Genomic DNA, 56,852 nt, shown 5'->3' with positions numbered 1-56,852 from the left:
TCGAAAAGCACCAGGCCGAAAAGCTGGCCGCGGCCCAGGCCGTGGGCGAGAAGCTGTCCGGCTACGTGCTGACCATCAGCCAGAAGGCCGGCGTCGACGGCCGCCTGTTCGGCTCGGTCACCAACATGGACGTGGCCGCCGCGCTGCAGGCCGCCGGCTTCACCGACGTGCACAAGGCCCAGGTCCGCATGCCCGACGGCGCCATCAAGGCCGTGGGCGAGTTCCCGCTGCAGGTTGCGCTGCACGCCGACGTGGTGGCCGACATCACGATCAACGTGCAGGGCGAAATGGCCTGAGGCACCGCCGCGCCGCCGTGCTACATTTCTCACGATGGGAATGGCGCGGCGCCGCTGAAAGGGCCGGCATTGCGCCGGCCCTTTTTCATTCGCCCGGCGCGCTTCGGCGGATCCGGGCGGCCCGCCGCCGGCCCGCGCCGCGCGGGGGCCTTTCATCGGGCGCCGTGCCGCGCCCCCGTATCGAGGACAGGGTTTGGAAATCGAAGCCGACGCGCAACTGGATTACCTGCGTGTGCCGCCGCACTCCATCGAGGCCGAGCAGTCGGTGCTGGGCGGGCTGCTGCTGGACAACGCCGCCTTCGACCGGGTCGCCGACGTCCTCACCGAGGACGACTTCTACCGCTACGACCACCGCCTGATCTGGCAGCACATCGCCCGGCTGGTGGCGCTGGCGCGGCCGGCCGACGTCGTCACGGTCCACGAATCCCTGGCCACGGCCGGCAAGTCCGACGAATGCGGCGGCCTGCAGTACCTGAACGCGCTGGCGCACAACACGCCCTCGGCGGCGAACATCCGCCGCTACGCCGAGATCGTGCGCGAGCGGTCCATGCTGCGCAAGCTGGTCTCGATCGCCGACGAGATCTCCTCGGCCGCCTTCAATCCCCAGGGCAAGGAAGCCCGGCAGATCCTCGACGAGGCCGAGTCCCGCGTGTTCCAGATCGCCCAGGAAGGTGCGCGCGGCATGGCCGGATTCCAGGAGATCCGTCCGCTGCTGGCCCAGGTGGTCGAGCGCATCGACGAGCTCTATCACCGCGAAGGCGATTCCGACGTGACCGGGGTGCCCACCGGCTTCAACGACCTGGACCGCATGACCTCGGGCCTGCAGGCCGGCGACCTGGTGATCGTGGCCGGGCGGCCGTCCATGGGCAAGACCTCGTTTTCCATGAACATCGGCGAGCACGTCGCCATCGAGCAGGGCCTGCCGGTGGCCGTGTTCTCCATGGAAATGGGCGCCGTGCAGCTGGCCATGCGCATGATCGGCTCGGTCGGCATGCTGGACCAGCACCGCATGCGCACCGGCAAGCTGAACCAGGACGACTGGCCGCGCCTGACCCACGCCGTGCAGAAGGTCGAGGAAGCGCAGATCTACATCGACGAGACCCCGGCGCTCAGTTCCATGGAACTGCGCGCGCGGGCGCGGCGGCTGGCGCGCCAGTGCGGGCAGCTGGGCCTGATCATCATCGACTACATCCAGCTGATGTCCGGCTCGGGCGGGGAAAACCGCGCCACCGAAATCTCCGAGATCAGCCGGTCCCTGAAGGGCCTGGCCAAGGAGCTGAACTGCCCGGTGATCGCCCTGTCGCAGCTCAATCGCAGCCTGGAGCAGCGCCCCAACAAGCGGCCCGTCATGAGCGACCTGCGCGAATCCGGCGCCATCGAGCAGGACGCCGACGTGATCATCTTCATCTACCGCGACGAGGTCTACAACCCCGATTCGCCGGACAAGGGCACGGCCGAGATCATCATCGGCAAGCAGCGTAACGGCCCGATCGGCACGGTGCGCCTGACCTTCCAGGGCTCCAGCACGCGCTTCCTGAATTTCTCGGCGGCGCCCGCGTTCTGATCGGCGGCGGCGGGATTCTGATCCCCGAGACCGGCGGCCCGCCCGCGGCGGTCCCGCCACCGGCACGATGGGCGGCACAGCGGCATTCGGGGCGGATCAGCCCGGATTCGCCGCGGTCATTTTCAGCGCCATGCGCACCGCCGCGCGCAGCGAAGCCGGGTCGGCCAGGCCGCGCCCGGCGATGTCGAAGGCCGTGCCGTGGTCCACGCTGGTGCGCACGAAAGGCAGGCCCACGGTCACGTTCACCCCTTCGTCCAGCCCCAGGTACTTCACCGGGATCAGGCCCTGGTCGTGGTACTGGGCGACCACGATGTCGAATTCCCCCCGGCGGGCGCGCATGAACACGGTATCGCCCGGCCAGGGGCCGGTGGCGTCCAGGCCCTCGGCGCGGGCGGCGGCGAGGGCCGGCGCGATGTGGCGGGCTTCCTCGTCGCCGAAGGCGCCGCCTTCGCCCGCGTGCGGATTCAGGCCCGCCACGGCGATGCGCGGCCGGGCGATGCCGGCCTGGCGGCAGGCCCGCTGCGCCAGGCGGATGGCGCGCAGTTCGGCCGCGGCGCTGAGCGCCGCCGGTACCGCGGCCAGGGCGATGTGGATGGTCACCAGCAGCACGCGCAGTTCGTCGTTGGCCAGCATCATGGCGTAGTCCGCCGTGCCGCTGCGCTGCGCCAGGATTTCCGTGTGGCCGGGGAAATCGATGCCGGCCGCGTGCAGCGCGCCCTTGTGCAGCGGCGCCGTCACCAGCGCCCGCACGCGGCCCGCCAGGGCGTCGTCGATGGCGTGGCACAGGTATTCGTAGGCGCCGCGCCCGGCGCGGGCGTCCTCGCGGCCCCAGGGCAGGTCGGCCGGCAGCGCGTCCCAGCGGTTCAGTACGCCGATCACGCCCTGCGTCGTGCCCGCGCCGGGGGCGTCCAGCGGACGGATCTCCAGGCGGCCGTCCAGCCCCAGTGCACGGCAGGCGCGCCGCAGGGCGCCCACGTCGCCGTAGACCACGGTGGGGTGGGGCAGGCCTTCCGCGAACAGGTGTGCGATCAGCTCCGGGCCGACGCCCGCGGCGTCCCCCAGCGTGATGGCCAGGGGCGCGCCGGCGGGCGCGGCCGGGATGCCGGGATCAGAGGGCGTCGCTGGCATAGTCCGCCAGGCGGGAGCGCTCGCCGCGCTGCAGGGTGATGTGGCCGGCGTGCGGCCAGCCCTTGAAGCGGTCCACCACGTAGGTCAGCCCCGAACTGCCCTCGGTGAGGTAGGGCGTGTCGATCTGGGCGATGTTGCCCAGGCAGACGATCTTGGTGCCGGGGCCCGCGCGGGTGACCAGGGTCTTCATCTGCTTGGGCGTCAGGTTCTGGGCCTCGTCGATGATCAGGAACTTGTTGAGGAAGGTGCGCCCGCGCATGAAGTTCATGGACTTGACCTTGATGCGCGAGCGGATCAGGTCCATGGCGGGCGTCTTGGTCCAGTCCTGGCCGTTGCCGCTGCCGGGAGCGCCGAGCGCGCCCGTCGCCCCCTGGTGCAGGACCTCCAGGTTGTCCTCCAGCGCGCCCATCCAGGGCAGCATCTTTTCTTCCTCGGTGCCGGGCAGGAAGCCGATGTCGTCGCCCACCGGCACGGTGGCGCGGGTGATGATGATTTCGGTGTAGCGCTTGGTCTCGAAGGTCTGGGCCAGGCCGCTGGCCAGGGCCAGCAGGGTCTTGCCGGTGCCCGCCTGGCCCAGCAGCGACACGAAGTCGATGTCCGGGTTCATCAGCAGGTTGAGGGCGAAATTCTGCTCGCGGTTGCGCGTGGTGATGCCCCAGACGCTGTTCTTGGCGTGGCTGAAATCGCGCAGGGTGGAGAGCACGGCGCTTTTCCCCGTGACTTCGCGCACCTGGGCGTACAGCGGCATCTCGCCTTCGTAGTAGACGAATTCGTTGACGATGAACTGGCCGCACAGCGGTCCGCGCACGCGATACCAGGTCAGGCCGTTCTGCTGCCAGGATTCGATGTCCTTGCCGTGCTTGTTCCAGAAGTTTTCCGGCAGCGGCATGACGCCGTCGTAGAGCAGGTCGGAGTCGTCCAGGACGTGGTCGTTCAGGTAGTCCTCGGCCGGCAGGCCCAGCGCCCGCGCCTTCAGGCGCATGTTGATGTCCTTGGACACCAGCACGATCTCGCGCTTGGGGTTTTCCTCGCGCAGGCCGTGGACGATGCCCAGGATCACGTTGTCGGCCTTGCCCATGGGCAGTTCCAGGGGCAGGCGCGTGTCGGTGGGGCGGGTCTGGAAATACAGCGAGCCCAGGGCGTCGGCATTGCCCAGCGCATCCAGCGGAACCCCCTTGGACAGATCGGCGGTGCCGATCAGCTGGTCCAGGTGGCGGCTGACCTGGCGGGCGTTGCGCGCGACTTCCGACATGCCCTTTTTCTGGTGGTCGAGTTCTTCGAGCACGATCATGGGCAGGAAGACGTCGTGCTCGGCGAAGCGGAACAGGGACGAGGGATCGTGCAGCAGCACGTTGGTGTCCAGCACGAACAGCTTGCGCTGCGCCGTGGGCAGGCGTTTCGGCCGTGCGCGGGCGGCGGCGGGGCGGGCCGGAGCGGGCGCCGCGCCGGCCGGCGCCGGACTCGCGGGGGCGGGCTTGTCCGTGGCCGGCGCCCGGGCGGTCCGGGCGGGGGCGGCCGGCACCGCGGCCGTGGCGGGGGCCGGCACCGCGGCGGGCGCCGGTGCCGCGGCGGGGGCTGGTGCGCGGGCGGGTGCCTGGGCGGGGGTGGAGGCCTGGGCGGGCTTGGGAGCGGGCGCAGGCGCGGCCGGCGCCGCGCGCCCGGCGGGCCTGGACAGGATGGCGGCGAGCGGGCGGGCTTTCGACCCCCGTCCGCGGGACGCGGAGCGGGAGGTGTCCAGGGCGGGGCCGGGCACGGCCGGGGCCGGGGCCGTCTCGCGCGGGGCGGCGCGGACGGCGGTTTCGATGATGTCGCCCGGGCGGGCCGGCGGTTTCGGAAGGGGCATGTAGGCTCCTGTGACAGGCCCTAGGCGGCCAGGTTTTGCGCGGCCTGCAGGACTTCGTCCGCATGGCCGGGAACGCGCACGCCGCGCCATTCCTGGACCAGGACGCCCTGGCGGTCGACCAGGAAGGTGCTGCGCTCGATGCCGCGCACCTGCTTGCCGTACATGTTCTTCTGCTTCATCACGCCGAACAGGGCGCACAGGGCCTCGTCGGAATCGGCGATCAGGGGGAAGGGCAGGCACTGCTTGTCGGCGAAGCCCTGATGGGATTTCAGGGTGTCGCGGGAAATGCCGAAGATCTGGCAGTCCAGCGCCAGGAACTGCGCGTGGCGGTCGCGGAAATCCTGCGCCTCGGTGGTGCAGCCGGGGGTGTTGTCCTTGGGATAGAAGTACAGCACGAAGGGCTTGCCGTGCAGGGCGGCGGAGTCGAAGGATCCCTGGGTGGTTTCGGCGGTGAGCGGCGGCAGCGGGCGGCCGATGGCGATGGGGGTCATGAGGGGTCTCCGGGTAGCAGCAGGGCCAGCACGCGCCGTTCCTCGGACATGAGGATGTTGTAGGTCCGGGCGGCGGCCTGGGTGGTCATGGTTTCGATGCCGATTCCCAGCGCCAGCAGCGGCCGCAGCACTTCGGGACGCAGGAAGATCTGGCGCGGGCCGGTGCCGATCAGCAGGACCTCGGGCGCGCCCGGGGGCAGCTCGGCGGCGGGCGCCGCGTCGTCGAGGAAGGCGAGCGGATCGCGCGCGGCCGGCTTCAGGCCGACCAGGTCCTGCAGGAAGGCGGCATCGATGTCGGCGACGCCGCGCAGGGCGAGGCCGCGCACCGGCCCTTCGGGGGCGAAGCAGATGGCGCCGTCGTAGCGGACCCGATTGATTTCCAGGAAGCCGTCGCCGTAGGCGGTGACGGTGTTGAGCGCGGGATTCAGGTCTTTTTGCAATAGCACGGGCAAGCTCCGGTGTTCCTCGTGATGATAGCGCAATCGATCGGGCGATCGTGCCGGGGGCCGGAGCGCTTTCCCCGCGGGACCGGAGCCCGCGGGCGGGGAGCGCCGGCGTGCAGCGGCCGGCTTCCTCCCAGGCGTTGAAAAATCGGCTGCATGGGTGTTGCGCCGTGCGCATCCTGCGCCGCTCAGCGGGCCCCTGCCACGGCGGCCATCCACTCGGCAATCCGGTCGATCGACGCCGAGGGCGCGCCGGTGTGGCTGGCCTCCGGCTGGTACAGCTCGGTTCGCGGATTCGGCGGCAGGGCGGCGAATCGCTGTTGCCTGACCTTGAGCAGACCCGGATAGTCCCGGGTCGGCACGATGAACAGGACCGGCACGGCGGGGTTCAGCGCGTGCTCCGGCTTCACCCGGTTCAACGGGCTGTCGGGGGCGAACCAGTCGAGATAGACCGCCGGTGCCACGGCGACGGGATAGGCGCCGCGCGCACCCTCGTAGTCCACGAGCCGCGTCCTGCTCTCGCCCCGGCCTTCGCCGACCCGCTTGCGAGCCAGGGCCACGGCCTCGCCCACCTGTTCGCGGGCTTGCGGACTGTTGGAATTGCCTCCCGGCGCGATGGCGATCACGCCATCGACCGGCAGCCGGCCGCCGAGGTAGAGGGCAAAATGCCCGCCCTGGCTGTGTCCGCCGACGAACAGCTTCTGCGCGCCGCGCGCACGCAAGGCGTCCAGTGCGGCGGCGACTTCCCGCTCGGCGGCGGCGACGCCGACGTCATAGTTGCGCCGTCCCGACCACGGCATTTCGAGATTGGCGACGAGGCAACCCTTGGCCTCCAGCGCGGCCGCCAGTTCCGCCACGTGCCGGCCCGGCGAGCCGGCCTTGCCGTGCATCACCACCACGCCGATCTTCGGCGCCGGCGCCTGCGCCCGCGCGCCGCCGGACACGGCGAGGGCGATGCCGGCCGCAAGCAGGGCAAGAACCAGGCGGAGCGATTGCGTCATGGGCGGTTCCTCGTTCAACGGCCGCCCGGAGGGCGGATGGCCGCGCCGGTGCAGGCCGACCATTGTATTCCGGGGAACCGCCGGATTTCCTGCCGGCTCGTCGAGATCGTCGTCCCCGTCCGCCCATTGCAGCCCGCCCATTTGCGAGTCGCGGACGCATGCGATAGATTATCGAGTTTGCTGCACCGCATCCATCCGCACGACTCCAGCCCACCTGCCGAGGACCATCATGACGAGCTTTCCGCGCATCGAGCGCCTGCCCCCCTACGTGTTCAACATCACCGGGGAACTCAAGATGGCCGCACGCCGGCGCGGCGAGGACATCATCGACATGTCCATGGGCAATCCGGACGGCCCCACGCCGCAGCACATCGTCGACAAGCTGGTGGAAGTCGCCCGCCGCCCCGACACCCACGGCTATTCGGTGTCCAAGGGCATCCCGCGCCTGCGCCGCGCGATCTCGACCTGGTACGAGCGCCGCTACGGGGTGGACATCGATCCGGATTCCGAGGCCATCGTCTCCATCGGCTCCAAGGAAGGCCTGGCCCACCTGATGCTGGCCACGCTGGACCGGGGCGACACGGTGCTGGTGCCTAATCCCAGCTACCCGATCCACATCTACGGCGCGGTGATCGCCGGCGCCAACATCCGCTCGGTGCCGATGACGCCCGGACTGGATTTCTTCGAGGAGATCGAGCGCGCGGTGCGCGAGACCATCCCCAAGCCCAAGATGATGATCCTGGGTTTCCCCAGCAACCCCACGGCCCAGTGCGTGGAGCTGTCCTTCTTCGAGCGCATCGTGGCGCTGGCGCGCGAACACGGCATCCTGGTGGTGCACGACCTGGCCTACGCCGACATCACCTTCGACGGCTACGTGGCGCCGTCCATCATGCAGGTGCCCGGCGCGCGCGACGTGGCGGTGGAATTCTTCACCATGAGCAAGAGCTACAACATGGCCGGCTGGCGCATCGGCTTCATGGTGGGCAACCGCGAGCTGGTCAACGCGTTGGCGCGCATCAAGAGCTACCACGACTACGGCACCTTCACGCCCATCCAGGTGGCGGCCATCGCCGCCCTGGAAGGGCCCCAGGACTGTGTGGCGGAAGTCGTCGAGCAGTACCGCAGCCGCCGCGACGTGCTGGCGCGCGGCCTGCACGAGGCCGGCTGGCCGGTGGACGTGCCCAAGGCGTCCATGTACATCTGGGCGCGCATCCCCGAGCCCTACCGCGCCCAGGGCTCGCTGGAATTCTCCAAGCGCCTGCTGGCCGACGCCAAGGTCGCCGTGTCCCCCGGCATCGGCTTCGGCGAATACGGCGACGAATACGTGCGCTTCGCCCTGATCGAAAACGAACAGCGCACCCGTCAGGCGGTGCGCGGCATCAAGGACATGTTCCGCAAGGACGGGCTGCTCAAATGAAACCGATCCGCGTAGGTTTGCTCGGCCTGGGCGTCGTCGGCGGCGGCGTCTGGACGGTCCTGGCCCAGAACGGCGGCGAGATCGCCCGGCGCGCCGGACGGCGCATCGAGGTCGCCGCGGTGGCGGTGCGCGACGTGGCCAAGGCGCGCGCGCTGGTGGGGCCGGACGTCGCCGTCACCACCGACGGCATGGCCCTGGCGCGCGACCCGGACATCGACATCATCGTCGAGCTGATGGGCGGCGACACGGTGGCCCGCGACTGCATCCTGGAAGCCATCGCCCAGGGCAAGCACGTGGTCACGGCCAACAAGGCCCTGCTGGCCGTGCACGGCAACGAGATCTTCGCCGCCGCCCAGGCGCGCGGCGTGATGGTCGCCTTCGAGGCGGCCGTGGCCGGCGGCATCCCCATCATCAAGGCGATCCGCGAGGGCCTGACGGCCAACCGCATCCAGTGGCTGGCCGGCATCATCAACGGCACCACCAATTTCATCCTGTCGGAGATGCGCCAGCGCGGCCTGCCCTTCGACGCCGTGCTCGCCGAGGCCCAGCGCCTGGGCTACGCCGAGGCCGACCCCACCTTCGACATCGAGGGCGTGGACGCGGCCCACAAGCTCACGTTGCTGGCCTCGCTGGCCTTCGGCATTCCGGTACAGTTCGACAAGGCCTACATCGAAGGCATTTCCCGCCTGGCCTCCGAGGACATCGTCCACGCCGAGCGCCTGGGCTACCGCATCAAGCTGCTGGGCATCACCCGCCGCCGCCCGGAAGGCATCGAGCTGCGGGTCCATCCCGCCCTGGTGCCCGACCACTGCCTGCTGGCCAACGTCGAAGGCGCCATGAACGCCGTGCTGGTGCGCGGCGACGCGGTCGGCCCTTCGCTGTACTACGGCCAGGGCGCGGGCGCGCTGCCCACGGCCTCGGCCGTGGTGGCCGACCTGGTCGACGTGACCCGGCTGCAGATGGCCGACCCCGAGCACCGGGTGCCGCACCTGGCCTTCCAGCCCGACGCCATGGCCGACATTCCCGTGCTGCCCATGGCGGACGTGCGCACCTGCTTCTACCTGCGCCTGCGGGTGGACGACCGCCCCGGCGTGCTGGCCGACCTGGCGCGCGTGCTGTCGGACGCCGGCATTTCCGTGGGCTCGATGTTCCAGCAGCCCCACGGCGAGCACCAGGCCGACATCATCTTCCTCACCCACGAAGCGCGCGAGGGCGACGTGGACCAGGCCCTGCGCGCGATCCATGGCCTGCCTTTCGTGCGTTCGGACGTGACCCGCCTGCGCGTGGAGAACATCACGTGAAATACCTGTCCACCCGGGGCGGCATGGCCCCGCAGCCTTTCTGCGACATCCTGCTCGAAGGCCTGGCGCCCGACGGCGGCCTGACGCTGCCCGAAACCCTGCCGAAGCTGGACGCGGCCACCCTGGAATCCTGGCGCGGGCTGGACTACGCCGACCTGGCGGCCCGCGTGCTGGGCCTGTTCATCGACGACATCGCGCCCGGCGACCTGTCGCGCATGACGCACGCGGCCTACGCGCCCGACGTGTTCCCGCGCATCGCGCCGGTCAAGCCGCTGCGCCCGGGCCTGTCGCTGCTGGGCCTGTCCGAAGGGCCGACGCTGGCCTTCAAGGACATGGCCATGCAGTTCCTCGGCCAGGTCTTTGAATACGTGCTGGCGCGGCGCGGCCAGACGCTCAACATCCTGGGCGCCACCTCCGGCGACACCGGCTCGGCGGCGGAATACGCGCTGCGCGGCAAGCGCGGCGTGGCCGTGTTCATGCTGTCGCCCCACGGCCGCATGAGCGCCTTCCAGCGCGCCCAGATGTACTCGCTGCAGGACGCCAACATCCACAACATCGCCGTGCGCGGCGTGTTCGACGAATGCCAGGACATCGTCAAGGCGCTGGCCGGCGACCTGGATTTCAAGAGCGCCCACCGTCTGGGCGCCGTCAATTCCATCAACTGGGCGCGCATCGCCGCCCAGGTGGTGTACTACGTCTGGGGCTGGCTGCGGGCCACGCAGGGGCCCGGCGAGCCGGTGTCCTTCGCCGTGCCCTCGGGCAATTTCGGCAACATCCTGGCCGGCCACATCGCGCGCGAGATGGGCGTGCCGATCCGCCGCCTGGTGCTGGCCACCAACGAAAACAACGTGCTGGAAGAATTCTTCCGCACCGGCGTCTACCGGCCGCGCGCGGCCAGCCAGACGCACGCCACCTCCAGCCCGTCGATGGACATCTCGCGCGCCTCGAACTTCGAGCGCTTCGTCTTCGACCTGGTGGGCCGCGATCCGGCCCGCGTGCAGGCGCTGATGGAGGAACTGCGCACCACCGGGCAGTTCGATCTGTCCGGCCTGCGGCCGGCGTTCACGGAGCGCTACGGCTTCGTGGCGGGCGCCAGCACCCACGCCGACCGCCTGCGCACCATCCGCGACATCCGCCGCGAGACCGGCGTGCTGATCGATCCGCACACGGCCGACGGCGTGAAGGTCGCCCTGGAGCACCTGGAGGACGGCGTGCCCATGCTGGTGCTGGAAACGGCCCTGCCGGCCAAGTTCGCCGAGACCATCGTCGAGGCCACCGGCGAATCGCCGGAAGTCCCGGCCGCGCTGCGCGACCTGGACCGGCTGCCCCAGCGCGTCGAGGTCATGGACTGCGACGCCCGCCTGGTGGCCGACTACGTGCATCGCCACGCGCTGTAGCGCGGCCGCCCGTCCCGGAGCCGGAGCGGTCCGGCGGCGCGTGCGCGCCGCCGGATGCGGCGCATCGGCACGGGCGGAAGAACGGGCGGAAAAATGAACGGCGGAACGGGCGGAAGCGGACCGCACTGATCACTCTGTCCAATTCCTTGTGCCGTTCTGCCAGTTTCATGGCGGAATAGCGGCAGGATTGGCGATATACATTGTCTTACCCTTGGGCCACACTGCATGCAGAACATCACATCCCAAGGAGACACGCCATGCACGCCCCCGCTCCGGTGCTGCCCCGCACCCTGTTCCTGGACACCCACGACGTCGCCCGGCTGATCGGCGTGCTGGGCCTGCCCGCCTGCCTGCGGGGCCTGGCCGGCACGCTGCGGGCCGATTACCTGCGCTGGCCCGAGTTCGACAAGGAAGCCCGCATCGCCGCCTATTCCGAGCAGGGCACCATCGAATTGATGCCCATCACCGACGGCACGCATTACAGCTTCAAATGCGTCAACGGCCACCCGGGCAACGGGCGCCACGGCCTGCCCACCGTCATGGCGATGGGCGCGCTGCTGGATTGCGACACCGGCATGATCCGCCTGCTGAGCGAGCTGACCCTGACCACGGCGCTGCGCACGGCCGCGATGTCGGCCCTGGCCGCGCAGGTCCTGGCGCGGCGCGACAGCCATTCGATGGCGCTGATCGGCAACGGGGCGCAGAGCGACTTCCAGGCGCTGGCCTTCGCCACCCTGCTGGGCGTGCGCGAACTGCGTCTCCACGACCTGGACCGCCGCGCCTCGGAACGCCTGGCGCGCAATCTGGCGGCGGCCGAACTGCCCGGGCGGCCGCTGTCCGTGCGGCTCTGCGATTCGGTGGCCGAAGCCGTGCGGGGCGCGGACATCGTCACCACCGTGACGGCCTTCCAGGGCCGGGCGCAGGTGCTGGACGACGCCCTGATCGAGCCGGGCATGCACCTGAATGCCGTGGGCGGCGACTGCCCCGGCAAGACCGAGCTGGATCCGGCGATCCTGCGCCGGGCCGAGGTCTTCGTCGAATTCCCGCCCCAGACGCGCAAGGAAGGCGAGATCCAGCAGATGCCGGCCGATTTCCCCGTGACCGAACTGTGGCGCGTCCTGGCGGGCGACGCGCCGGGGCGGACGCGGGCGGACCAGGTGACGCTGTTCGACTCGGTCGGGTTCGCGCTGGAGGACTATTCCGCGCTGCGCTTCCTGCAGGCCCAGGCGGAGGCCCACCAGGTGGGTACCTGGGTGGAGGTCACGCCGGGGCAGGCGGATCCGCGCGACCTGTACGGCTGGCTGCAGGGCGAACTTCGGGGCGAGCAAAGGGGCGAGCAGAGGGGCGAACCGCAGAGCCGGCCCGCGCTGGTCTCGTGACGGCGCGTCGGTGAGGCCGCGGGCGCCGCGCGCCGGCCGGTCTCAGGCGGCGAGGATGCCGTCGGCCGCCGCCAGCCCGCTGCGCACCGCGCCTTCCAGCACGGCCGGATAGCCGGTGTCGGTCCAGTCGCCGGCCAGCAGCAGGCCGGGCCAGGGGGTGGCCATGCCGGGGCGCCGCAGGCCCGGGACGGCGTCGAAGGTCGCGCGCCGCTCGGTGACCAGGGCGTGGGCCTCGATCTGCGGCAGCGGCGGGAGCGATCCCGCGGCCGCCTGGGCGCGGATCTGGGCGATGACGCCGGCCGCGAGGCGCGCCGGATCCCGGCCCGCGTAGCGGTCCGCCGTGCCGATGACCACGTGGACCAGCCGGCGTTCGGCGTGCGCGCGGGCGCTGGCGCTGCGGTCGAACAGCCACTGGCCCCAGGCGTCGCACGCCGGCTCGTCGCGCAGCAGCAGCATGGGCCGGCCCGAATCCCAGGGCCGGGCAAGCCGCAGGGTGAGGGTGCCGATGGCGGAGTGCGCCGGCTCCGTCCAGCCGTCCAGGAAGTCCGCCGCCCCGGGCAGCGGCGCCAGCAGGCGCCGGGCTTCGGCGGCCGGCACGGCCAGGATGACGCCTGCGTGCGGTTCGCCGTCCACCCGCCAGCCGCCCGCCGGGCCGGGTGCGATCGCGCGCACCCGCTGGCGCCGCAGGCCCTCGCCCAGCAGGGCGCAGGCGCGGGCGGGCCAGAGCGCATGCAGGCCGTCGCGCGGGATCAGGATGCGGCTGGCGGCCGGCCCCGCGCCCAGGCTGTCGGCCAGCACGCGGACGAACAGGCGCGCCTGCGCCGCCCGCGCCGGCGTGTTCAGGGCGGCCACGCACAGGGGCTCCCACAGGCGCGTCATCAGGTCCGGCGGGCAGCCGAGGCCGGCCAGCCAGTCCGCGACGGTCGCGCACGGATCGACGCGCTGCGGCTCCAGCGCGCCGAACACGCGGGCCAGGTGGCGCCGGCCCCGCCCGCCGTCCAGCCCGCGGCTGCCCAGCAGCACGCCCAGGCGGTGCAGGGGCGCGGGCAGCGGCCAGAACCGCAGCCTCAGGCCGCCGTCGGCCGATCGCAGGTCCAGGTCCCCGGCCAGCAGGGCCCGCGCCGGGTCCACGTCCAGGGACCGCATCAGCGCCAGGGTGGCGCTGTAGGCGCCCAGCAGGATGTGCTGGCCGTTGTCGATCCGCAGGCCCAGTCCGGGATGGTCGATCCACCGCGCCCGGCCGCCCGGCGCGGTGGCGGCCTCGTAGACCCGGACCGCCCGGCCCGCCCGGCGCAGGCGCACGGCGGCGGCCAGGCCCGCCCAGCCGGCGCCGACGACGGCGATGCTCATCGCGGCGCGCTCATGCCGGCCCCCTGGCGCTGCGCGCCTTCTTCCGGAGAGGGAATTCGCGCGGGGGCGCCGCCCGGCGCGCTCATTGCGCCAGACGGCGCACCAGCCCCCGGCCGCCGCCGACCCAGGTCTTCCAGGCGAGCCAGAACTTGCGGATCGGCGTCAGCGCGATGCGCTGGTTCAGCACGTGCCAGCCGTCGCGCTCGATCTCGTCGAGCAGGGCGACGTAGATGGCGGCCATCATCAGGCCGGGCCGCTGCGCGCGGCGGTCGGCCTCGGGCAGGGCGCGCATGGCGTCGCGGTACAGCGCGCGCGCGCGTTCGGTCTGCTGGCGCATCAGGGCCTGGAAGCCTTCGGTGTAGTGGCCGTCGAGGATGTCGTCCACCGTCACGCCGTGGCGCGCCATGTCGTCGGCCGGCAGGTAGATGCGCCCGCGCCGGGCGTCGTCGCCCACGTCGCGGATGATGTTCGTCATCTGGAAGGCCAGGCCCAGGGTCTCGGCGTATTCCAGGGTGCGCGGGTCGGTGTGGCCGAAGATGGCGGCCGACAGGTCGCCGACCACGCCGGCGGCCCGCCAGCAGTATTCCCGCAGGGCGTTCCAGTCGGCGTAGCGGAACTGGTCCAGGTCCATTTCCATGCCTTCGATCACGGCGTAGAAGGGCTCGGGGCGCAGCCCGAAGGCGGGAACGTGCCGCGCCAGGGCGATGGCCACCGGATGGTCGGGCTTGCCGTCGAACATCAGGCCGACCTGGTCGCGCCACCAGGCGAGCTTCATCCGCGCGACCGAGGGCTCGCCGACCTCGTCCACGATGTCGTCCACCTCGCGGCAGAAGGCGTACAGCGCCGTGATGGCGCGGCGCCGCTCCGGCGGCAGGAACAGGAAGGCGTAGTAGAAGCTCGAGCCGCTGCGCGCGGCCTTCTGCTGGCAGTATTCGTCAGGCGTCATGGTATGGATTCTCTCCGATCCGCAGCGCCTGCTTAACGCTCGACTGATTCAGAGGAGCCATGGGGCGATGCGGCGCGGGGGCGCGGCGTACAGAATGCGCGCCAGCATAGCAGGAAGGCGTCGGCGCGGCCCAGGATGGGCCGGTTGCGCCAAGGGTCGTAGCCGCCCGCGGCGAGCTTTTCCAGGACCCGCAGGCCGCCGTGCACCACCAGGCGCAGTTCCAGGCCGATGCGGCCGGGCAGGCGCCAGGCGAGCGGGCTGCCGGCCAGCAGGGCGCGGCGGGCCTGCGCGGCCTGCTCGCGCACCGCGTCCCGCCAGGCGTCGGACGGCGGCGCGGCCGGATCGGCGCACGGCGCGTCCAGGGCGGCGGGGTCGAGGCCGTGGCGTTCCAGGCAGTCCAGGGGGATGTAGCAGCGGCCCTTGGCCTGGTCCAGGGCCACGTCCTGGCAGAAATTGACCCGCTGCAGTCCGGTGCAGAGGGCGTCGGACTGGGCCAGGTCCGCAGGATCGGTGCGGCCGAACAGGTGCAGCATCAGGCGCCCGACCGGGTTGGCGGAGCGGCGGCAGTAGTCGAGCAGGGCCGGCTCGTCGGCGTAGCGCGTGACGCTCAGGTCCTGGATGAAGGCCGACAGCAGGTCCAGCAGCGGCTGGACGGGCAGCCGGTGGCGCACGGCGGTGTCGCCCAGCCGGGCGAAGATCGCGCGGTCGCCGTCGGACAGTGGCGCCCGGATCGGCCGCCCGGCACCCAGGTCCCGGACCGCGGCGCGCCAGGCTTCCAGCCGTTCCAGGCGCGCCGGCGCGGGGGCGTCGCCCTCGTCGGCGATGTCGTCCGCGCCGCGCGCGAAGGCGTACAGATCGCGCACCGCCGGGCGCAGCCGGGCGGGCAGCAGCAGGGACGCGACGGGGAAGTTTTCGTAGTGATCGACGGCCATGATGAGGCAGTATACTTAGCCGGACAGCCTGTCCGGCCGTGGTTTTTCATCTCGATGCAACCGCGGCCCGACGGGCTGATTCTCAAAGTGCCCGCGCGGCCCGGTTCCGGGGCCGTCGCCTCCTTTTCCGCTTTCCGGGGGATTACATGCCGCGCCCGATCCTGGCGACGATCGACACCGAAGCCTTGTCCCACAATCTGAGCACGGTGGCCGGCCGCCTGCGGCGGGACGCCTCCGGCGCCGCGCCCTTCATCTGGGCGGTGATCAAGGCGCGCGGCTACGGCCACGGCATCGAGGCCGCCCTGGCCGGTTTCGCCGAGGCCGACGGCCTGGCCATGCTGGACCTGGAAGAAGCCGTGCGCTGCCGCGAGCTGGGCTGGACCGGTCCGCTGCTGCTGCTCGAAGGCTTCTTCGAGCCCGCCGACCTCGACACGCTGGTCCATTACCGCATCGGCGCCGCGCTGCATTGCGCCGAGCAGTTCGACATGCTGGAATCCAGCCCCGTCGCCCGGCAGATCGACGCCTTCGTCAAGCTCAACACCGGCATGCACCGGCTGGGCTTCCAGCCGGACGAATTCCGCGCGGCCCACGCGCGCGCCCTGGCCCTGCAGGCCGACGGCGTGCTGGGCCAGGTCGGCGCGATGACCCACTTCGCCCGCGCGGACGACGATCCCGCCGTCACGCGGGCCCAGATCGACTGTTTCCTGCGGGCCACCGCAGGCCTGTCCGGCCCGGTCAGCCTGTGCAATTCCGCCGCCACCCTGACGCCGGGCCTGGCGGCGGGCATCGCCGGCGACCCGCAATGGGTGCGTCCCGGCATCTGCCTGTACGGCTCCTCGCCCTTCGCCGACCAGCCGGCCGATGCCTTCGGCCTGCGTCCGGCCATGACCCTGTCCGCCCGCCTGATCGGCGCGCACCGGGTGCCGGCGGGCGAATCGGTGGGCTATGGCCACACCTTCCGCGCGCCCCGCGACATGCGGGTCGGCATCGTCGCCTGCGGCTATGCCGACGGCTATCCGCGCCACGCGCCCACCGGCACGCCGATCGCGGTGGACGGGGTGCGCACCCGCCTGGTCGGCCGGGTGTCCATGGACATGCTGGCCGTGGACCTGGACCCCGTGCCCGAGGCGGCGGTGGGCGCTCCGGTCGTGCTGTGGGGGCAGGGCGGCCCGTCGGTGGACGAGGTCGCCGCCGCCTGCGGCACCATCGGCTACGAACTGCTCACCGCCGTGACGCCCCGGGTGCCGCGCCGCGTCCTGTGAATCCCCGCCTGCGGAGGAATGCTTCATGAAAAACAGTTGTGTGCTCGTCACCGGCGCCACCAAGGGCATCGGCTGGGCCGTCAGCCAGCGCCTGGCCGACCAGGGCTGTCACGTCGTCGGCCTGGCGCGGCACGTGGCCGACATCGATTTTCCCGGCTACCTGTACGCTTGCGACCTGGCCAACGCCGGCGAGACCGAGGAACTGCTGCGCGTCATCCGCGAAAAGTACCCGGTCGACGCGGTGGTGAACTGCGTCGGGCCCGCGATGCCCGAACCTCTGGGCGAGGTCGATCTGGCCTCGCTCTACCAGGCCTTCGACCTGAACGTGCGCGTGGCCGTCCAGGCGGTGCAGACCTTCGTGCCGGGCATGAAGGCGCGCAAGTCCGGCCGCATCGTCAATCTGTGCGGGCGCGTGGTGCATGGCCAGGCCGGGCACACCAGCTATGCGGCGGCCAAGAGCGCGCTGCTGGGCTGTACCCGCACCTGGGCGCTGGAATTGGCGCCCTACGGCGTCACGGTCAACGCGGTCTCGCCCGGGCCGGTGGAAACCGGCCTGTTCCGCGCCGAATGCCCGGTCGGCAGCGATGCCGAAAAAGCCGTGCTGGCCACCATCCCCATGGGGCGCCTGGCCCAGGCCGACGAGGTCGCGGCCGCCGTGGTGTTCCTGCTGGGCGACGGGGCGGCCTTCATCACCGGCCAGGAAATCGGCGTGGACGGCGGCGGCAGCCTGGCGGGCCGCTGATGGCCAAGGCGCGCACCCTGTTCCTCTGCTCGGACTGCGGCGGCACCTCCGCCAAGTGGGAAGGCCGCTGCCCGCATTGCGGCGCCTGGAACACGCTGCAGGAAACCCGCGAATCGCCGGCGGGATCCTCCGGCCACCGCTACGCGCCGCTGGCCGCCTCCACTCCGGTGCGCCGCCTGTCCGACATCGAGGCGCGCGAGCAGGCCCGCAACCCCACCGGCATCGAGGAATTCGACCGCGTGCTGGGCGGCGGCCTGGTGGCCGGCGCGGTGGTGCTGATCGGCGGCGACCCGGGGATCGGCAAATCGACCCTGCTGCTGCAGGCGCTGGCCAGCCTGTCCGAACGCGGCCCGGTGCTCTACGTCACGGGCGAGGAATCCGCCGAGCAGGTCGCCCTGCGCGCCCAGCGCCTGGGCGTGTCGGGCGACGGCGTGGACCTGCTGGCCGAGATCCGCCTGGAGCAGATCACCCAGGCCCTGGTCGAGCGCCGGCCCGGCGTGGCAGTCATCGATTCCATCCAGACCCTCTATTCCGGCGAGCTGACCGCCGCGCCCGGCTCGGTGTCGCAGGTGCGCGAATGCGCCGCCCAGCTCACCCGCATCGCCAAGCAGACCGGCGTCACCCTGATCCTGATCGGCCACGTCACCAAGGACGGCGCGCTGGCCGGCCCGCGCGTGCTGGAGCACATCGTCGACACCGTCCTGTACTTCGAGGGCGACACCCATTCCTCGTTCCGCCTGGTGCGGGCCATCAAGAACCGCTTCGGCGCTGTCAACGAACTGGGCGTGTTCGCCATGACCGACCGCGGCCTGCGCGGGGTGAGCAATCCGTCCGCGCTGTTCCTGGCGGGACACTCGCGCGAGGTCGCCGGCTCCTGCGTCATGGCCACCCAGGAAGGCACCCGTCCGCTGCTGGTCGAAGTCCAGGCCCTGGTGGACACGGCCCACGTGCCCAATCCGCGCCGCCTGTCCGTGGGCCTGGAAAGCAGCCGCCTGGCCATGCTGCTGGCCGTGCTGCACCGCCACGCGGGGATCGCCACCTACGATCAGGACGTCTTCGTCAACGCCGTGGGCGGCGTGCGCATCATGGAGCCGGCCGCCGACCTGGCCGTGGCCCTGGCGATCCTGTCGTCCATGCGCGACCGGCCGCTGCCGGCCGGCCTGCTGGCCTTCGGCGAGATCGGCCTGGCGGGCGAGATCCGCCCGGCCCCGCGCGGCCAGGAACGCCTGCGCGAGGCCGCCAAGCTGGGCTTCGGCCTGGCCGTCGTGCCGCGCGCCAATCTGCCGCGCCAGCCCATCGAGGGCCTGCGCATCCAGGCCGTCGACCGCGTCGAGGACGTGCTCGGCGTGCTGTCCTGAAAGGCGCGCGATGGACGGGCTCTGGCTGATTCCCGCCTGCCTCGCGGCGGGCGGCCTGATCGGGTTCTCCGGCGGGGTGCTGGGCATCGGCGGCGGCCTGTTCGCAATCCCGCTGCTGGGGCTGGTCCTGGGCTACGAGCAGCAGGCCGCCCAGGGGACGGCGCTGATCATGGTGCTGCCGGCCATTCTGCTCACCCTGCGCAAATACCATCAGCACGCGCCCATCGACTGGCGCTCGGCGGCGGCGGGGGCGTGCAGCTCGATCCTGTGCACCTGGATCGGCGCGCGGATCGCCCTGGGCCTGGACCCCTGGCTGCTGCGCCGCATCTACGCCGGCTTCGTGTTCCTGATCGCGCTGTTCTATTTCCGCGAGAGCCTGGGGCGCCGCGCGCGGCCCCGCCCGGCCGCCTTCTACCGCGAGGTCGGCCAGGTGCGCAAGCGCTGGTATTTCTGCGTCGGCGTCTTCGCCGGGCTGACCGGCGGGATCTTCGGCGTGGGCGGCGCGGTGCTGGCGGTGCCGTTCCTGACCGCGTTCTTCCACCTGCGCCAGACCTCGGCCCAGGCGGTGGCGCTGGCGATGATCGTACCGGGCACCTGCGTGGCCCTGGCCACCTACGCCTGGCACGGCCAGGCGCATGGGCTGGTGGGCATTCCCCTGGCGGCCGGCAGCCTGCTGTGCGTGCCTTACGGCGTGCGCCTGGCCTATGCGCTGCCCGAGGCGCGCCTGAAGCTGATCTTCGCCTGCATGCTGCTGGTGATCATGGGACTGCTGCTGATGCGGGGATGAGACCGGGCACGGAACAGTCCCTGCGGACTGTTCCGTGCCGGTCGAATCCGAGCGGCATGCAGGCCGCGAGGTGGAGAGATGCCTCATGCCAAGACACACCCAGCCGATCAAATCCAAGGAGAGATGAACGATGAATTGCACTCCACCGGGCTGGGCAGCGCATCGTTTCCCAGGCGGCGCCTTCTGCGTGCCCGCGCGCTTCGCCGGACAGGCCGATGCGGGCTGGTTCGACGCGCGCCGGCCCGATGCCGCGCCGGTGGGCGAGGGCGGCCGCCAGGCCGCCTGGTTCGTCGACGGCGTCCACGGCCCCGCCGTCCTGCGCCACTACCGGCGCGGCGGCCTGCGCGCCCGGCTGGGCGGCCGCGAATCCTACCTGTGGCTGGGCGCATCCCGCGTGCGGGCCTATGCCGAGGTCCGGGTGCTGGACCATCTGCGCCGGGCCGGACTGCGCGTGCCCGAACCGCTGGGCGCGGCGTACTGGCGCCCGGGCGCTTCCCCGTTCTACCGCAACGCCATCCTGATCGCCCGGATCGCGGGGGCGCAGGCCCTGGCGGGCCGCCTGGACCGGGCCGATCCCGCCGCCGTCGCCCAGGCCATCGCCGCCATGCACGCGGCCGGCGTCTGGCACGCGGACCTGAACGCCTACAACATCCTGTTCGACGCCGACGATCAAGTCTGGCTGATCGACTTCGACCGCGCGCGCCTGGGTGTGGTATCCCCGGGACAGGCGGAAAAAAACCGGTTGCGCCTGCGTCGGTCTTTGGTTAAGGTAGCCGGCGCGCGCGGAGCGCAGTGGTGGGATGCGTTATCCCGTTGTTTTCCTCCATGCTAGGGGCCCATGCCATGAAAATCGGCACCGTACACACCCTGTTGGCCGCCGCCGCGCTGATCGCCGCGGTTCCGGCGTCCGCACAGGATCGCGTCGTCAACGTCTACAACTGGGCCGAATACACCGCGCCCGACACCCTCTCCGGTTTCGAGAAGGCCACCGGCATCAAGATCCGCTACGACGTCTACGACACCAACGACACGCTGCAGGCCAAGCTGCTGACGGGCAAGTCGGGCTACGACGTGGTCGTGCCGTCCACGCACTATGCCGCCCGCCAGATCCAGGGCGGCCTGTTCCAGAAGCTGGACCGCTCCAAGATCCCCAACTGGCAGTACCTGGACCCCGACCTGATGGCCCTGGTGGCCACCGTCGATCCCGGCAACCAGTACCTGATCCCCTGGGGCTACGGCACCAACGGCCTGGGCTACAACGTCACCCAGGTGCGCGAGCTCATGGGCCAGGACGCGCCCCTGAATTCCTGGGACATGCTGTTCAAGCCGGAAAACGCGGCCAAGCTGCAGTCCTGCGGCATCTCCATCCTGGACGAGGCCGCGCAGGTCTTCCCGGCCGCGCTGCACTACCTGGGCAAGGATCCCAACAGCAGCGATCCCAAGGACTACGAGGCCGCGCTGGCCCTGCTGAAGACCATCCGGCCCTACGTGCGCCAGTTCAGCTCCTCGGGCTACATCGACGAGCTGGCCTCGGGCGGCCTGTGCATGGTCTACGGCTTCTCGGGCGACGTGATGATCGCCTCGTCGCGCGCGAAGGAAGCCAAGAAGTCCTACGCCATCGACTACGTCATCCCCGACGGCGGGGCGCCGGTCTGGTTCGACACCATGGCCATCCCCAAGAGCGCCGAGCACGTGGACGAGGCGCACGCCTTCATCAACTACATCGAGACGCCGCAGGTGCACGCGGCCATCACCAACACCATGTACTACCCCAACGCCAACAAGGAGGCGCGCAAGTACGTGGTCGAGGAAGTCGCGAGCAACCCCATGATCTACCCCTCGCCCGAGGTCTCGCGCACCCTGTTCGTCATCAAGCCGCAGCCCCTGAACATCCTGCGCCTGCAGACGCAGATGTGGGCGCAGCTCAAGACCGGGCGCTGAAGGCGATGCAGGATCCGCGCGGCATGCCTCGCCAGGGCGAGGCCGACGACTTCGTGCGCATGGACGACGTCGTCAAGATCTTCGGCGACACGGTGGCCGTGAAGTCCGTCTCCCTGTCGGTGCGGCGCCACGAGATCTTCGCCCTGCTGGGCAGCTCGGGCTGCGGAAAGTCCACCCTGCTGCGCATGCTGGCGGGCTTCGAGGAGCCCACCTCCGGGCGCATCATCCTGGACGACGAGGACATCACGGCCCTGCCGCCGCACCGGCGGCCGGTCAACATGATGTTCCAGTCCTATGCGCTCTTTCCGCACATGTCGGTCGAGGCCAACGTGGCCTTCGGCCTGAAGCAGGAAGGCGTGCCGCGCCAGGAGATCCACGAGCGCGTGTTCGAGGCCCTGGATCTGGTGCAGATGGCCGGCTACGCGCGCCGCCGCCCGCACCAGCTCTCCGGCGGCCAGCAGCAGCGCGTGGCGCTGGCGCGCAGCCTGGTCAAGCGGCCCAAGCTGCTGCTGCTCGACGAGCCCATGTCGGCGCTGGACAAGCAGATCCGCCAGGCCACCCAGATCGAGCTGGTGAAGATCCTGGGCCAGGTCGGCGTCACCTGCATCATGGTCACCCACGACCAGGAAGAGGCCATGACCATGGCCAGCCGCCTGGCCGTCATGACCGAGGGCCAGATCGTCCAGTGCGGCACGCCGCACGACGTCTACACCTTTCCCAATTCCCGCTTCGTCGCCGGCTTCATCGGATCGACCAATCTGTTCACCGGCACCATCGTGGTGGACGAGCCCGACCACGTGCTGATCGAGACCGACGCGCTGTCGCGCCCGCTGTACGTCAGCCACGGCATCAGCGAGCCCCTGGGCATGGAAGTCCACGTCTCCATCCGGCCCGAGCAGATCCGCGTCGGCCGCCAGGTCCCCGAGGCCGAATCCAACTGGGGCCACGGCATGGTGTCGCACGTCGCCTGGATGGGCAGCTATGCCCGCTACCAGATCCGCCTGGATGCCGGCCAGACCATCGAGGCCAGCGTGCCCAGCCTGGACTGGAGCCAGTCCGACGCGCCCGGCGTGGACGAGGAAGTCTACGTCACCTGGTCCCACGACGCCGGCACCGTGCTGGCCTCCTGACGGCTGTCCGTCCTCCGCCTTCATCGACCCCTGCGCCCGGAGCCGCCGATGCATCTGAAACTTCCCGGCCACCGCCCCAGCGCCCGGCAATTCGCCATCGGCGTGCCCTACGCCTGGCTGGCGCTGTTCCTGCTGGTGCCCTTCCTGCTGGTGCTGAAGATCAGCTTTTCCGACCTGCAGTTCGGCATCCCGCCCTACACGCCCATCGCCACCCTGCAGGACCAGACCCTGACGCTGGCGCTGCACCTGCGCGGCTACGTGCTGCTGTTCACCGACAGCCTGTACGCCGCCGTGTACCTGAACTCGGTGAAGATGGCCCTGGTCACCACCGTCTGCTGCGCGCTGATCGGCTATCCCATGGCCTACCACATCGCCCGCGCGCGGCCGGAGATCCGCAACCTGCTGCTGCTGGGCGTGATCCTGCCGTTCTGGACCTCGCTGCTGCTGCGCGTCTATGCCTGGGTCGGCATCCTGCGCAACGACGGGCTGCTGAATCACCTGCTGATGGGCCTGGGGCTGACCGACGCGCCGCTGGAAATCTACCGCACCGACCTGGCCGTCTACATCGGCCTGGTCTACGCCTACCTGCCGTTCTTCATCCTGCCGCTGTACGCCAACCTGGTGAAGCTGGACTACCGCCTGCTGGAAGCCGCCTACGACCTGGGCGCGCGGCCCTGGAGCGCCTTCCTGCGGATCACGCTGCCGCTGTCCATGCCCGGCGTGGTGGCGGGCGCCATGCTGGTGTTCATTCCGTCGGTGGGCGAATACGTCATCCCTGAAATGCTGGGCGGGGCCAACACCCTGATGATGGGGCGCGTGATGTGGAACGAATTCTTCAACAACGCCGACTGGCCGATGGCGGCGGCCGTCACCTGCGTGATGGTCCTGCTGCTGCTCGTGCCCCTGTCCATCTTCCAGTACAACCAGGCCCGCCAGCTGGGAGCGCGGACATGAAGCGCGGCGGCGGCTGGTTCCGCTTCCTCACGCTGGTGGTCGGCTACGGCTTCCTGTACGTGCCCATCGCCTGCCTGATGGTGTTCTCCTTCAACGACTCCACGCTGATGACCTCGTGGTCGGGCTTCTCGCTGCGCTGGTACGCGGAACTGTTCCAGGACCAGGCGCTGCTGTCGGCGGCGAAGCTCTCGCTCGCCATCGCCACCCTGACCGCCACCGCGGCGGTGGCGGTCGGCACCTGGGCCGGCTACGTGCTGGCGCGCATGGGGCGGTTCCGCGGCTTCGGCCTGTACATCGGCATGCTCAGCGCCCCGCTGGTCATGCCCGAGGTCGTGCTGGGCATTTCGCTGCTGCTGATGTTCGTGGAAATGTCCAAGGTGTTCGGCTGGCCCGACGGCAACGGCATGTTCACCATCTGGGTGGGCCACGTGACCCTGTGCACGGCCTACGTCGCCGTCATCATCCAGTCGCGCGTGCGCGACCTGGACCGCTCGCTGGAAGAGGCCGCCCTGGACCTGGGCGCCTCGCCGCTGCGGGTGTTCTTCCAGATCACGCTGCCCCTGATCGCCCCGGCCCTGCTGGCCGCGTGGCTGCTGTCCTTCACCCTGTCGCTGGACGACGTGGTGGTGGCATCCTTCCTGTCCGGCCCGGGCTACACGACCCTGCCGCTGGAAGTCTTTTCCCGCGTGCGCCTGGGCCTGAAACCCGAGATCAACGCCCTGGCGACCCTGTTCATGGTCGCCGTGGGGATCGTCGTGGTGGCGGTCAACCGCATGCAGATCCAGGCGGCGAAGCGGGCGGGGTAGGGGGCTGACGGCCCTCTGATGGCGACATATTCTGTCGCCCGCATGCGGACAATGAAAGCTCATCACAGGAGCTTTTCATGTCGCGTATCGCCAGCCCCAAAAAAAGCCGGATCAAGATCGGGAGCGCCCGTCCGGAGCGTTCCCTGGATCGTCAGACGCACCTCTGGATGCTGCGCATCCTGGTGCCCTTGCAGGGCCATCGCAAATTCATCGACAAGGACCGCCTTTATGACGATGACATCGCGCGTGCTCTGGGCCTGGATGACTGGGTCGATATGGACGAAGAGGACTTCGACCCCAAGACCGTCTTGCGGTTGCTGCGCGAACAGCATGAGGCGGCTGAGCAAGAACAGGCCGAGCAGGACGAGGACGACAGTCCTCTGCGTCGCAACCTGGATCGCCTGGCGCCCTTGATGGGGCTGACCGCGGCCGAGCGGACCATCCTGGAATTCACGGCATTGCTGGCCAATAACTCGCTGCTGGGCGAAACCATGGAATTGCTGGGCAATGCCCTGAGTCCGAGCCGCATGTATCGTGTCCTGGGCTCCTTGCTGGAGCACGCGCCGGCCGATATCCAGGCCGTGCTGTCGTCCAAAGGACGCCTGGTCCGCAGCGGCCTCTTGTCCGTCTCCTGGTCGCTGGGCTCCAAATACGATAAAAGTTCTTTCTCGTTCGTCTCGGATCAGTTTGCCGCCACGCTGATCTCGCGCGATGCGGAACCTGTCGAGTTGCTGGAAGGTGTCGTATCCATGCCGCCCGCACCGGAACTGTCGTTGAACGACTATGTTCACGTGCAGCCCTGGCTGGACACCCTGATTCCCTATCTGCGCCAGGCCCTGGCGCACCGACGTCCCGGCGTGAATGTCTTGCTGCATGGCCGCCCGGGCACCGGCAAGACCCAGTTGTCCCGCCTGCTGGCCCAGATGCTGGACGCATCGCCTTTCGAGGTCTGCATCGAGGACGAGGACGGTGACGCCATCGGCGGCGACAAGCGTCTGCGCGCCTACCGGACCGCACAGTGCGTATTCGCACGCAGCCCCCGGCCTGTGCTGGTGTTCGACGAAGCCGAAGACGTGTTTGCGGGGGCGGGCCGATTCCTGGTGTCCCGTGGCAGTGCCCATATGCAGATCAGCAAGGCCTGGATCAATCGCCTGCTGGAGGAAAATCCCGTCCCGACCCTCTGGATCAGCAATTCGGTGGCCTGCATCGATCCGGCCTACCTGCGCCGCTTCGATCTGGTCATCGAAATCCCCGTGCCGGCCCGCCGGCAGCGGGCGGAACTGATCGAATCCGCCGTTGGGGATTTTTTGACATCCCGGGCCAAGGCACGCCTGTCCGCCATCGAGCAGTTGCCGCCGGCTTTGCTGACTCGAGCTGTTGATGTCGTGCATCTGGCGCAATCCGATCCGGCGGGCGCTGCCGCGCACGCCGACACCGGCGCGGTCATCGAGCGTCTGATCGGCGGCACATTGAAAGCCTGTGGCCAGGATGCGCTGCTGCGGGCGTCAGCCGCCGATCTGCCCGACACCTACGACCCCGCATTGTCCTGCGCGGATGCCGACCTGCCGTCCCTGGTCCAGGGGCTGGCGCGTGTGGAATCCGCGCGCCTGTGCCTGTACGGCCCGCCCGGCACCGGCAAGACCGCCTGGGCGCAGTGGCTGGCGCGCGAATTGGACAAGCCGCTGCTGGTACGCCGCGCGTCCGATCTGCTGTCCATGTGGGTGGGTCAAAGCGAAAAACAGATCGCCGAGGCCTTCGAGTCCGCCCAGCGGGACGGTGCGATCCTGCTGATCGACGAGGTCGACAGTTTCCTGCAGGACCGCCGGGGGGCCAGCCGGTCCTGGGAAATCACCCAGGTCAATGAAATGCTGACGCAAATGGAATCCTTCACCGGGGTTTTCATCGCCTCCACCAATCTGATGGACAACCTGGATGAGGCGGCATTGCGCCGGTTCGACCTGAAGGTCCGGTTTCATTATCTGAGGCCGGAGCAGGCACGGGCCTTGTATCAGCGGCACAGCAAGGCGATGGGTTTGCTGGAACCGAGCGAGTCCGTCTGGCGGGTGCTGGATGGAATGCGCATGCTGGCTCCGGGGGATTTCGCCGTCATCGCGCGTCAGCACCGGTTCAAGCCCTTTGCGGATCATGTGGGGGTGTTGGGGGCTTTGCGGATGGAGATGGATTTGAAGCCGGATGCCGGGAAGAGGGGGATTGGGTTTGTTTGAAGAACTTGTCGTTTGTGTTTGATATCGATAATTATCAGGGGGCGATTCCTGATGTCGCTTGACAAGCCTCGTCCCTCATTCTTCAAACAATTCCGAATGCGTGCCGGTCCGCACGAAGATGACGGCATGGCCATCCGCCCGGTAGATCAGCAGGAAATCGCCGCCAATATGGCATTCCCTGTGGTCGGCCCACTCGCCCTTGAGCGGGTGGTCCCGCCATTCGGGGCCCAGCGGCGCATCGTCCGCGATGAGCAGCAGCATTGCGTCCTTCAGGCGTGTCAGATCGTAGCGGCCCGAGTGGGAAAGACGTTCCCAATCCTTGAGAAAAGCCCGGGTGTGGTCGCACGTCCTCGGAGGCCTGGCCCGCTTGCTGTCAGCTGGCTTTTTCGAGGTCATCGATCAGCGTGTCCGCGGAACTGAACCGTGCTGCACGGGACTGTGCGATGGCGCGGGCTTCTTCCATGGCCGCGCGTGTGGCCGCGTTGGGCACCTTCAGTTCGAGCGGGAAAGCCTGATCGTTGACCACGCGCTTGAGCAGGATGCGTACCGCGTCGGAGACGGACAGCCCCATCGCCGCCAGTGCTTCGCTGGCCTGCGTCTTGATTTCCTCGTCCACCCGGACGTGCAGCATCGTGGAATGGGCCATGAGCCGATCCTCCCTTTCCATGGATTCTGTATCTCCATTGAGATACTGTCAAGCCGCCAGAGAGCGGATGCCATGATGTGCGATACCGGGGGTACCAGCGATGCCGAGGATACCGGCGATGCCCCCCTCACACCCCCAACCCCCACACCGCCAGGCTGAACAGCCCCGCCGACAGCAGCATGCTGGCCGGGAAGGTCAGCAGCCAGGCCAGCAGGATGATGCGCACGGTGCCGTTGTGCAGGCCGCTGCGGTTGGCGACCATGGTGCCGGCCACGCCCGAGGACAGCACCTGGGTGGTGGAGACCGGCAGGCTGAAGATGTTGGCCACGCCGATGGCGACGACGGCGGTGGTCTGGGCGGCCATGCCCTGGGCGTAGGTCATCCCCTGCCGGCCGATCTTTTCGCCCACGGTCAGTACCACGCGGCGCCAGCCCAGCATGGTGCCGGCGCCCAGGGCCAGCGCGACGGCGACGATCACCCACAGCGGCGCGTATTCCGTCGTGGCGGTCAGGTCGGCGCGCAGGCGCCGCAGATCGGCTTTTTCGCTGAGGGACAGCGCGTCCAGGCCGGCCACCTTGCGGGCGGTGTCGTCCAGGCAGAGCAGGTAGCGGCGCAGGCGCACGCGCGCGTCGGGCGGCAGGTCGTCATAGACGCGCACGCCGTCCAGGCTGCGGCGCACCGCCCGGATGACGCTCATCGTATCCTGGGGATCGCAGTGGGCCGTCTGGGGCGGATCGGTGCGCAGCGGCCGCTTGAGCGCCAGGTAGTCGCCCAGCGTATCCGCGTTGCGCTGGTAGAAGTCGCCCAGGTGGGCGGCGGCGTCGACGGTGCGCTGGACCTGGTAGGGCGTGCTGGCCGGATCCAGCACGAACTTGGCCGGGACGATGCCGATGAGCACCAGCATGATCAGGCCGATGCCTTTCTGCCCGTCGTTGGAACCGTGCACGAAGCTCACGCACATCGCCGACAGCACCAGCACCAGCCGGTTCCAGAAGGGCGGGTGCTTCTTGTTGTCGATGGCGCGGCGCTGCTCGGGCGTCTTGTGCATCTTCGAGCCGGCGAACAGCCTCTTCAGGCCGAGCAGCAGCAGCGCCGCGACGATGAAGCCGGCCACGGGCGAGATGATCAGCGACAGGCCGATGTCGATGGCCTTGCCCCAGTTCACGCCGATGCCCACGGGCAGGCCGGTCAGCAGGGCGTTGGCCAGGCCCACGCCCAGGATCGCGCCGATCAGCGTATGCGAGCTGGACGCGGGGATGCCGAAATACCAGGTGCCGAGGTTCCAGACGATGGCGGCGGCCAGCATGGAGAACGCCATGGCCAGGCTGCGCCCGCTGTCCAGGTTGAGCAGCAGCTCCACGGGCAGCAGGTGGACGATGGCGTAGGCCACCCCCACGCCGCCGAGCAGCACGCCCAGGAAGTTGCAGATGCCCGAGAAGAGCACCGCCAGGTGCGGCGGCATGGCCTTGGTGTAGATGACCGTGGCGACGGCATTGGCGGTGTCGTGGAAGCCGTTGATGAATTCAAAGACCAGGACGAGGGCCAGCGCCAGGACCAGGCTGAGCCCGACCGAAAGGGGCAAGCCGGAGAATAGGTCGAGCATGATGGAGGAACGTTCGGGAGACGCGGAATTATTGCAAATTTGCGAAAAAAAGTTTGAATACCCCTTTTTCCGCATTCCCTTCGGCGGCCGTGCGGCCGTTTCCACCCGCGCCGGCGGACCGTTCCCCGCCGGAGGGTCAGTCCGCGCGCCGCCCGTGCAGGTCTTCGTACGCCAGCCGCACCACCTCCGTGCCGTAGCGCCGGTCGAGCCGCCGGATGATGAAGTGCCCCCGCGCCATGTCCTGGAAGTGGTCGATGAACAGGGTGTTGATCAGGGCGCCGCCCGCCGCGCCCAGGGCGGGGATGGCCTGGGCGGCGGCCTTTTCGGTGATCTGGATGCCGAAGCGCTCGGCCACCATCGTGATCAGGCGCATCAGGGCGGGCGGGGCGGCTTTCTCGACGGCGACGCTGCCGGCGGCGTATTCCGCGGCCTGGCTGATGGCGCGCGCCAGCGCCGCGCGCACCACGTAGTAGCCGCTTTCCGCGCCGTCGTCGGCCGCGCTCTTGCCGCCCAGGGCGAAGACTTCCAGGCAGGCGAGCCGGGTGCCGGGATCGGCCAGCGATTCGCCTTCGCTGCGGGCAATGTCGGCGATCGAGCGCATCATGATCGTGGTGGAGATCGGCAGTTCCACCGCCAGGCCGGGCAGGCCGAAGAAGCCGCCCACGCCGCCGGTGGCGGCCGCGCCCACCTTGTGCCACCAGTTCGAGCTGCGGTCGCGGGGCTTGTCGTCCATCGTGAAGAGGGCGGCGTCGGCGGCCTTGCTCAGCGCCAGCCGGGTGACCTGGCCGATCTGGGCGCTCCAGCCTTCGGGCAGCCGGTCCAGGACTTTCTCGATGGGCGTGCCGACCAGGTTCGTCATGCGCGCGGCCAGGCCCGGGTTTTCAAGCAGGGCGTGGGCCTGGCGCAGGGCGTCGAGGTCGGCTGGGGAGAAGGGCGTGACGTTCATCGGAAAACTCCTGGAGACAATGGGAACGGAGCCATGATCGGACCGGTACGCGACAGAATATGACGCCAGGGCTTTGTCGTCACACTGATTCTATGAATCGCGCCGTGCATGTCGCATCGCGCATGCCCGCGCCCCCGGATAGGGGAGGCGACGCGCGCCTGCAGCCACAGCGACGCGCGCTGCCCGGCCACGCCGGCGCAGCGGCTCAGGCCACCGCCTCCTTTTGCACCCCGTCCACCGCGTCGCCGAAGCCCTTCAGCCACTGGTCCAGCATGGCGCTGTCGACCACGGTGGCGGCGATTTCCAGCCGGTCGCCGTCGCACTCGGTGACCGTCTGGTCCTTGGAGAGCGGCGTTTCCCGCAGATGATGGCCGGTACGCCGGTCGATCCGGAAGCGCAGGCGGACGAGCGCGCCCTCGCCGAAGCGGAAGCGGCCGTCGGCGTCGTATTGTGCCAGGTCGAAATCCCGGGGCCGGTCGAACGGGATGGTGGAGGCCTGCCCGGCGCTCAGGATGCGGTGCAGGGCCAGGCTGCGCTCGTTGTCGAACCCCCGGTAGCGGCACACCAGATACAGGCGGGGGCCTTGCTGGGCCAGGCCCAGGGGCATGACTTCGACCGTCGTGCGCCGGCCGGCGGCATTCTTGTAGTCCAGCCGCAGCCAATGGTTATGGTACAGGGCTTCGCTGACCGTCTCCAGCACGCCGGGCACGATTTTCGGCGGCAGCAGCGGCTGGCTGGTGGCGACGGTGCGGATCTTGGACGGCCATTCGCGTTCCAGCCGGGCATTGCCATCGGGTTCCAGGTTGTGCCGCGCCTGGACGAAGAAACCTTCCATGGATTTCATCAGGTGGGCGGGCAGCAGGGGGCGCAAGTGTTCCTCGGCCAGCTTCAGCAGCAGGGATTCCTGCGGGCTCAGGTGGGGGATGGCCAGCGGCCTGGCGTGCGGCAGCCACCGGTAGCGGTAGGGGGCGCTCCCGTCGTCGCGTTCGATGCCCAGGTGCGTGCTGAGCATGTCCAGCTGCCGCTGGATGGTGCGCAGGTCGCGTTCAAAGCCGCTGGCGACCAGTTGCGCGTGCAGTTCGCCGGCGGTGATCGAGCGGGGGGCGCGTGGAATCCGGCGCAGCATTTCCAGTGCCAGCAGGGTGGTTTCCAGGGTCGAGGATCGTTTGGCCATGTCGGGGGCGGGGCGCGTAAAACCGCCAGTATGGATCAGATGCGGGCGTCCAGCCATCGCAGCGTCTGCAGCGCCGTGCCTTCCAGGCCCACGCCCCAGCGCGGAGAAATGGCGCTGTCGCGGACGTTGATGCGCAGGATGGGGTGGCCGGTGCGCAGGCTGAAGTGGCGCACCGACGGGATCGCCTGGCCCGCGCCCAGTTCGATGACGGCCAGGCGGTCGCCGCCGACGGATTCCAGCCAGGCGTTCAGACGGTCGCGTTGGGCCACCATGCGTGCCATTTCCCAGTCCAGGTCGTTGAACATCAGGACGTTGGGGCGGGCCAGGGCGCCGCAGTCGGGACAAAGCGGGAGCGGGGAGCGCAGGCGGCAGGTATGCGGATCGACATCCGGCTCGAAGCCGTCGGCCGGCCAGATCCGCGACCGGCAATGGGCGTGGCATTGCATCCAGTGCAGCGAACCGTGGCATTCCAGGATGCGGTCCGGGTCGAAGCCCGCCCGCTGGAACTGGCCGTCGACGTTGCTGGTGAAGACGAAGGCGCCATGGGGCAGGCGTTCGGCCCAGCGCAGCAGGATGCCGAAGCCTGCGTGCGGCACGGCGCGGCGGTACATGGACAGGCGATGGCCATAGAAGCCCCAGGCCAGCGCGGGCCAGCGGTCGAAGGCCTCGGGCTGCGCGATGCGCTTGAAATCCAGGCGGGCCTGGCGCAGGGCGGGATAGGCCTTCCACAGGCCCTCCTTGCCGCGGAAGTCCGGCAGGCCCGAATCCACGCCCATGCCGGCGCCGGCGGTGATCAGCAGCCCCTGGGCTGCGCGCAGGTAGTCCAGGGCGCGGTTCCATTGTGCTTCGGTGGGCGGCATTGCTGCGATTCCTTTGCGAGTGGGGACACAAAGCCAGTCTAGCGGCGGCCCACGACAGAATGCGTCGCCGGAAGGATGCGTCGCCGGAAAGATGCGTCGCCGGAACGGCGCCGTTACGGGACGGGTGCCATGACGGAACGGGGTGCCATGACGGGACGGGGCGCCATGACGGGACGGGGTGCCATGACGGAACGGGGGCCATTGCGAGGAACGGGACCATTGCAAATTACAATACGGGCCTCCCAGACCCTCTCCGGACATCCCCATGCTTACTCAGGACGAACTCAAGCAACAGGCGGCGCAGGCCGCCCTCGACCACGTGCTGCCGCAACTGCAGCCCGACAGCATCCTGGGGGTGGGAACGGGATCGACGGTGGACCGCTTCATCGACCTGCTGGCGCCCCACCGGCAGGAATTCCGCGCGGCGGTGTCCAGCTCGGAGCGCAGCACGCGCCGCCTGCGGGCGGCGGGCATCGAGGTGCTGGACCTGAACGACGTGGCCGCGCTGGCGCTGTACGTGGACGGCGCCGACGAGATCGACCCCCAGCTGAACATGGTGAAGGGCGGCGGCGGGGCGCTGACGCGCGAGAAGATCGTCGCCTCGGTGGCGGACCGCTTCGTCTGCATCGTCGACGAGTCCAAGCTGGTCGAGCGCCTGGGCGCCTTTCCGCTGCCCATCGAGGTCATCCCCCTGGCGCGCGAGGCCGTCGCCCGGCAGGTGCGCCAGCTGGGCGGGCAGCCGTGCCTGCGCGAAGGCTTCGTCACGGACAACGGCAACCAGATCCTGGACGTTTCCGGCCTGAACTACGGCGATCCCGCCGAATTCGAGGCGCTGCTGAACAACATCCCGGGCGTGGTCTGCTGCGGTCTGTTCGCGATCTCCGGCGCCCAGGTGGCGCTGGTGGCGGGGCAGGACGGCGTGTCGCGACTGGAACTGCTCGACTGAAGCCGGCCCGGCGGCGCCCCCGCTCTCCCTCTCCCTTGCCCTGCGGGAGGGCGGGACCGGGCCGGGACGGGACGTGGGCCCGCCGTCATGTTTCCGTCACATGGCGCTGCTATGCTGGGGGTTCCTTCCCAGGCGGCGGGTGCGATGGTACGCTTTGCGCTCGTTGAACGCGCCTGGACGGCCCCCAGACACAGGCAGACAGAGGTCCCGGATTGGAACACACCAACAAGCAATTTCACAGCGAGCTCGAAACGACGCGGTCCATGTTCCTGCAGATGGGCGGGCTGGTCGAATCCATGGTGCTGGACGGCATGCAGGCCCTGTCCCGCGGCGAGCTGCATCTGGTGGACCGGGTCCGCGAGCACGAGCGGCAGGTCAACCAGTTCGAGGTCGACATCGACGAGCGCATCAGCCAGCTGATCGCGCGCAACCAGCCCACCGCGGGCGACCTGCGCCTGCTGCTGTCGATCTCGAAGATGCTGACCGACATGGAACGCTGCGGCGACGAGGCCGAGAAGATCGCCAAGGTGGCCCGCCGCCTGCACGAGTCCGATTCATCCTACGAGCCGGTGGTGGAACTGCGCCACATGGCCGACGCGGTGGCCAGCATGATCCGGGCGGCGCTGGACGCCTTCGCCCGCGAGGATCCCGTCGCCGCCGCCCAGGTGGTGCGCAACGACAAGGACGTGGACAAGGAATGGAAGGCCTCCCTGCGCCACATCATCACCTACATGATCGAGGATCCGCGCACGATCTCGCGCTCCATCGACCTGATCTTCATCGCCCGCGCGCTGGAGCGCATCGGCGACCACGCCAAGAACATGGCCGAGCGCGTGATCTACATGGTGCGCGGCGACGATGTGCGCCACACGGGCGTCACCAACACCGAACGGCTGGCGCGCGGCGAGCCGCCCGAGCCGCGCGACGCCTCGAAGGACACGCGCGGCTGATCCCCGCCGCGGGACACGCCCGAAGGCCGTGCGCAGACGGCCCCGCGCCGCAGGGCGGGCCTGAAGGACGCAGGCGGCCCCGCGCCGCGGTGCCCGCCTGGCGTTCACGCAGCGGCGGGGCGAGTCGGGGCCGCGCTCAGGCCCCAGGCGGCACTCAGCCCCCGGGCGGCACTCAGGCCCCGGGCGGCACGTAGCCCTGGGCCTCGACGTCCTGGTCGTCGAACAGGAACGCCTGCATCCGTCCGGCGAGGAACTTGCGCGCCTCGGGGTCGGCCAGGCTCAGGTGGTTCTCGTTGACCAGCCGCGTCTGGATGTCCAGCCACTTGGCCCAGGCGTCCCTGGAAATCTCGCGCCAGATGCGCACGCCCAGTTCGCCGGGGTACGGGGGATAGTCCAGGCCCTGGGCCTCGCGCTTGAGTTTGCGGCATTGGATCATGCGTGCCATGTCGGGCGCCTCGTCATCGCTGTGGGGAAAGCCGGCATTGTAGCCCCGCGGGGCCGCGGGCCGGGGCCGCGCCGGGCCGTGATCGCGCCGCCGCCCGGACATGGCATCCCGCCAGGCGCCCGTCCCGCCGTCCGGTTTCTTACAGCCGCTTGATGAACACCAGGCTGTTGCGCGAATGGTTGTAGTGGGCGCGCTTCTCGTGGGGCAGGTCGGAGACGCCGCCCTGCACGAAGCCGCGCTTGAGGAACCAGTGCGAGGTGCGCGTGGTGAGCACGAACAGGCGCCGGGCGCCCAGGGCGCGGGCGCTGGTCTCGGCGTGGCGCAGCAGCTTCTCGCCGTCGCCCGTGCCCTGCCATTCGGGGTGCACGATCAGGCAGGCCATCTCGGCCATGCCGTCCTCCAGGTAGGGGATCACGGCCACGCAGCCGTAGATCACGCCGTCGTGCTCCAGCACCGTGAATTTTTCCACGTCGCGCTCGATCACGGCGCGGCCGCGCGGCACCAGGGTGCCGTCGGCCTCCAGGGGCTCGATCAGCTGGACGATGGCGCCCACGTCGTCGGCCATGGCCGGGCGCAGGTCTTCCAGGGTGTCCTCGACCACCATGGTGCCCACCCCGTCGTGGGTGAAGATTTCCAGCAGGATGCTGCCGTCCATGGTGTAGGGCACCAGATGCGCGCGCGCCACCCCGCGCTTGACCGCCAGGGAGGCGTGGCGCAGGAAGGTGGACGTGTCCTCGTCCAGGATGCCCTGGGCGAGCAGGTCGTCGGCGTCCTTGCGGGCCAGTTCGGTGTCCACCGAGCCGTCGGTCTCGGTGACGGTGCGGTTCTGCGTCAGGAAGATCAGCTTTTCGGCGCGCAGCGCCACGGCGGCGTTGGTGGCCAGGTCTTCCATGGCCAGATTGAAGGCCTCGCCGGTGGGCGAGAAGCCCAGCGGCGAGAGCAGCACGATGGCGCCCTGGCTGATGACGTTGCGCATCGCCTCGATGTCGAGCTTGCGCACCGTGCCGGCGCGCCGGTAGTCCACGCCGTCGATCACGCCCACCGGCCGCGCGGTGACGAAATTGCCCGAGATCACGCGGATCTTGGCGTGCGACATGGGCGTGTTGGGCAGCCCCTGGCTGAAGGCGGCCTCGATGTCCAGGCGGATTTCCCCGGCGGCCTCCTTGGCGCATTCCAGGGCTTCCGGGCTGGTGGGCTCCGTGCCGCGGCCGAACTGGGTGGTCTGGCCCTTCAGGCGCAGCTGCTCGTTGACCTGGGGACGCGAGCCGTGCACCAGGACCAGCTTGATCCCCAGCGCCGACAGCAGGGACAGGTCGGCCACCAGGTCCTCCAGTCCGCCGTCCTCGATCAGTTCGCCGCCGAAGGCCACCACGAAGGTCTTGCCGCGGAAGTCGTGCACGTAGGGCGCGACCTCGCGGAACCAGCGCACGAACTGCGCGGGGGCGAATTCGGGGGCGTCCTGGGCGGAATAGGTGTCGGTTTCAGTGGAACTCATGGCGGGCGGCGGATTCGGCGGCGGGGAATGAAGGGGGAAGGGCGTCTCGGGCGATAGCGAAATTATAATGAGCGATTGTCCTTTCCCGGCCGCATTCTGTGGCGCCGGGCGGACAGCACGCTTCATCCCTTCGTGGAACCCGACGTCTTGCCAGAAAATCCATCGCAGCCGACCCGCCGGACGCCCGCCCGGGCCGCGCAGCCGCGCCCGCCCGCCGGCGCCGGCGACCGCCCCCTGCCGCCCATCCAGTATCCGGAAGACCTGCCCGTCAGCGCCTGCCGCGAGGAGATCGCGCGCGCCATCGCCGCGCATCCGGTGGTCATCGTCTGCGGCGAGACCGGTTCGGGCAAGACCACCCAGCTGCCCAAGATCTGCCTGGAGCTGGGGCGCGGCCGCGCCGGCATGATCGGCCACACCCAGCCGCGCCGCCTGGCCGCGACGTCCGTCGCGCAGCGCGTGGCCGAGGAACTGAAGACCGAACTGGGCGACTGGGTGGGCTACCAGATCCGCTTTTCCGAGCGCGCCGGCCCGGCGACGGCCATCAAGCTGATGACCGACGGCATCCTGCTGGCCGAGACCCAGCGCGATCCGCTGCTGCGCCGCTACGACACCCTCATCATCGACGAGGCGCACGAGCGCAGCCTGAACATCGATTTCCTGCTCGGTTTCCTCAAGCGCCTGCTGGCGCGCCGCAAGGACCTGAAGCTGATCATCACCTCGGCCACCATCGACGCGGACCGCTTCGCCCGGCATTTCGGCACGCCGGAGCGGCCGGCGCCGGTGATCCAGGTCTCGGGCCGCCTGTTCCCGGTGGAACTGCGCTACCGTCCCGTGCGGCGCGACGGGGACGAGGATTCCGCCGGCCGCAAACCGGCGCAGGGCGACGAGGAGCGCGACCTGGTCGATGCCGTGGTGGACGGCGTGGACGAATGCGCGCGCCACGGCACCGGCGACGTGCTGGTCTTCCTGCCCGGCGAGCGCGAAATCCGCGAATGCGCCGAGGCCCTGCGCAAGCGCCATCCGGCCGGCGCCCTGGTGCTGCCGCTGTACGCGCGGCTGTCGCGCGCGGAGCAGGAGCAGATCTTCCATCCGCGCGGCAACGTCCGGCGCATCGTGCTGGCCACCAACGTGGCCGAGACCTCGCTCACCGTGCCGGGCATCCGCTATGTCGTGGACAGCGGCCTGGCGCGCATCAAGCGCTATTCCTGGCGCAGCAAGGTCGAGCAGTTGCGCATCGAGCCCGTCAGCCAGGCCTCGGCCAACCAGCGCGCCGGCCGTTGCGGCCGCCTGGGGCCGGGCGTGTGCATCCGCCTGTACGCCGAGGACGACTTCAAGCAGCGGCCGGCCTTCACGGACCCGGAAATCCTGCGCTCGTCCCTGGCGTCCGTCATCCTGCGCATGAAATCCCTGCGCCTGGACGACATCGAGGCCTTTCCCTTCGTCGAGCCGCCCACCGGCCGGGCCATCGCCGACGGCTACCAGCTGCTGCAGGAACTGGGCGCGCTCGACGAGCGCAACCGCCTGACGGACGTGGGCCGCGTCCTGGCCAAGCTGCCCGTCGATCCGCGCATCGCGCGCATGGTCTTCGCCGCGCACGAACACCAGTGCCTGGCGGAAATCCTCGTCATCGCCGCGGCGCTGTCCGTGCAGGACCCGCGCGACCGTCCCATGCAGGCGCGCGAGGCCGCCGACAACGCCCACGCCCAGTTCAACGACAAGCAGTCGGAATTCCTCGCCTGGCTCAAGCTCTGGCAGTGGTATGGCGAGCAGGTCGCGCACAAGGCCTCGCAGCGCAAGCTGGTGGACCAGATCCGCGCGAAGTTCCTCTCGCCCATCCGGCTGCGCGAATGGCACGATACGCACACGCAGCTGCTGACCCTGGCGCGCGAGCAGGGCTGGCGGCTGAACCAGACCCCGGCCACGCGCGAGCAGATCCACATGGCCCTGCTGGCCGGGCTGCTGGGCAACATCGGCATGAAATCCGAGGACGGCGGCCTGTACCAGGGCGCGCACGACATCCGCTTCGCCATCCATCCGGGCTCGCCCCTGCAGAAGAAGGCCGGCCGCTGGGTGCTGGCGGCCGAGCTGGTGGAGACCACCCGCCTGTATGCCCGCTGCGTGGCGCAGATCGAGCCGGCCTGGGTCGAACGGGCCGGCGCCCACCTGCTCAAGCGCGCCTGGTCCGACCCGCGCTGGGAAAAGAAGGCCGGCCAGGTCGTCGCCAACGAGCGCGGCACCGTGCACGGCCTGCCGGTGTACACCGGGCGCCGCGTGCACTACGGCCGCGTCGATCCCAGGGCCGCGCGGGAAATCTTCATCCGCGACGCCCTGGTGCCGGGGGACATCGACAGCAAGCTGCCCTTCATCGCCCACAACCGGCGGCTGATCGCGTCCATCGAGCGGCTGGAGCACCAGAGCCGCCGCCCGGACATCCTGGTGGACGACGCGCTGATCCACGCCTTCTACGACCGGCAGATCCCCGCCGACGTGTGCCAGACGGCCACGCTGGAGGCCTGGTACAAGGGCCTGGACGCCGAGGCGGCCGCGCGGCTGAACCTGAGCCGCGACGAACTGATGCGCCACGACGCCGCCGGCGTCACGACGGAGGTCTTTCCGCGCCGCCTGGCCTGGGCCGGGACCGAACTCGCGGTGGACTACCATTTCGAGCCCGGCTCGCCGCGCGACGGCATGACGCTGACCGTGCCGCTGTTCGCGCTCAACCAGATCGACGCCGCGCGCTGCGAATGGCTGGTGCCGGGCATGCTCAAGGAAAAAGTCCATCTGCTGCTGAAATCCCTGCCGCAGAAGCTGCGCCGCCATTGCGTGCCGCTGCCCGACTACGCGGCCGGCTTCCACGAGCGCTGGTTCGAGCGCGCCGCCGATCCCGGCATGGGCCTGCTGGACGCCCTGGCGCGGGACATCTGGGAACAGTGCCGGGTGCGCGTCCAGCCTACCGACTTCAAGCTGGAGACCCTGCCGCCGCACCTGTTCATGAACTTCAAGGTGGTGGACGAGCACGGCCGTATGCTCTCCGGCGGCCGCAATCTGGACCAGCTGCGCGCCGAGCACGGCCGCCAGGCCCAGGCCTCGTTCCAGCAGCTGGCCGCGCGCGACCAGCAGGCCTCGCGCGTCCTGGACCACGAGGGCCTGACGGCCTGGACCTTCGGCGAGCTGCCCGAGCTGCTGGAGATCCAGCGCGGCGGCCAGTCCCTGATCGGCTACCCGGCGCTGCGCGACCGCGGCGAATCCTGCGACCTGGACGTCTTCGACGATCCCCAGGAGGCCCGGCGCGTGCACGCGGTCGGCCTGCGCCGGCTGTTCCGCCTGGCGCTGCGGGAACAGGTGCGCTACCTGGAAAAGAACCTGCCGGACCTGACCCGCATGGGCATGCTGTACATGGACCTGGGCACCCAGCAGGAACTGCGCGACCAGCTGATCGACGCGGCGCTGGACCAGGCCTGCCTGATGGAGCCCTGGCCCGCCGACGCGGCGGCCTTCGAGCGGCGCTGCGCGGAAGGCCGCGCGCGCCTGGGCCTGCTGGCCCAGGAGCTGGCCCGCCTGGCCGGCGCCATCCTGGCCGAGCGCGCCGCCTTGCTGAAGAAACTGCCGCAGGCCCGTCCCTGGCCCCAGGCACAGCAGGACATCCGCCAGCAGCTCGACGCCCTGGTGGGGCCGGCCTTCGTGCGCGACACGCCGCCCGAGCAGCTCGGGCACCTGCCGCGCTACCTGAAGGCCGCGCAGATGCGCATCGACAAGCTGCGCGCCGACCCCGCGCGCGACGCCGCCGCCATGGCCGACATCGCCCGGCTGACCACGCCCTGGCAGCGCGCGCGCGCGGCGCTCAAGGGCGCGCCCGACGCCCGGCTCGACGCCTTCCGCTGGCAGCTGGAGGAACTGCGCGTGGCGCTCTATGCCCAGACCCTGCGCACGCCCTTCCCGGTCTCGGTCAAGCGCCTGGAGAAGGCCTGGGCCGCCCTGCCGCGCTAGAGAGAGAAGGAGAGGGTTCCGGCTTTCTGGATTCCGGAATTCACGGATGCGAATTCCCGGATTTACGTCATTGTTTTCCTGAATCCACGTCATTGAATTCCCCGATTCACGGTAATATGGGCCTGTATTTACGTCAGGGTTCCCCGATGATGATCGCGCCGCCCCTGTATCCCCGCTGGATCGAGCCGCGGATTGCCGAAGCCCTGGGCGATACGCCGGTCGTGCTGCTGGCCGGGCCCCGGCAGTCGGGCAAGACGACATTGGTGCGCCGCGTGGCGCAGCAGGGGCTGCGCTACCTGACCCTGGATGACGAACTGACCCTGCTGGCGGCGCGCGAGGATCCCGTGGGCCTGGTCCGGGATCTCGATCGGGCGGTCATCGACGAGGTCCAGCGTGCGCCCCAGCTGCTGCTGGCCATCAAGAAAAGCGTGGACGAGGATCGCCGGCCCGGACGATTCCTTCTCACCGGCTCGGCCAATCTGATGGCCCTGCCGGCCGTGGCCGACTCCCTGGCCGGCCGGATGGAAACCCTGCGTCTGCTGCCCCTGTCCCAGAGCGAACTCGTGTCGCATGACGCCAACTGGATCGATCATGCCTTTGCCGGGCGCATCCTGGAAGCCGAACCCCTCGTGCAGGGCGATGGCCTGATCGGGCGCGTGCTGTCCGGCGGCTACCCGGAAGCGATCGCCAGACATTCGTCCAGGCGCCGTGCCGCCTGGATGCGGCAGTACACGGACGCGCTCATCCAGCGGGATGTCCGCGAAGTGGCCAGCATCGAAAAACTGGATCAATTGCCCCGCTTCCTGAAGGCCTTGGCGCAGATGGCCGGGCAGATGTGCAATTACACCCAACTGGGCGGCGAGGTGGGGCTGGATGCCAAGACGGCCGCCCGGTATCTGGCGGCTTTCGAGCATATGTACCTGCTCAAGCGGGTCGAGGTCTGGGCGCGCAACCGCCTCAATCGTGTCGTCAAGACCCCGAAGCTGCAATTCATCGATTCGGGCCTCCTGGCCGCGCTGCTCGACTTGAACGAGGAAGGCATCCGTCAGGACCGCACGCGGTTCGGCCACGTGCTGGAGTCCTTCGTGTTCGGAGAGCTGCTCAAGCATGCCGGCGTATCGGAAGGCGATTATCGGCTGCTGTACTACCGGGACGTGGATCGGTTCGAGGTCGATCTGGTCATCGAGAATGCGGCGGGGCGGCTGGTCTGCGTCGAGGTGAAGGCGGCGGCCACGGTCAAGGAGCGCGATTTGCGCGGCCTGAGAAAACTGGCCGGGGCGGCGGGAGAGCGATTCAGGATGGGCGTTCTGCTGTACGACGGCGCGGAAACGATGCCTTTGGGCCCTGGCCTCTGGGCCGCCCCCCTGTCCACCCTGTGGGGGCGGGCAAGTCCTCCAGCCTAAGTACAATCCCTCTTATGACCACGTCCCCCGATACCCCCCTGTTCGTCCACCTGCGCAGCCACTCGGAATTTTCCGTGGTGGACGGGATCGCGCGCATCCCCGACCTGATCGGCCGCGCGCGGGAATTCGGCCAGCCGGCCATGGCGATCAGCGACCTGGCGAACCTGTTCGGCTGGATCAAGTTCTACAAGGCGGCCCGCAAGGCCGGCATCAAGCCCATCGCCGGCTGCGACGCCTGGCTGCACAATCCGGCCGACGAGGACAAGCCCTTCCGCGTCCTGCTGCTGGCCTCCTGCCATGCCGCCTACCTGGACCTGTGCGAACTGCTGTCGCGCGCCTGGACGGAAAACAGCCAGCGGGGCCGGGCGGAACTGCGGCGCGAATGGCTGTCGGGCAGGAACGGCCTGATCGCCCTGTCGGGCGCGCGCGCGGGCGACGTGGGCCAGGCCCTGGAGGCCGGCCGCGACGACGAGGCCCGCCGCCTGGCGCGCCAGTGGGCCGCCGATTTCCCGGACGGCTATTTCATCGAGCTGCAGCGCGCCGGCTTCGACGGCGACGAGGCCTACGTCCAGGCGGCGCTGCGCCTGGCGGCGGACTGCGGCCTGCCGGTGGTGGCCACGCACCCCATCCAGTTCATCGCGCCGTCCGACTTCCGCGCCCACGAGGCCCGCGTCTGCATCGCCGAAGGCGAACTGCTGGGCAATCCGCGCCGCGTGCGGCGCTTCACGGCCGAGCAGTACATGCCCGACAGCGCCGACATGGCGCGCCGCTTCGCCGACGTGCCCTCGGCCCTGGCCAACGCGGTGCAGATCGCGCGCCGCTGCAACCTGACCCTGACCCTGGGCGAGCCGCAGCTGCCGCTGTTCCCCACGCCCGACGGCGTGTCGCTGGACGACTACCTGGTGCAGCTCGCCAACGAGGGCCTGGCGCGCCGCATGGTCCAGCTGTATCCGGACCCCGACGAACGCGCCCGCCAGATGCCCGCCTACCAGGAACGCCTGGACCTGGAATGCCGCACCATCATCGGCATGGGCTTTCCCGGCTACTTCCTGATCGTGCAGGACTTCATCAACTGGGGCAAGAGCCACGGCGTGCCGGTGGGGCCGGGGCGGGGCTCGGGCGCCGGCTCGCTGGTGGCCTTCAGCCTGGGGATCACCGACCTGGATCCGCTGCGCTACGACCTGCTGTTCGAGCGCTTCCTCAATCCCGAGCGCGTGTCCATGCCCGACTTCGACGTGGATTTCTGCCAGGACAACCGCGAACGGGTCATCGAATACGTCAAGGAAAAGTACGGCCGCGACGCCGTCAGCCAGATCGCCACCTTCGGCACCCTGGGCGCCAAGGCCGTGGTGCGCGACGTCGGCCGCGTGCTGGAGATGCCCTACAGCGTCTGCGACCGGCTCTCGAAGATGATCCCCTTCAATCCGGCCGATCCTTGGTCGCTGGACCGCACGCTGGAACACGAGCCCGCCTTCCGCGAACTCTACGACACCGACGAGGAAATCCACGCCCTCATCGACCTGGCCCGCCCCCTGGAGGGCCTGACGCGCAACATCGGCATGCACGCCGGCGGCGTGCTGATCGCGCCAGGCAAGCTGACCGACTTCTGCCCCCTGTACTGCCAGCCGGGCAGCGAGTCCAGCGTCGTGTCCCAGTTCGACAAGGACGACGTCGAGGCCGCCGGCCTGGTCAAGTTCGACTTCCTGGGCCTGCGCAACCTCACCATCCTGGACTGGGCCGTGCGCTACGTGCGCGAGTTCAATCCGGACAAGCGCGACTTCGACCTGATGGCCCTGCCGCTGGACGACCAGGCCACCTACGACCTGCTGTCGGCGGCCAACACCACGGCGGTGTTCCAGCTCGAATCGCGCGGCATGAAGGAACTGCTGAAAAGCATGCGGCCCAACACCTTCGAGGACGTGGTCGCCCTGCTGGCGCTGTTCCGCCCCGGGCCGCTGGAATCCGGCATGGTGGTCGATTTCGTCAACCGCAAGCACGGCCGCGCCGAGGTCGATTACTTCCACCCCGACCTGGAACCCGTGCTCAAGAGCACCTACGGCGTCATCGTCTACCAGGAACAGGTGATGCTGATCTCGCAGATCATCGGCGGCTATTCCCTGGGCGGCGCCGACCTGCTGCGCCGCGCCATGGGCAAGAAGAAGCCCGAGGAAATGGCCAAGCACCGGGTGATCTTCCAGGAAGGCGCGGCCAGGAAGGGCTACGATCCGGAACTCGCCGCCCACCTGTTCGACCTGATGGAGAAGTTCGCGGGCTACGGCTTCAACAAGAGCCACTCGGCCGCCTACGCCCTGATTTCCTACCAGACCGCCTGGCTCAAGGTCTACCATCCGGCGGAATTCCTTGCCGCGACCATGCTGTCGGACATGGACGACACCGACAAGATCCAGGTCTTCTGGCGCGATGCCCTGGAAAACGACGTGGCCGTCCTGCCGCCCGACGTCAACGAATCCGGCTACCGCTTCGCGCCGGTGGCTGACGAGCACACCGCCCGGGGCCGCCCGCCGCGCACCATCCGCTACGGCCTGGGCGGGGTCAAGGGCACCGGCCAGTCCGCCGTGGAAGCCATCATCGCGGCGCGCGAGGCGGGCGGGCGCTTCACCGGGCTGTTCGATTTCTGCGCCCGGGTGGACCGCCATGCCGTCAACCGGCGCACCATCGAGGCTCTGATCCGCGCCGGCGCCTTCGACTCCCTGGAGCCCAACCGCGCGGCCCTGCTGGAGGCCCTGGGCAGCGCCATCGAGGCCGCCGAGCAGGCCGAGCGCAACGCCAACCAGGTCTCGCTGTTCGACGACGACACCGACGCGCTGGTGGCCGACGAACTCGCGCGCGTCCCGCCGTGGGACCTGGAAACCCGCCTGACGGAAGAAAAGACCGCCCTGGGCTTCTATTTCAGCGGCCACCTCTTCGATGCCTGGCGCGACGAGATCCGCCGCATCGCGCCCACGCCGCTGGCGCGGCTGGCGCCCTCGCGCGGGCCGCAGTGGCTGGCGGGCGTGCTGGCGGAAGTGCGCGTGCGCATGACCCGGCGCGGCAAGATGCTCTACGCCCTGCTGGACGACGGCAGCGCCCAGATCGAGGTTGCGATCTTCAACGAACTCTACGAGCAGCACCGCCAGAGCCTGAAGGAAGACCGCCCCCTGGTGATCCAGGGGCGCGTCAGCCACGACGACTATTCCGGCGGCCTGCGCGTGTCGGCCGACGAACTCTACGACCTGCAGCGCGTGCGCGAAAGCCGCGCCCGCAGCCTGCGCCTGTCCGTGTCCGGCGATCTGGACCCCGGCCGCCTGGAGGGCCTGCTGGCGCCCTGGCGCTCGGCCGAAGCCGGCGTGCCGGTGGAACTGCGCCTGAACGGCGCGCGCTTCTCCTGCCTGCTGCGCCTGGGCGAGGACTGGCGCGTGCGCATGGACGAGACCCTGATCGCGGACGCGCGGCAGTGGCTGTCCCATGACAACGTGGAGATCCACTACGGATGAAGCCGCTGCGCATCCTGCATTCCGAGGCGGCGACCGGCTTTGGCGGCCAGGAAAACCGCATCTTCAAGGAAATGTGCGCCATGCGTGCGCATGGGCATCACATGGAAGCCGCCTGCCAGCCGCACGCCCGGCTGGCGCGCCGCCTGGCCGACGAGGGCTTCACGGTGCACACGATGCCGATGGACGGCCCGCGCAACTACTTCCGCGGCGTGCTGCGCCTGCGGCGCATCCTGAAGGACGGCCGCTTCGACGTGCTGAACACGCACAGCCGCCGCGACACGATGCTGGCGGGCGTGGCGGCGCGCCTGGCGGGCACGCCGCTGATCGTGCGCACGCGGCACCTGGCGGTCAGGCCGGGCTCGCTGGTGTCGTACACCGGCGTGCCGCATTGCGTGACGACGGTCAGCGAGCACGTGCGGCGCCTGCTGCTGGAGCACGGCGCCCCGCCCGAGCGCGTGGCCACGGTCTATTCCCCCATTCCGCTGCCCGACCCGGTCGAGCACTCCACCCTGCGCGCCGAGCTGGGCCTGCCGACCGACGCCGTCGTGGTCGGCTGCGTGTCCGTGATGCGCGAGAAAAAAGGCCATCGCGCCCTGATCGACGCCATGGCCGGGCTGCTGGCGCGACCGGACGTCTTCCTGGTGCTGGTGGGCGACGGCTCGCCCACCCTGGAAAACCTGCGGGCCCACGTGCGCGCGCTCGGGCTGGACGGCAAGATCCTCTTCACCGGGCGCCGCGCCGACATTCCCAACGTGCTGGCCGGCTTCGACCTGTTCGCCCTGGCCACCGAGCAGGAGGCCTCCGGCACGGTCTTCGTCGAGGCCGCCGCCGCCGGCCTGCCGGTGATCGGTACGGACGTGGGCGGGGTGTCGGAGATGCTGCGCGACGGCGAGACCGGCCTGCTCGTGCCCCCCCGCGACACGGCGGCGCTGACCGCGGCGCTGACGGCGCTGATCGACGATCCGGCGCGCCGCCGCGCCATGGGCCTGGCGGGCATGCGGGCGGTGCGCGAAGGCGACCGCTTCACCCTGGACGGCCTGGTGCGCCGCACCGAGCAATGCTATGGACGATGGCTGGAGGAGCGCGCCCCATGAGCAGGCACCGCATAGTCCCTGTGCTGATGTACCACCACGTCACCCCCGCCGGGGGCGCCATCAACGTCACGCCGGAACATTTCCGCGACCAGCTGGCCTGGCTGCGGGACCACGGCTACCGCAGCCTGAGCTGCGACGAATTCGCCGCGCACCTGGCGGGCACGCCGGCGCCCGCGCGCTCCGTGCTGATCACCTTCGACGACGGCTACCTGGACAACTACGTCCACGCCTGGCCGCTGCTGCGCGAATACGGCTTCCATGCCGTCATCTTCCTGGTCACGTCCTGGATCGGCGACGGGCCCGCGCGCGCCTGCGCGGGCGAGGGCGGGGCGGCGCTGCCGGAAACGCCCGATCACGCCGAATGCATGCGCCGCGTGGCCGCGGGCGACGCCGCCGGCATCGCCCTGCGCTGGGCGGAGATCGAGCGGATGCGGGCCGGCGGGGTCTGCGAATTCCACAGCCACACGCATACCCATACCCGCTGGGACAAGCAGGCGGGCGACAAGAACGCCCGCATGGCCGACGAACTGGCGCAGTCGCGCGCCTGCCTGGCGCGGCATCTGGGCGAGGTCTCCGACCACCTGTGCTGGCCGCAGGGCTATTTCGATCCCGACTACGTCCGCGTCGCCCAGGCGGCAGGATTCCGCCACCTGTACACGACGCGCGCCTTCGGCCGCAACCGGCCCGGCTCGGATCCGGCCTCGATCTTCCGCTTCGCCGTGCGCGACACTTCCGGCGCCTCGGTCGGCCGGCGCATCCGCGTGGCGGCCCATCCCCTCGTCGCGCCGGCCTTCAACGCCTGGAAGCGGTGGAAGCGCGGCCAGCGCTACGCGGGGTGAAGGCATGACGCTGTCGGTCATCGTCATCACCCGGAACGAGGCCGCGCACATCGGCGACTGCCTCGATTCCGTGGCCTTCGCCGACGAGATCATCGTGCTCGATTCCGGCAGCACCGATGCGACCCGCGAGATCGCCCGGGCGCGCGGCGCGCGGGTCGAGGTCGCGCCGGACTGGCCCGGCTTCGGTCCGCAGAAGAACCGCGCCCTGGCGCTGGCCACCGGCGACTGGGTGCTGTCCATCGACGCCGACGAGCGGGTCACGCCCGAGCTGGCCGGGGCGATCCGCCAGGCCATCGGGGCGCCTGCCGCCGAGGCCTACCGCATCGCCCGGCTGTCGAACTTCTGCGGCCGCTGGATCCGTCACAGCGGCTGGTGGCCGGACTACGTGGTGCGCCTGTTCCGCCGCGAGGCGGGGCGCTTCACCGACGCCGCCGTGCACGAGCGGGTCGAGGTCCGGGGCCGGACCGGCACGCTGTCCGGGCACTTCCTGCATTACCCCTACGCCACCCTGGAAGTATTCATCGATAAAATCAACCGCTATTCCACGGAGGCGGCCCGCGCGGCCTTCGAGCGGGGGCGCCGCACCACGGCGCTGGGGCCGTTCGGCCACGGCCTCTGGACCTTCGTGCGCCATTACGTCCTGCGGCGCGGCTTCCTGGACGGCTGGCAGGGGCTGGTGCTGGCCGGCATGGCGGCCACGGGCAGCTTCTATCGTTACGTGAAACTGTATTGGCTGGGACGCGGGTCCCGGCGTTCCTGAAGAAGGCATGAGGATCCTCTACACCAATTTCCACCCCCGCAACGGCGGTGGCCACGCCACCTACGTCGTCAACCTGGCGCGGTGCTTCCAGGGCGCGCACCAGGTGACCGTGGCCACGCCCGGCACCAGCCGCCTGTATGTCCAGGCCGGCCGGATTCCGGGGGTGCGCTGCGTGGCCGCCTCCTTCAGCACGCGCCCGGCGCCGATGCTGGCCGAGGTCGCGCACCTGCGCCGCCTGCTGCGCGAGGGCGATTTCGACCTGGTCCACGTGAACGGCTCGGCCGATCATCGCCAGGCCATGCTGGCCCGCCTGGGCCTGCGCCGCCCGCCGCGCATCGTCTGGACCAAGCACAACACCATGCCGGTGCAGGGCTTCGGCCACTGGCTGCGGGCGCGCTGCGCCACCGAGGGCGCGATCGGCGTCAGCGAGTTCGTCACCGCCATGCTGCGCCGGTCGGCCTACCGTCACCGGCCGCTGCGCGCCATCCATCACGGTGTCGATGCGGAGCGCTTCCGCCCCTGGGCGCCCGCCGACGCGCGGGAAGCCCGCCGCGCCCTGCTGGGAGAGACGCCCGCGGATGTCCTGGTGCTCGCCAGCGTCGGCGGCACGGACCGGGATAAGGGCTGGCTGGTGCTGGCCCAAGCGCTCGCCCGCCTGCCGCAGCAGCAGCGCCGGCGGGTGCGCGTGCTGGTGGCGGGCGACGTGCCGCGCGGCCGGCTGCAGCAGGATTTTCAGGCCCTGGGCCTGGACGGCCTGGTGGTGTTCCCCGGCCTGGTGAACGATCCGGAGCGCATCCTGGCCGCCGCCGACGCGGGCTTCGTGCTGTCCTTCCACGAGGCCTGTTCCTTCGCCGCCTGCGAATCCCTGGCCATGGGCCTGCCGACGCTGGTGTCGGACGTGGGCGGCCTGCCCGAGGTCGTGCGCCATGGCGTGGACGGCTGGATCGTCCCGGCCGGCGACGTGGACGCGGCCGAGGCCTGGCTGCGGGAGCGGCTGTCGCAGCCGATCTCGGCCGGCATGCCGGCCGCCGCCCGCGCCCGCGCGCAGGAGAGCTTCTCCATGCAGGTCTTCGCGCGGCGCACCCTGGAGTTCTACCGGCAGGTCTGTGCGCAGGACTAGCGGCCCGGCGCGATCCGTCCATCATGCCTGCAGTGGGGATGGACGGGCCCGGGCGGCCCGATATAATCCGCTGATGATTCCTATCCTCATGTATCACCAGATCGGGGAACCCGGACCGCGCGGTACGCCCTACCGGGGCCTCACCGTGCATCCCCGGGATTTCCGGCGCCAGATGCTGTGGCTGCGGCGCCTGGGCTACCGGGGGCTGTCCATGGCCCGCCTGATGCCCTATCTGCGCGGGGAAAAGCAGGGCAGGGTGGTCGGCATCACCTTCGACGACGGCTATGCCAACGTGCTGGAACACGCGGTTCCGGTCCTGGAGGAATGCGGCTTCGAGGCCACCAACTACTTCGTCGTGCGTCAGCTGGGCGGCAGCAACGTCTGGGACGCCGACGAAGGCGTGCCGCCCGCGCCGCTGATGGACGCCGCCGGGGTGCGCGCCTGGGTGGCCGCCGGCCACGAGGCCGGTTCGCATACGCTGAACCATCCCGTCCTGCCGCGCATCTCGCCGGAGCTCGCCGTCAACGAAATCCGCGATTCGCGCGACGCGCTGGAGCAGATCGCGGGCGCTCCGGTGCGGGCCTTCTGCTATCCCTACGGCAAATTCACGCCCGCGCTGGCGGACGTCGCGCGCGCCGCCGGCTACGACAGCGCCACCACCACCGCGCGCGGCCTGGCGCGGCCGGACGACGATCCCTACGCGCTGCCGCGCGTGGCCGTCATGCGCTCGACCCATCTGCTGCGTTTCCTGCAGAAATGCCTGACGCAGCTCGAAGACAGGCGCCGCCGCAAGGCCGAAGCCGCCGCGCATGGCTGAATCCCCCCTGTCCATCGCCTTCGTCGTCGATCGTTTCGGCAACCGCTACGGCGGGGCCGAGGCCTACGGCGTGGCGCTGATGCGCGAACTGGCCGCCGCCGGCCACCGGGTCACGGTCTTCGCCCGGGAATACGACCCCGCCTGCGACCTGAAGCTGCCGTTCCGGCCGATCGCGGTCGGCCGGCGCTGGCCCAGCTGGATCCGGGTCTGGCTGTTCGCCCGGCGCGCGGCGCGCGCCACGCGCCCGGGCTTCGACATCGTCCATTCCCACATGAACGGCTGGTGCGGCGACGTGGAGGTCGTGCACGTCACGCCGGTGCGTTACCGCTGGCGGGTGCAGCCCATGCCCGGCCTGCGGCGCTGGCTGTCGCGCCTCAGCCCCCGGGTGCGGACCTATCTCGGCCTGGAGGCGCGCCGCGTGGCGCCGCGCCCGGGCCATCGGGTGGTGGCGGTGTCGCAGCTGATCGCCCACCAGCTGGCGCAGGCCTACGGCCCGGCCCTGGACGCGCCCGTGATCGCCCCGGGCGTGGCGCAGGCCGAGCCGGTCTCCGCCGAACGGCGCCGCCGGACGCGGGCCGGGCTGGGCCTGCCGGCCGAGGGCACGCTGTGCCTGCTGGTGGCGCGCAATCCGATGCGCAAGGGCCTGCCCACCGTGCTGCGCGCGCTGGCCGAACTGCCTGACGACGTGCTGCTGCTGGTGGTCGGCGCCAATGCGGCCTCGCGCGAGTGCGTGGCCCGCGCGCCGGAGTCCGTGCGCCGCCGCACCCACCTGGTGGCGGAGACCTCGCAGGTCGAGCCCTACTACCAGGCGGCCGACCTGTACGTGCATCCCACCCTGAACGACAGCTTCGGCATGGCGCCGCTGGAGGCCATGTCCTTCGGCCTGCCGGTGATCCTCAGCCCCGCGCCCTGGTGCGGTTTCGCCCAGTACGTCCGGCCGGGTGCGGAAGCCCTGGTCCTCAGCCATCCCGAGCGCGCGGACGAACTGGCGCAGGCCATCGGGCGGCTGCGCGCGGATGCGGACCTGCGCGAGCGGCTGCTGGCCGGCGCGCAGGACGTGCTGGCGCGCCACGCCTGGCCGGAAGTGGCGCGCCGGTACCTGGACCTGTACGCGGACATCCTGCGCGAGCGCGCCGGCGCCCCGTCCTGAATCCCGGCGCTTTCCGCGTCCTCCGGCAAAGGGAGCGGCGGACGCGCGGGCGCTTCGCCGGCGGCCCCCGGCCTCAGGCCCAGCCGCGCGCCCAGTAGACCAGCAGCCCCAGGTATTCCTTGATGATCGACCGGCTGGCGTTCAGCGCGCGCAGGTCCGGCAGCCAGAACGAGAAATCGGGGTCGTCCGGGACCACGATCTGGGGGGGCGAGGGCGCCGCGATCGGGTTCAGGCCCTGCTTCTGGAAGCTCGCCATGGACCGGGGCATGTGCAGGGCCGAGGTCACCAGCAGGAAGCGCTCGATGCCCCGGTCGCGCAGCAGCCGGGCCGTGTAGACCGCGTTCTCGCGCGTGGTATCGCTCTGGTTTTCCTTCACGATGGCCTGGGCGGGCACGCCCTCGCGCTCCAGGGCCGCGGCCATCATGGCCGCCTCGCTCTGGCCGCCGTCCAGGGCGGCTCCCGAGACCACGATCAGGGGCGCGCGGCCCGCCGCGTACAGCCGGGCGGCCGTGTCGGTGCGCGGGATCGCCGTGTTGCGGTCGTAAGGCTCGAACCAGTTGCGCCGGCCGTTGGCGGAATTGCCGCCCAGCACCACGATGGCCTGGGCCGTCGGCATCTGCGCCGCCGCCTGGTAGGGGTAGCGCTGCTCCAGCAGGCCTCCGGCCCACAGCGAGGACGTCGGCAGGGACCAGAACAGCACCCAGGCCAGGGCGCCGGCCGCCAGGATGCCGGCCGTCTTGCGCCAGCGCAGGATGAACAGGAGCAGCGCCAGCACCAGCAGGGTGACCGACAGGTTCAGGGGGATCAGCAGGTTGCCGAGAAAAGCGGTGAGCGTCATGCGGCGGGAGGCGTGTCGATGAGATCCAGCGCGGTGGACAGGACCTCGGGGGCGGCCGGCCAGGCGCCCATGCGGCCCATGCGCACGGCCCGGTTCGACCAGGGGCCGGTGCGGGCGGAGTCCGTGACGCCGAACAGGGTGATCTGCCGCGCCCCGGCGGCGGCGCCGAGGTGCGAGACCCCCGAATCGTTGCAGATCACCAGGGCCGCGCGCCGGGTCAGGGCCGCGAAGGCGCCCAGGCCCAGGGGCGGCAGCAGCAGGGCGGTGGGCGCCGCCTCGCGCGCGGCCTGGCGCTCGGCCTCGGGGGGCGCCATGGCCACCGTCAGACCGCGCGCCTGCAGGGAGCGTGTCAGGCTGTCGAATCCCGGCCAGACCTTGACGCGGCCCTTGTGCAGCCCCGTCGCCGTCGGCGCGATCAGCACGAACCCGCCGCTGGCGAGCCCCGCCCGGGACAGCGCGCGGGCCGCCTCGTCCTCGTGCGGAATGGCGGCGCGCCAGCGCAGTTCCTCGGCGGGCTGGGGGGGCGGCTGCGGCAGGCGCCATTGCGCCAGCGCGTGGCGGGTCAGGTGATACCAGGACTGCACCGCGTGCAGCGGCCCGGCCGGCTTGGCGCAGGGCCAGCGCAGGATCAGGCTGCGGCCGTCGTCGCGGTAACCGGCGCAGGGGATGCCCGCGAAACGGAACACCAGGGCGCTGGACAGGGAATCGGGCAGCAGCAGGCCCAGGGGCCGTCCGTGGCGCGCCTGCCGGCGCGCATTGCGCACGGCCGCCCGGTCGGTGCGCCAGGCGCCCTGCATCGGGACGAAGCCGGCCAGCGGATAGGCCGCCAGCAGATCACCCGCCCAGGGCCGCGCGCAGGCGACGACGGGCAGGCCGGTGGCCAGCAGCGCTTCCAGGCTGGGCAGGCTCATGCAGACATCGCCGACCCAGTTGGGCAGGCGGACGTACAGGACGGGGCTGGGGGAGGGTGTCAACGCGGCGGCTCCGGCGCCCGCCGCGGTCCGGAGGCGCGAACGGGCTAAAATGCGTGGTTCCCAAAGTATATAAGAGAGCGTGCCGGGTGAAGACCACCACCGATCATCCCGTGGACAGCCGCCCCGTGCGCCTGGAGCTGTGGCGGCAGATCTACGTCCGCCTGGGACGGGACTGGAAGGTCGGCCTGCTGGCCCTGGTGCTGCTCAGCATCGCCTCCGCGACCCAGCCCCTGCTGGCGGTCATCATGAAGCCCCTGCTCGACGAAGGCTTCACCGGCGCCCAGCCCGACTACATCTGGTCCATCCCCCTGGCCGTCGTCGGCCTGATGCTGCTGCGCGGCCTGTGCACCTTCGGCGGCACCTACCTGATGTCCTGGGTCGCCAACAACATGCTGCTGGCGCTGCGCCGCGACATGTTCGACCGCCTGCTGGGCATGTCCGACGAGACCTTCCGCGCCCGCGACCACGGGCGGCTGCTCAACCGCTTCACCATCGACGCCGGCAACGTCAGCGGCCTGTCCACCGAGGTCATCCGCGTGATCGTGCGCGAATCCCTCACGGTCGTGGCCCTGCTTGCGGTGCTGCTGTACATGTCCTGGCAGCTGACGCTGATCGTGCTGGTGATGCTGCCGCTGTCCGTCGTGACGGGGCGCTATTTCATCCGCCGCCTGCGGCGCATCAATCGCGACACGATCAACATGAACGCGGAGCTGACCCACGTCGTCTCCGAAGGCATCGACGGCCAGCGGGTCATCAAGCTGTTCGACGGCTACGCGCGCGAGCGCGAGCGCTTCGCCTACGTCAACGCCCGCCTGCGCCGCTTCGCCATGCGCGCGGCCAGCGCGGATTCGGCCATGTCGCCGATCTCGCAATTCTTCGTCGCCCTGTCGGTGGCCATCGTCGTCGCCGTGGCCCTGTACCAGGCCAACCACCACGGCCTGACGGTGGGCAGCTTCGCCGCCTTCATGGCCGCGCTGGGCCAGATCTTCGACCCCCTGAAACGGCTCACCAACATCGCCGGCGCGGCGCAGCGCATGCTGATCTCCGCCGAAAGCGTCTTCGCCCTGATCGACGAGCCGGTCGAGGCGGACACCGGCACCCGGGAAATCGACGGCCGCCTGCGCGGCGAGGTCGTCTTCCAGGCCGTCACGCACCGCTTTCCCGACGCGGGCCGCGACACCCTGGACCAGGTGACGCTCACGGTCCCGGCCGGCCAGACCGTGGCGCTGGTGGGGCGCTCGGGCAGCGGCAAGACCACGCTGGTGAACATGCTGCCGCGCTTCGTCGAGCCCACCGCGGGCCGGGTGCTGATCGACGGCATCGACGTGCGCGAGCTGCGGCTCGGCGCCCTGCGCTCGCAGCTGTCGCTGGTGAGCCAGGACGTCGTCCTGTTCGACGGCACGGTGGCCGAGAACGTCGCCTACGGCATCCTCGGCGAGGTGCCGGAAGACCGCATCCGCGCGGCGCTGGAGGCGGCCAGCCTGCTGGAATTCGTCGACGGCCTGCCCGAGGGCATCCATACCCGTGTCGGCAGCAACGCCAGCGCGCTGTCCGGCGGCCAGCGCCAGCGCCTGGCCATCGCCCGCGCCCTCATCAAGGATGCGCCGATCCTGATCCTGGACGAGGCCACCTCGGCCCTGGACAACGAATCCGAGCGCCAGGTCCAGGCCTCGCTGGAACGCCTGATGACCGGCCGCACGACGCTGGTGATCGCCCACCGGCTCAGCACCGTGCAGAAGGCCGACCGCATCGTCGTCCTGGACCAGGGGCAGATCGTCGAACAGGGCAGCCACACCGAGCTGCTGGCGGCCGGCGGCCTGTACGCCCGCTTGTACCAGTTGCAGTTCCAGGATGTCCCGCTCGGAGATTGAGGCCCGCCCCCGGAGCCCTTCGGGCGTGCCCGCCGCCGTTCGGCCCCGTCGTTGTTCAGCCATGCCGTTCGTTCAGTCAAGCCGTTCGTTCTTCACGTCGTTCGTTCAGTCAAGCCGTTCATTCAGTCAAGCCGTCCAGTCAGCTATTTCCGGAGTCGCACGATGAGAATCACCCTTACCCTGGCCTCCCTGGCCGTCGTCCTGGCGGGCTGCGCCGCGCAGCCGGCCGGCCTGGGGCTCGATCAGCTGGAGACCGAGCGGTACCTGCTGACGGAACGCCGCCGGCTGCCGATCGATTTCGCCGGCGTCCAGCGCAACCTGTTCCGGCATGCGCGGACCTGCGGCGAGACCTACACCTTCGAGATGGTGCCCGGCGAATCGGCCTTCGGGCGCGTCGTCTACCGCCCCACGCCCGACGCCGGCTGGGACCGCAGCATCGTGCTCAGCCTCACGCTGCTGCACAACCGCAGCATCAACGTCCAGGCCTACAGCTACCATGCCGGGCAGATGGACCGGGTGCACCGCATGATGACCGCCATGATGAAGCCCGACTCCTGCCAGGCCGACACCAGCTGGGAAAACAAGCTGGACGCGATCGGAGACTGACGCGCCCGCGCCGCTACGGCGGTACCCTGCAGCAGTGCGCTACGGCGGCATGCTATGGCAGTACGCTACGGCAGTACGCTACGGCAGCCCGCTATGGCAGTGCCCTGCAGCAGCACGCTACGGCAGTACGCTACAGCAGCACGATGTCGTAGTGCTCCTGGCTGTAGCTGGCCTCGACCTCCAGCGAAATCGGCTTGCCGATGAAATCCCCCAGCATCGCCAGGTGCTGGCTTTCCTCTTCCAGGAACAGGTCGATCACGGCCTGCGCCGCGACGATGCGGAATTCCTTGGGATCGAACTGGCGCGCCTCGCGCAGGATTTCCCGCAGGATCTCGTAGCACAGCGTGCGCGGCGTGCGCACCGTGCCGCGCGATGCGCAGGTGGGGCAGGGTTCGCACAGCTGGTGCGCCAGCGAATCGCGGGTCCGCTTGCGGGTCATCTCCACCAGCCCCAGCTGGCTGAAGCCGCTGACCGTCGTGCGGGTGCGGTCGCGGGCCAGGGCCTTGTTCAGCTCGGCCAGCACGGACGCCTGGTGGCCGGCGTCGTCCATGTCGATGAAATCCAGCACGATGATCCCGCCCAGATTGCGCAGCCGCAGCTGCCGGGCGATGGCGACCGCCGCCTCCAGGTTGGTCTTGAAGATCGTGTCGTCGAAATTGCGCCCGCCCACGAAACCGCCCGTGTTCACGTCCACCGTCGTCAGCGCCTCGGTCTGGTCGATGATCAGGTAGCCGCCGGATTTCAGGTCCACGCGCCGCGACAGCGCGCGGGCGATCTCCTCGTCCACGTTCGCCGTGTCGAACAGCGGCCGGTTGCCGCTGTAATGGTGGATGCGGTCCACCACCGACGGCGTGTAGCGCTGCGCCCATTCCCGCAATTCCTGCGTCACCGTGCGCGAATCCACCGTGATGGACGCCGTGTCGGGCGTCACCATGTCGCGCAGCACGCGCTGCGCCAGCGTCGGCTCGACGTATACGGGCGAGGGCGCCGGCACCTGGCGCACGCGGGTCTGGATGTTGGCCCACAGCGTGCGCAGGTACGCGATGTCGGCCGCCAGCTCCTCGTCGCTGGCGTCCTCCGCCTGGGTGCGCACGATGAACCCGCCGGGCTCGTCGGCGGGCTTCAGCGCCACCAGCCGCTCGCGCAGCGCATTGCGCTCCGCCTCGTTGCCGATGCGCTGGGAAATGCCGATGTGCGGCTCATGCGGCAGGTAGACCAGCATCCGGCCGGCGATGCTGATGTGGGTGGACAGCCGCGCGCCCTTGGTCCCGAGCGGATCCTTGATCACCTGGACCAGCAGGGGCTGTCCCTCGAACAGCAGCTTTTCGATGGGGGTCGGCGGCGTATGGTCGCCGCTGCCGGTGCGGGCATGGCGGTTCTGCCGCAGGTCGGCCACATGGATGAAGGCTGCCCGCTCCTGGCCGATGTCCACGAAGGCGCTCTGCATGCCCGGCAGCACCCGGGCCACGCGCCCCAGGTACAGATTGCCGACGTGGCCGCGCTGGATGCTGCGCTCGATGTGCAGTTCCTGCACCACCCCTTGGGCAGTCAGGGCCACGCGGGTCTCGAAGGGAGTGACGTTGATGAGAATGTCTTCGCTGCTGGGCATGAGAGCCTGTTCTTTGATGGAGGATTGACCATGAATTTATCACCTCGGGCCGCCCACGAGGCGGAAGAGTCTCCGATGATGGGTTCCCCCCGCGGACTGTCCAGCGCCGCCCCAGAAAACCGCCGCCCCTCTTTACAGCCGCCGCCCCTCTTTACAGCCGGTGCCCCTCTTTACAGCCGACACCCCTCCTTACAGCCGGTGCTTTTTTCAGCCGCCGTTTTTTAACCGGCGCCCCTCCTCGCGTAGGGCCGGTGTGCGCCCCCTGCCGGGACTGTTCGCAGCCTGTTCCGGCAGGGGGCGCGCACTGGCCGAGCTGTCCACGCGGTGCCCCGCACCGAAGCAGCAACCCACACCGAAGCGGCAGCCCCCACCGAAGCGGCGCCCCATACCGAACCTCCTGGGCCCCCCCCAGAGAAAAGCGGATTTTTCGCCCGATGGTCCGCTCCGATTTGCCCTTCTCCAAAAAAGCGTGCTATAGTCTCGTTTCTTCGCCGCCAGGCACTCGGGTTAACCCCTAGATGAATCGGTTTTA

48 protein-coding genes (1 of these 48 running past the window's edge) are annotated in these 56,852 nt (G+C 70.1%); 29 read left to right on the top strand and 19 right to left on the bottom strand.

What is annotated here, in order from left to right:
* Both rplI and HNR28_RS15745 read left to right on the top strand, forming a co-directional pair.
* Positions 1-296: the 3' portion of a 50S ribosomal protein L9 gene (rplI, locus tag HNR28_RS15750; protein WP_043683416.1), read on the top strand. Its footprint begins 160 nt before the window's first position; only the last 296 of its 456 coding nucleotides appear in the window; the start codon falls outside the window, past its left edge; its stop codon occupies positions 294-296.
* Between the two features lie 193 nt (positions 297-489).
* Positions 490-1,860: a replicative DNA helicase gene (locus tag HNR28_RS15745; protein WP_151024426.1), complete on the top strand. Its 1,371-nt coding sequence runs from the start codon at positions 490-492 to the stop codon at positions 1,858-1,860.
* Positions 1,861-1,956: 96 nt separating this feature from the next.
* Here the strand turns inward: HNR28_RS15745 and pdxA are convergent, their stop codons facing one another.
* From pdxA to HNR28_RS15720, 5 genes are all read right to left on the bottom strand, one after another.
* On the bottom strand, positions 1,957-2,988 hold the full coding sequence (gene pdxA / locus HNR28_RS15740) for a 4-hydroxythreonine-4-phosphate dehydrogenase PdxA (protein ID WP_151024427.1): 1,032 nt from the start codon (positions 2,986-2,988) through the stop codon (positions 1,957-1,959).
* Positions 2,969-4,831, bottom strand: a complete 1,863-nt coding sequence (locus HNR28_RS15735; protein WP_184143048.1) for a PhoH family protein — start codon at positions 4,829-4,831, stop codon at positions 2,969-2,971. The genes pdxA and HNR28_RS15735 overlap by 20 nt, the downstream gene beginning before the upstream one ends.
* Positions 4,832-4,851: 20 nt before the next feature.
* The gene (locus HNR28_RS15730; protein WP_151025394.1) at positions 4,852-5,322 is read right to left on the bottom strand and encodes a peroxiredoxin; all 471 of its coding nucleotides are present in this window, start codon (positions 5,320-5,322) and stop codon (positions 4,852-4,854) included.
* Positions 5,319-5,768, bottom strand: a complete 450-nt coding sequence (locus tag HNR28_RS15725) for an Mth938-like domain-containing protein (RefSeq protein ID WP_170288524.1) — start codon at positions 5,766-5,768, stop codon at positions 5,319-5,321. The genes HNR28_RS15730 and HNR28_RS15725 overlap by 4 nt, the downstream gene beginning before the upstream one ends.
* A 185-nt stretch (positions 5,769-5,953) precedes the next feature.
* On the bottom strand, positions 5,954-6,766 hold the full coding sequence (locus HNR28_RS15720) for an alpha/beta fold hydrolase (RefSeq protein WP_170288525.1): 813 nt from the start codon (positions 6,764-6,766) through the stop codon (positions 5,954-5,956).
* Between the two features lie 229 nt (positions 6,767-6,995).
* Between HNR28_RS15720 and alaC the strand changes: the two genes are divergently transcribed.
* From alaC to HNR28_RS15700, 4 genes are all read left to right on the top strand, one after another.
* Positions 6,996-8,183 carry an alanine transaminase gene (gene alaC, locus HNR28_RS15715; protein ID WP_043683387.1) on the top strand — a complete coding sequence of 396 codons (1,188 nt, stop codon included), beginning with the start codon at positions 6,996-6,998 and terminating at the stop codon, positions 8,181-8,183.
* Complete coding sequence (locus HNR28_RS15710; protein ID WP_151025395.1) at positions 8,180-9,484, top strand: homoserine dehydrogenase; 1,305 nt, start codon at positions 8,180-8,182, stop codon at positions 9,482-9,484. The genes alaC and HNR28_RS15710 overlap by 4 nt, the downstream gene beginning before the upstream one ends.
* Positions 9,481-10,881 (top strand): threonine synthase, encoded by a 1,401-nt coding sequence (thrC, locus tag HNR28_RS15705; RefSeq protein ID WP_043683383.1) that lies wholly within the window; start codon positions 9,481-9,483, stop codon positions 10,879-10,881. The genes HNR28_RS15710 and thrC overlap by 4 nt, the downstream gene beginning before the upstream one ends.
* Positions 10,882-11,138: 257 nt before the next feature.
* The gene (locus HNR28_RS15700; RefSeq protein ID WP_043683381.1) at positions 11,139-12,260 is read left to right on the top strand and encodes an ornithine cyclodeaminase; all 1,122 of its coding nucleotides are present in this window, start codon (positions 11,139-11,141) and stop codon (positions 12,258-12,260) included.
* A 42-nt stretch (positions 12,261-12,302) separates the two neighbouring features.
* Here the strand turns inward: HNR28_RS15700 and hpnE are convergent, their stop codons facing one another.
* The 3 genes from hpnE to hpnC form a co-directional block, all read right to left on the bottom strand.
* The gene (hpnE, locus tag HNR28_RS15695) at positions 12,303-13,610 is read right to left on the bottom strand and encodes a hydroxysqualene dehydroxylase HpnE (protein ID WP_043683379.1); all 1,308 of its coding nucleotides are present in this window, start codon (positions 13,608-13,610) and stop codon (positions 12,303-12,305) included.
* 82 nt (positions 13,611-13,692) lie between these two features.
* Positions 13,693-14,556 carry a presqualene diphosphate synthase HpnD gene (hpnD, locus tag HNR28_RS15690; protein ID WP_043683376.1) on the bottom strand — a complete coding sequence of 288 codons (864 nt, stop codon included), beginning with the start codon at positions 14,554-14,556 and terminating at the stop codon, positions 13,693-13,695.
* Between the two features lie 32 nt (positions 14,557-14,588).
* The gene (gene hpnC / locus HNR28_RS15685) at positions 14,589-15,488 is read right to left on the bottom strand and encodes a squalene synthase HpnC (RefSeq protein WP_184143045.1); all 900 of its coding nucleotides are present in this window, start codon (positions 15,486-15,488) and stop codon (positions 14,589-14,591) included.
* 146 nt (positions 15,489-15,634) lie between these two features.
* On the opposite strand from hpnC, the gene alr reads away from it, so the two are divergent.
* The 10 genes from alr (at position 15,635) to HNR28_RS15635 (ending at position 26,693) form a co-directional block, all read left to right on the top strand.
* Positions 15,635-16,750 (top strand): alanine racemase, encoded by a 1,116-nt coding sequence (alr, locus tag HNR28_RS15680; RefSeq protein ID WP_151024114.1) that lies wholly within the window; start codon positions 15,635-15,637, stop codon positions 16,748-16,750.
* A gap of 25 nt (positions 16,751-16,775) precedes the next feature.
* Complete coding sequence (locus HNR28_RS15675) at positions 16,776-17,492, top strand: SDR family oxidoreductase (protein WP_043683367.1); 717 nt, start codon at positions 16,776-16,778, stop codon at positions 17,490-17,492.
* Positions 17,492-18,850 (top strand): DNA repair protein RadA, encoded by a 1,359-nt coding sequence (radA, locus tag HNR28_RS15670; RefSeq protein ID WP_151024113.1) that lies wholly within the window; start codon positions 17,492-17,494, stop codon positions 18,848-18,850. The genes HNR28_RS15675 and radA overlap by 1 nt, the downstream gene beginning before the upstream one ends.
* A 10-nt stretch (positions 18,851-18,860) precedes the next feature.
* The gene (locus tag HNR28_RS15665; protein WP_043683362.1) at positions 18,861-19,637 is read left to right on the top strand and encodes a sulfite exporter TauE/SafE family protein; all 777 of its coding nucleotides are present in this window, start codon (positions 18,861-18,863) and stop codon (positions 19,635-19,637) included.
* Between the two features lie 130 nt (positions 19,638-19,767).
* Positions 19,768-20,469, top strand: coding sequence for a 3-deoxy-D-manno-octulosonic acid kinase (locus HNR28_RS15660; RefSeq protein ID WP_151024112.1), 702 nt, complete (start codon positions 19,768-19,770; stop codon positions 20,467-20,469).
* A gap of 11 nt (positions 20,470-20,480) precedes the next feature.
* A complete protein-coding gene (locus HNR28_RS15655; protein ID WP_043683360.1) occupies positions 20,481-21,578 on the top strand; it encodes a polyamine ABC transporter substrate-binding protein in 1,098 nt (365 codons plus the stop codon).
* Positions 21,579-21,583: 5 nt separating this feature from the next.
* Positions 21,584-22,708: an ABC transporter ATP-binding protein gene (locus HNR28_RS15650; RefSeq protein WP_151024116.1), complete on the top strand. Its 1,125-nt coding sequence runs from the start codon at positions 21,584-21,586 to the stop codon at positions 22,706-22,708.
* Between the two features lie 48 nt (positions 22,709-22,756).
* The gene (locus HNR28_RS15645; protein ID WP_151024111.1) at positions 22,757-23,662 is read left to right on the top strand and encodes an ABC transporter permease subunit; all 906 of its coding nucleotides are present in this window, start codon (positions 22,757-22,759) and stop codon (positions 23,660-23,662) included.
* The gene (locus HNR28_RS15640) at positions 23,659-24,468 is read left to right on the top strand and encodes an ABC transporter permease subunit (RefSeq protein WP_043683353.1); all 810 of its coding nucleotides are present in this window, start codon (positions 23,659-23,661) and stop codon (positions 24,466-24,468) included. Before HNR28_RS15645 ends, HNR28_RS15640 begins: the two co-directional genes overlap by 4 nt.
* A gap of 77 nt (positions 24,469-24,545) precedes the next feature.
* Positions 24,546-26,693 (top strand): AAA family ATPase, encoded by a 2,148-nt coding sequence (locus HNR28_RS15635; RefSeq protein ID WP_151024110.1) that lies wholly within the window; start codon positions 24,546-24,548, stop codon positions 26,691-26,693.
* Between the two features lie 75 nt (positions 26,694-26,768).
* Here the strand turns inward: HNR28_RS15635 and HNR28_RS15630 are convergent, their stop codons facing one another.
* From HNR28_RS15630 to HNR28_RS15605, 6 genes are all read right to left on the bottom strand, one after another.
* Positions 26,769-27,089 carry a type II toxin-antitoxin system YafQ family toxin gene (locus tag HNR28_RS15630; RefSeq protein WP_151024109.1) on the bottom strand — a complete coding sequence of 107 codons (321 nt, stop codon included), beginning with the start codon at positions 27,087-27,089 and terminating at the stop codon, positions 26,769-26,771.
* A complete protein-coding gene (locus tag HNR28_RS15625; RefSeq protein WP_151024108.1) occupies positions 27,067-27,339 on the bottom strand; it encodes a type II toxin-antitoxin system RelB/DinJ family antitoxin in 273 nt (90 codons plus the stop codon). The genes HNR28_RS15630 and HNR28_RS15625 overlap by 23 nt, the downstream gene beginning before the upstream one ends.
* Positions 27,340-27,466: 127 nt before the next feature.
* A complete protein-coding gene (locus HNR28_RS15620; protein ID WP_151024107.1) occupies positions 27,467-28,942 on the bottom strand; it encodes an inorganic phosphate transporter in 1,476 nt (491 codons plus the stop codon).
* 136 nt (positions 28,943-29,078) lie between these two features.
* A complete protein-coding gene (locus HNR28_RS15615) occupies positions 29,079-29,888 on the bottom strand; it encodes an EcsC family protein (RefSeq protein ID WP_043683344.1) in 810 nt (269 codons plus the stop codon).
* Between the two features lie 205 nt (positions 29,889-30,093).
* Entirely contained in the window at positions 30,094-31,062 is a 969-nt protein-coding gene (locus HNR28_RS15610; RefSeq protein ID WP_151024106.1) for a helix-turn-helix transcriptional regulator, read from the bottom strand.
* A gap of 35 nt (positions 31,063-31,097) precedes the next feature.
* Positions 31,098-31,922 (bottom strand): SIR2 family NAD-dependent protein deacylase, encoded by an 825-nt coding sequence (locus tag HNR28_RS15605; RefSeq protein ID WP_043683339.1) that lies wholly within the window; start codon positions 31,920-31,922, stop codon positions 31,098-31,100.
* 265 nt (positions 31,923-32,187) lie between these two features.
* Here HNR28_RS15605 and rpiA point away from each other — a divergent pair, with 265 nt between their 5' ends.
* Complete coding sequence (rpiA, locus tag HNR28_RS15600) at positions 32,188-32,868, top strand: ribose-5-phosphate isomerase RpiA (RefSeq protein ID WP_043683337.1); 681 nt, start codon at positions 32,188-32,190, stop codon at positions 32,866-32,868.
* A 212-nt stretch (positions 32,869-33,080) separates the two neighbouring features.
* Complete coding sequence (phoU, locus tag HNR28_RS15595) at positions 33,081-33,818, top strand: phosphate signaling complex protein PhoU (RefSeq protein ID WP_043683334.1); 738 nt, start codon at positions 33,081-33,083, stop codon at positions 33,816-33,818.
* A gap of 172 nt (positions 33,819-33,990) precedes the next feature.
* On the opposite strand, the gene HNR28_RS15590 is transcribed toward phoU, so the two are convergent.
* On the bottom strand, positions 33,991-34,263 hold the full coding sequence (locus tag HNR28_RS15590; protein ID WP_043687037.1) for an oxidative damage protection protein: 273 nt from the start codon (positions 34,261-34,263) through the stop codon (positions 33,991-33,993).
* A gap of 139 nt (positions 34,264-34,402) precedes the next feature.
* Complete coding sequence (gene argA / locus HNR28_RS15585; RefSeq protein ID WP_043683331.1) at positions 34,403-35,758, bottom strand: amino-acid N-acetyltransferase; 1,356 nt, start codon at positions 35,756-35,758, stop codon at positions 34,403-34,405.
* A 147-nt stretch (positions 35,759-35,905) separates the two neighbouring features.
* Between argA and hrpA the strand changes: the two genes are divergently transcribed.
* The 9 genes from hrpA to HNR28_RS15540 all read left to right on the top strand — a co-directional run bounded on the left by hrpA (position 35,906) and on the right by HNR28_RS15540 (position 50,422).
* Positions 35,906-39,745 (top strand): ATP-dependent RNA helicase HrpA, encoded by a 3,840-nt coding sequence (gene hrpA / locus HNR28_RS15580; RefSeq protein ID WP_043687034.1) that lies wholly within the window; start codon positions 35,906-35,908, stop codon positions 39,743-39,745.
* Positions 39,746-39,891: 146 nt separating this feature from the next.
* Positions 39,892-41,148 (top strand): ATP-binding protein, encoded by a 1,257-nt coding sequence (locus HNR28_RS15575; RefSeq protein ID WP_148304954.1) that lies wholly within the window; start codon positions 39,892-39,894, stop codon positions 41,146-41,148.
* A gap of 14 nt (positions 41,149-41,162) precedes the next feature.
* A complete protein-coding gene (dnaE, locus tag HNR28_RS15570) occupies positions 41,163-44,642 on the top strand; it encodes a DNA polymerase III subunit alpha (RefSeq protein WP_043683329.1) in 3,480 nt (1,159 codons plus the stop codon).
* Entirely contained in the window at positions 44,639-45,736 is a 1,098-nt protein-coding gene (locus HNR28_RS15565) for a glycosyltransferase family 4 protein (RefSeq protein WP_043683328.1), read from the top strand. The genes dnaE and HNR28_RS15565 overlap by 4 nt, the downstream gene beginning before the upstream one ends.
* Positions 45,733-46,575, top strand: a complete 843-nt coding sequence (locus tag HNR28_RS15560; protein ID WP_043683327.1) for a polysaccharide deacetylase family protein — start codon at positions 45,733-45,735, stop codon at positions 46,573-46,575. Before HNR28_RS15565 ends, HNR28_RS15560 begins: the two co-directional genes overlap by 4 nt.
* A 4-nt stretch (positions 46,576-46,579) precedes the next feature.
* The gene (locus HNR28_RS15555; RefSeq protein ID WP_043683326.1) at positions 46,580-47,335 is read left to right on the top strand and encodes a glycosyltransferase family 2 protein; all 756 of its coding nucleotides are present in this window, start codon (positions 46,580-46,582) and stop codon (positions 47,333-47,335) included.
* 7 nt (positions 47,336-47,342) lie between these two features.
* Positions 47,343-48,455, top strand: a complete 1,113-nt coding sequence (locus tag HNR28_RS15550) for a glycosyltransferase (protein WP_151024105.1) — start codon at positions 47,343-47,345, stop codon at positions 48,453-48,455.
* Positions 48,456-48,525: 70 nt separating this feature from the next.
* Positions 48,526-49,272 carry a polysaccharide deacetylase family protein gene (locus tag HNR28_RS15545; protein ID WP_148305048.1) on the top strand — a complete coding sequence of 249 codons (747 nt, stop codon included), beginning with the start codon at positions 48,526-48,528 and terminating at the stop codon, positions 49,270-49,272.
* Positions 49,265-50,422 (top strand): glycosyltransferase family 4 protein, encoded by a 1,158-nt coding sequence (locus HNR28_RS15540; protein WP_043683317.1) that lies wholly within the window; start codon positions 49,265-49,267, stop codon positions 50,420-50,422. Before HNR28_RS15545 ends, HNR28_RS15540 begins: the two co-directional genes overlap by 8 nt.
* A 73-nt stretch (positions 50,423-50,495) precedes the next feature.
* Here the strand turns inward: HNR28_RS15540 and HNR28_RS15535 are convergent, their stop codons facing one another.
* Both HNR28_RS15535 and HNR28_RS15530 read right to left on the bottom strand, forming a co-directional pair.
* Entirely contained in the window at positions 50,496-51,260 is a 765-nt protein-coding gene (locus HNR28_RS15535) for a YdcF family protein (protein WP_043683314.1), read from the bottom strand.
* The gene (locus HNR28_RS15530) at positions 51,257-52,171 is read right to left on the bottom strand and encodes a glycosyltransferase family 9 protein (protein WP_084330852.1); all 915 of its coding nucleotides are present in this window, start codon (positions 52,169-52,171) and stop codon (positions 51,257-51,259) included. The genes HNR28_RS15535 and HNR28_RS15530 overlap by 4 nt, the downstream gene beginning before the upstream one ends.
* 149 nt (positions 52,172-52,320) lie before the next feature.
* Here HNR28_RS15530 and msbA point away from each other — a divergent pair, with 149 nt between their 5' ends.
* The gene (msbA, locus tag HNR28_RS15525; protein WP_043683308.1) at positions 52,321-54,105 is read left to right on the top strand and encodes a lipid A export permease/ATP-binding protein MsbA; all 1,785 of its coding nucleotides are present in this window, start codon (positions 52,321-52,323) and stop codon (positions 54,103-54,105) included.
* Positions 54,106-54,267: 162 nt separating this feature from the next.
* Positions 54,268-54,711 (top strand): hypothetical protein, encoded by a 444-nt coding sequence (locus tag HNR28_RS15520; RefSeq protein ID WP_052355816.1) that lies wholly within the window; start codon positions 54,268-54,270, stop codon positions 54,709-54,711.
* Between the two features lie 130 nt (positions 54,712-54,841).
* On the opposite strand, the gene rng is transcribed toward HNR28_RS15520, so the two are convergent.
* Complete coding sequence (rng, locus tag HNR28_RS15515) at positions 54,842-56,320, bottom strand: ribonuclease G (protein ID WP_043683307.1); 1,479 nt, start codon at positions 56,318-56,320, stop codon at positions 54,842-54,844.
* Positions 56,321-56,852: the final 532 nt, after the last annotated feature.

Origin of the sequence: Castellaniella defragrans (assembly GCF_014203015.1) — a bacterium.
Lineage (GTDB): Bacteria > Pseudomonadota > Gammaproteobacteria > Burkholderiales > Burkholderiaceae_B > Castellaniella > Castellaniella defragrans.
The sequence above is the reverse complement of the archived record's forward strand: the minus strand, read 5'-3'. Positions and strand labels throughout refer to the sequence as shown.

What these genes read in the sequence shown, in the direction of transcription:
- pdxA (WP_151024427.1), bottom strand. Translation starts at nt 2,988, where the DNA reads ATGCCAGCGACGCCCTCTGATCCCGGCATCCCGGCCGCGCCCGCCGGC.
- HNR28_RS15735 (WP_184143048.1), bottom strand. Translation starts at nt 4,831, where the DNA reads ATGCCCCTTCCGAAACCGCCGGCCCGCCCGGGCGACATCATCGAAACC.
- HNR28_RS15730 (WP_151025394.1), bottom strand. Translation starts at nt 5,322, where the DNA reads ATGACCCCCATCGCCATCGGCCGCCCGCTGCCGCCGCTCACCGCCGAA.
- HNR28_RS15720 (WP_170288525.1), bottom strand. Translation starts at nt 6,766, where the DNA reads ATGACGCAATCGCTCCGCCTGGTTCTTGCCCTGCTTGCGGCCGGCATC.
- alaC (WP_043683387.1), top strand. Translation starts at nt 6,996, where the DNA reads ATGACGAGCTTTCCGCGCATCGAGCGCCTGCCCCCCTACGTGTTCAAC.
- HNR28_RS15710 (WP_151025395.1), top strand. Translation starts at nt 8,180, where the DNA reads ATGAAACCGATCCGCGTAGGTTTGCTCGGCCTGGGCGTCGTCGGCGGC.
- HNR28_RS15700 (WP_043683381.1), top strand. Translation starts at nt 11,139, where the DNA reads ATGCACGCCCCCGCTCCGGTGCTGCCCCGCACCCTGTTCCTGGACACC.
- hpnE (WP_043683379.1), bottom strand. Translation starts at nt 13,610, where the DNA reads ATGAGCATCGCCGTCGTCGGCGCCGGCTGGGCGGGCCTGGCCGCCGCC.
- hpnD (WP_043683376.1), bottom strand. Translation starts at nt 14,556, where the DNA reads ATGACGCCTGACGAATACTGCCAGCAGAAGGCCGCGCGCAGCGGCTCG.
- hpnC (WP_184143045.1), bottom strand. Translation starts at nt 15,488, where the DNA reads ATGGCCGTCGATCACTACGAAAACTTCCCCGTCGCGTCCCTGCTGCTG.
- alr (WP_151024114.1), top strand. Translation starts at nt 15,635, where the DNA reads ATGCCGCGCCCGATCCTGGCGACGATCGACACCGAAGCCTTGTCCCAC.
- HNR28_RS15675 (WP_043683367.1), top strand. Translation starts at nt 16,776, where the DNA reads ATGAAAAACAGTTGTGTGCTCGTCACCGGCGCCACCAAGGGCATCGGC.
- radA (WP_151024113.1), top strand. Translation starts at nt 17,492, where the DNA reads ATGGCCAAGGCGCGCACCCTGTTCCTCTGCTCGGACTGCGGCGGCACC.
- HNR28_RS15665 (WP_043683362.1), top strand. Translation starts at nt 18,861, where the DNA reads ATGGACGGGCTCTGGCTGATTCCCGCCTGCCTCGCGGCGGGCGGCCTG.
- HNR28_RS15660 (WP_151024112.1), top strand. Translation starts at nt 19,768, where the DNA reads ATGAATTGCACTCCACCGGGCTGGGCAGCGCATCGTTTCCCAGGCGGC.
- HNR28_RS15655 (WP_043683360.1), top strand. Translation starts at nt 20,481, where the DNA reads ATGAAAATCGGCACCGTACACACCCTGTTGGCCGCCGCCGCGCTGATC.
- HNR28_RS15650 (WP_151024116.1), top strand. Translation starts at nt 21,584, where the DNA reads ATGCAGGATCCGCGCGGCATGCCTCGCCAGGGCGAGGCCGACGACTTC.
- HNR28_RS15645 (WP_151024111.1), top strand. Translation starts at nt 22,757, where the DNA reads ATGCATCTGAAACTTCCCGGCCACCGCCCCAGCGCCCGGCAATTCGCC.
- HNR28_RS15640 (WP_043683353.1), top strand. Translation starts at nt 23,659, where the DNA reads ATGAAGCGCGGCGGCGGCTGGTTCCGCTTCCTCACGCTGGTGGTCGGC.
- HNR28_RS15635 (WP_151024110.1), top strand. Translation starts at nt 24,546, where the DNA reads ATGTCGCGTATCGCCAGCCCCAAAAAAAGCCGGATCAAGATCGGGAGC.
- HNR28_RS15630 (WP_151024109.1), bottom strand. Translation starts at nt 27,089, where the DNA reads ATGACCTCGAAAAAGCCAGCTGACAGCAAGCGGGCCAGGCCTCCGAGG.
- HNR28_RS15625 (WP_151024108.1), bottom strand. Translation starts at nt 27,339, where the DNA reads ATGGCCCATTCCACGATGCTGCACGTCCGGGTGGACGAGGAAATCAAG.
- HNR28_RS15620 (WP_151024107.1), bottom strand. Translation starts at nt 28,942, where the DNA reads ATGCTCGACCTATTCTCCGGCTTGCCCCTTTCGGTCGGGCTCAGCCTG.
- HNR28_RS15615 (WP_043683344.1), bottom strand. Translation starts at nt 29,888, where the DNA reads ATGAACGTCACGCCCTTCTCCCCAGCCGACCTCGACGCCCTGCGCCAG.
- HNR28_RS15610 (WP_151024106.1), bottom strand. Translation starts at nt 31,062, where the DNA reads ATGGCCAAACGATCCTCGACCCTGGAAACCACCCTGCTGGCACTGGAA.
- HNR28_RS15605 (WP_043683339.1), bottom strand. Translation starts at nt 31,922, where the DNA reads ATGCCGCCCACCGAAGCACAATGGAACCGCGCCCTGGACTACCTGCGC.
- rpiA (WP_043683337.1), top strand. Translation starts at nt 32,188, where the DNA reads ATGCTTACTCAGGACGAACTCAAGCAACAGGCGGCGCAGGCCGCCCTC.
- HNR28_RS15590 (WP_043687037.1), bottom strand. Translation starts at nt 34,263, where the DNA reads ATGGCACGCATGATCCAATGCCGCAAACTCAAGCGCGAGGCCCAGGGC.
- argA (WP_043683331.1), bottom strand. Translation starts at nt 35,758, where the DNA reads ATGAGTTCCACTGAAACCGACACCTATTCCGCCCAGGACGCCCCCGAA.
- HNR28_RS15575 (WP_148304954.1), top strand. Translation starts at nt 39,892, where the DNA reads ATGATGATCGCGCCGCCCCTGTATCCCCGCTGGATCGAGCCGCGGATT.
- dnaE (WP_043683329.1), top strand. Translation starts at nt 41,163, where the DNA reads ATGACCACGTCCCCCGATACCCCCCTGTTCGTCCACCTGCGCAGCCAC.
- HNR28_RS15565 (WP_043683328.1), top strand. Translation starts at nt 44,639, where the DNA reads ATGAAGCCGCTGCGCATCCTGCATTCCGAGGCGGCGACCGGCTTTGGC.
- HNR28_RS15560 (WP_043683327.1), top strand. Translation starts at nt 45,733, where the DNA reads ATGAGCAGGCACCGCATAGTCCCTGTGCTGATGTACCACCACGTCACC.
- HNR28_RS15555 (WP_043683326.1), top strand. Translation starts at nt 46,580, where the DNA reads ATGACGCTGTCGGTCATCGTCATCACCCGGAACGAGGCCGCGCACATC.
- HNR28_RS15550 (WP_151024105.1), top strand. Translation starts at nt 47,343, where the DNA reads ATGAGGATCCTCTACACCAATTTCCACCCCCGCAACGGCGGTGGCCAC.
- HNR28_RS15540 (WP_043683317.1), top strand. Translation starts at nt 49,265, where the DNA reads ATGGCTGAATCCCCCCTGTCCATCGCCTTCGTCGTCGATCGTTTCGGC.
- HNR28_RS15535 (WP_043683314.1), bottom strand. Translation starts at nt 51,260, where the DNA reads ATGACGCTCACCGCTTTTCTCGGCAACCTGCTGATCCCCCTGAACCTG.
- HNR28_RS15530 (WP_084330852.1), bottom strand. Translation starts at nt 52,171, where the DNA reads ATGAGCCTGCCCAGCCTGGAAGCGCTGCTGGCCACCGGCCTGCCCGTC.
- HNR28_RS15520 (WP_052355816.1), top strand. Translation starts at nt 54,268, where the DNA reads ATGAGAATCACCCTTACCCTGGCCTCCCTGGCCGTCGTCCTGGCGGGC.
- rng (WP_043683307.1), bottom strand. Translation starts at nt 56,320, where the DNA reads ATGCCCAGCAGCGAAGACATTCTCATCAACGTCACTCCCTTCGAGACC.